Origin of the sequence: Bradyrhizobium sp. SPXBL-02 (assembly GCF_051853065.1) — a bacterium.
Taxonomy (GTDB): domain Bacteria; phylum Pseudomonadota; class Alphaproteobacteria; order Rhizobiales; family Xanthobacteraceae; genus Bradyrhizobium.
The window spans coordinates 1,409,293-1,465,244 of record NZ_CP182474.1 but is presented as its reverse complement, the minus strand read 5'-3'; the positions used below and the strand labels follow the sequence as shown (position 1 = coordinate 1,465,244).

Here is a 55,952-nt window from a genome sequence, read left to right as displayed (position 1 = left end):
GGGGCCGTCGAGCACCAGCGGCGGGTCCTCTTTGCGCAGGGTCGCCGCCGCAGTCGTCGGCAACAGCCGCGCCACCGGCCCGAGCCGGCCCTGCTTGGTGAGCTTCTCCTGCACCACGGCGAGCTTCTTCATCACGACCTCGTCCTGGTCCTTGCTCCAGGAGCCGACGAAATCCTCATCGTGATAGCAAAGAATGGCGTAAAGCATGGCCGGCACTTCCCTCGTCTGTTCTGAAGACGCGCCAATATGCCCCGCGCCGACAGCGCTGCGGAAAAAAATTGCAAGAAAAATCCGGCAGATCGTGCCAAGGAGGGCTTTCTCGAGCGGAACCTGAAGAGGCACTTCGAATGACCATGGGCACACTGGCCGTCCTGATCAACAGCACGCAGCAGAACTGGCTGCCGGAGCGCTGGAAAGCCCGGTTTGACGCCGTCTGCGGGGACCGCCGCGTGGTGCTGCTGCCGGACGCCGGGCTCGATCCGGCGGAGGTGCATTATGCGGCGGTGTGGAAGCCGGTGCCGGGCGATCTCGGTGCGTTCCCAAATCTGCGGGCGATCTTCAACCTCGGGGCGGGCGTCGACGCGCTGATGGCCGACAAGAGCCTGCCCGAGGTGCCACTGGTGCGCGTCGCCGTGCCCGATCTCACCAACCGCATGACCGAATATGTCGTGCTGCACGTTCTGATGCATCACCGCCAGGAGCTTTACCTCCGACAATCGCAGCGCGAGAAGCGCTGGGAGCCCAGATATCAGTGGCCGGCCAGCGCGATCACGGTCGGCGTCATGGGACTGGGCACGTTGGGAGCCGACGCGGCCGACGTGCTGCGGCGGCTCGGCTTCCGCGTCGCCGGCTGGAGCCGCAGCCCGCGCACGATCGACGGCGTCGAATGCTTCCATGGCACGGCCGGCATGGACGCATTCCTGCGCGCGACCAATATCCTGGTCAGCCTGCTGCCGCTGACATCCGACACGCACGGCATCCTCAACCGTGACGTCTTCGCAAAGCTCAACCGCAGCAGTCCGCTCGGCGCGCCGGTGCTGATCAATGCCGGCCGCGGCGGCCTGCAGAACGAGGCCGATATTCTCGCCTGCCTCGACAACGACACGCTGGGTGCCGCCTCGCTCGACGTCTTCGTGCAGGAGCCGCAGCCAAAGGACAGCCGGTTCTGGACCCACCCCAAGGTGGTGTTGACGCCGCACAATGCCGCCGACACCGACGCGGATGCGATCTCGGCCTATGTCGCCGAGCAGATCGCGCGGTTCGAGGCGGGCGGGAAGCTGGAGAACGTGGTGGACCGCGCAAGGGGCTATTGAGACCGGCTGAGAGTCGCACGGCTCCGGCATGCCGTTCACCGTCTCTTAGCGAGAAGTTGATAGGCCTCGTTAATCAACGCTCAAACAACGAGTCGGACATGCGGGCGAGTCTCGGTCTCAGGATGCGGATCACGGTTGCGCTGGCGGTGACGGCCGCAGCGACCACCCTGTTTGCCGTGCTCGGCGCGATGTGGATCATCGGCGGGATCATCGACCGCGCCGACCAGCGCGAGCTGCGCAGCCATTATGATGCCCTGTTGTCGCGCATCGCCGAGGAATCCCGCCGCGCCGCCGCCATGAGCACCGTAGTTGCCGCGATGCCGGCGACGCAGGATGCAATGGCGAAACAGGACCGCAACGCGCTCGTCACCCTGTTCGGCCCGGTGTTCACCGCGACCAAATCGGAGTACGGCGTCGAGCAGTTCCAGTTTCATGTGGCGCCGGCAACCTCGTTCCTGCGCGTGCACCAACCCGCCAAGTTCGGCGACGACCTCTCCGGCTTTCGCAAGACGGTCGTCGCCTCCAACCAGGACCGCAAGGTCGTGGTCGGTCTCGAGGGCGGCGTCGCCGGTCTCGGCATCCGCGGCGTGGTGCCGATCGCGCAAACCGGCAAGCATCTCGGCAGCGTCGAATTCGGCCTGAGCTTCGGCCAGTCCTTCCTCGACGAATTCAAAGCCAACCGCCATGTCGACATCGCCTTCCATCTCGCCGATGGTTCGGGCTTCAAGCTCTTTGGCGGCACGCTGAAGGGCAAGAGCTTCTTCGATGCGACCGATTACGGCCGGGCCACCGGCGGCGACTTCACGGTGCGGCAGGGCAAGCTCGACAGCACGCCGGTCGCCGCCCTGCTGGGACCGGTCAAGGACTTTTCCGGCAAGCCGCTCGGCGCCGTCGAGCTGGTGATGGACAATGCCGACTATGTCGCTTCCGCCGATCGCGCGTGGCGGCTTTCGCTCGGGATCGCCGCGCTCGGGCTCGTGCTGGCCGCGATCGTCGGCTATCTGATCGCTCGCAGCATTTCGCGTCCGATCCTGTCGATCACATCAGTGATGCGCGAGCTCGCCGACGGCCGGCTCGACGTCGAAGTTCCCGTCAGCACGGCGAATGACGAAGTCGGCGCGATGGTGAAGGCGGTCGGGGTGTTCCGCGACAATGCCGTGAGCTTCGGCAAGCTTCAGGCCGAGCAATTCGAGGCCAAGGCCCAGTCCGAGGCGGAGAAGCGGCGGACTTTCGCGGCGCTCGCCGACAATTTCGAAGCCAGCATCCGCGACGTCGTCACCACGGTGTCCTCGGCCGCGGTCGAGATGGAGCATACGGCGCGATCGATGTCGGCCATCGTCGAACAGTCGCGGCAGCAGACCCGGATGGTGTCGTCGGCCTCGGCGCTGGCCTCCGAGAACGTGCAGACGGTTGCGGCAGCCGCCGAAGAGCTATCCTCGTCCATGACCGAGATCAGCCGCCGCCTCGCCCATGCGACCGAGGTGGTCGGCAAGGCGGCCAGCGACGGTCAGCGATCGAATGCGCGTGTGCAGAGCCTCGCCGACGCCGCGCAGAAGATCGGCGACGTCGTCTCCTTCATCAACGGCATCGCCGGTCAGACCAACCTGCTGGCGCTGAACGCGACGATCGAAGCGGCGCGCGCGGGCGAAGCCGGCCGCGGCTTCGCCGTGGTGGCGTCCGAGGTGAAGGCGCTGGCAACCCAGACCGCGAAGGCGACCGAGGAGATCGGCGCACAGGTCACCGCCGTGCAGGGCGAGACGTCAGGCGCGGTTGACGGCATCCAGTCGATATGCGCAACCATCCAGCAGGTCGACGAGATCTCGGCCGCGATCGCCGCCGCCGTCGGCCAGCAGGGCACGGCAACGCAGGAGATTGCGCAAAACGTCCAGCAGGCCGCGGCCCGCACCGGCGAAGTCTCGCAAAACATTGCGGGCGTCACCGACGGCATCGCAGCGACGGGTACCGCCGCCGAAGAGGTGCTGGGCTCGGCGGTCGAGCTTGCCAAGCAATCGCAGCGGCTGCGCGAAGAGGTGGATCGTTTCCTCGCGCAGATTCGCGCGGCGTAGCTCAGGCCCTGGTCCCAGCTCCCACCATCACGTCGATTGCGCCCTTCACGATCGCCTCCAGCTCCTTGCGCGGCACGCGGGCGCGCGAGCGGATGGCAATGGTGTGGACGGTGGCCGATGCGATCTGCGCCAGCGCGAACGGATCGGCGCTCTCCGGCAGCTCGCCTTTCTCCTTGGCGCGGCGGAAGCAAATGGCAAACGCTTTGTCGAGCCCAGTGAGGCCGTCCAGCACCATGGCGCGGATCTCGGGATCGCCGACCGCCTCGGAGGCCGCGGTCACCACCGTGAAGCAACCCCGCGGTCCGGTGTCGCCGGACAAATAGATGTCCAGCGCGGAAGCGTAGATGCGCTCCAGCCGCTGCCGCAGCGGCATCTCCTCGCGGAAGATCGCGACCATCGCCGCGCCCGCCTCGTCGCGATAGCGCTGGTAGCTCTTGATGTAGAGCTCGCGCTTGTCGCCGAAGGCGCCGTAGAGGCTCGGCCGGTTCATGCCGGTGGCTGCGCTGAGATCGTCCAGCGAGGTGGCCGCGAGACCCTGCTTGCGGAACAGATCGAGCGCCTTGCCGAGCGCGACATCGGGCTCGTAGGCGCGCGGGCGCCCGCGGCGCTTAGGCTGGCCGCGGCGCTCGGGTTGACCGCGGGATTCGGGCTGATTGGCAGCAGCTGGCGGCTTCGATTTTTGTACCATTTCGCAAGATAATCCTTGACCGCATCCATATTATGCAAGATGGTACAAAAATCAATCTGGCCAGGTTGAGCGACACCCAAAGAGGAATTGCCCAAGGAGGCTACAGATGGATCTCTATTTCTCGCCGCTTGCCTGCTCGATGGCGACGCGCGTCGCATTGTATGAAGCCGGCGCCGGGGCGAAATATCTCGAAGTCGATCCGCCGACCAAGAAGGTGCTGAACGACGGCTCCGACTTCCGCACCGTGAATCCGATCGGCCTCGTGCCGACGCTGCGCACCGACGAGGGCGTGGTGCTGACCGAGAACGCCGCCATCCTGCAATATGTCGCGGACCGTTTTCCGCAATCCGGTCTCGGCGCCACAGTTGGCATCGAGCGCACAAGGCTGCATCAGTGGCTCTGCTTCATCGGCACCGAGCTGCACAAGGGTCTCTTCATTCCCCTGCTCGACCGCAAGGCGCCGCAGGAAGCCAAGGCGTATGCGCTGGAGAAGAACCTGTCGCGGCTCGACTATCTCGACAAATACCTCGAGGGACGCGAGTTCCTGCTTGACCATTTCAGCGTGGCCGATGCCTATCTCGCCACGGTCATCAACTGGACCATGGCGACGCCGCCGATCGAGCTTGCGAAATGGCCGAACGTGAAGGCGTATTACGAGCGCCTGCGTCAGCGGCCGTCATTCGCGAGGGCGGTCGCCGAGGAGTTCGAGCTGTACAAGGCCGAGCTCGCGCGGAAGAAGGCGGCGGCCTGAGGCCGCACGCGAGCTCCGTATTCGCGCGGCAGCGACGCTATTCCGGCTCAGTCGGGTCAGCGTCGCTCCGTCGTGCAGCGCGCTATCTCGGCGCCTGCAGCGTGATGCCGTAGCGGCGATAGATCCGGTCGATCGTGCCGTCGCTGTGCAGCCGTTCCATCGCTGCGTCGACGGCCTCGCGCAACGCATCGTCCGGGCGGACCATGCCGACGCCGACGTTCCAGTTCAGATCGGCCGTGCTCTCATCGCGATCCAGGATCCGGAGCGGATTGTCCGGATGGGTCAGATTGAAATAGCTCGCCGCAGTGGGCGTGACCGCGGCGGCATCGATCTCGCGGTTCGATACGGCCTCCAGGCTGTCGCTCTCGAAGCCGAAGGTCGATATCGGCACGCGCCGCTGACCGATGATCATGGCTGCGATCGATCCAACCTGCACGCCCACCTTGGTCGACCCGTTGAGGCTCGCGAAGGACGTGAGCGTGCTGGATGAAGGCACGGCAAGCGCGACGCCCGTGCGATAATATGGTTTGGAGATTCTCAGGCGGGTTTCGCCTTGCGCTTCGCGATCGGCGATGACGTCCAGAAGAATGTCGCAGCCGGCGCTGCGCATCTGGTACTGCGTGATGATCCAGTCGAGCCTCAGGGAGACACCGAGCTCGCGTGCCAGAACCCGGCCGAGCTCGACCTGGAAGCCGGGCGGATCGCCGGTCTTGTGCGCGAAGGGAAGCGAATTGGGATGCGCGCAGAGCCCGATCACGCCGCTGGAGCGGATCGCCTCCAGGGTTCGCGCCGACGCCGGCCCCGACAGCACGATGGCGGCGACGATAACAGGGACAAATGCCTTCATGCCGCGCTCTCTGCGGTTCAACCCTCGCGCGGTTTCAGGGCGCGGATGTATTTGACCATCTGGTCGATCTGGGCGTCGGTGAAGGCGCCGTCGAAGGCCGGCATCGCCCCCTGCTTGCCCTGCTTGATGCGATTGCGAATGAAGTCGTCGTCGCGCGGCGAATTCATCAGTTGCGGCCCCTTGCCGGCGGCCCGGCCACCGTCGGAGTGACAGAAGCCGCACGTCCCCGCGAACACCTGCTCGACCTCGAACGCCGCGTTCTCCGGCGCGGGCGTGGCGGATTGTGCCTGGGCCAGCGCAGCCCACAGCAACGAGGCGCCCAGCCCCGCCGGAATCGTTTTGCAAGGCAGTCTCAACAGCTACGCTCCATTCCTGATCCACGCACGGGCCGCGACGTCGATCGAGGAGCGGGCTTGCGCCCGCTCCATGACCGAACATCTGCGGCAGACTATTTCAGGCTGAAGACGACCAAGGCGCCGTCGTCACGCGGCATGCTCTTGTAGACGCCGCCGAAGTTCGGCGCATATTCGTCTGCCAGCATCCCGCCGAAGCCCGCCGTCACGGCGATATATTGCTTGCCGCCGACGGAGTAGCTGACGATGCCGCCCTGATGGCCGGTTCCGTTGTTGTGCTTCCACAGCTCGGCGCCGGTTTCGGCATCATAGGCGTGCAGCACGCCGCGGGAATCAGGCACGAAGACGAGGTTGCCCGCGGTCGACAGCACGCTTCCGAGCGGAGGCTCGGGATAGCGAACTTCCCATTTCTTCGCGCCCGTGATGGGATCGCGCGCGTCGAGGTGTCCGTAGATCTCACCACCTGGAGGCGGCACCATCTTGAAATCGGCACCGATGTTGAGCTGGGCCTGCGGCGCTGTGACCGGGGTCGTCTTCTGGATATCCAGCGTCATGCACCATTCCTGTCCGATCTTGTAATAGAGACCGGTCTTGGGGCTGTACGAGCCGGCGTTCCAGCTGATGCCGCCGCCGATGAACGGACACAGCGGTGGTTCGGTGACCTTCCCGACCGGGAAATCGCGACGGCCGATCAGCGCGCCGGTCTTGGGATCGATGTCCTTCACGAAGTTGATGTTCTCGACCAGCCGCCAGACGTTCTTCACGGCGAGATTGCGGTCGTAGACGAAGACGAAGCCGCCCTTGTTGGGATGGACCACGTATTTCTGGCCGTCACGCTCGAGCATCACGAACTCGCCAACGGAGCTGTCGAAGTCCCAGGCATCGTGCGGCAGTTCCTGATGGTAGAATTTCAGCTTGCCGGTGTCGATGTCGAGCCCGATCACCGAGCTGGTGTAGAGATTGTCGCCGGGACGCGCGCCCTGCGTCTTGTAGTCTGCGCCCGACCAATCGTAGAGCGGCGCCGGGTTCGCAGTGCCCCACAGGATGGTGTTGGTCTCGGAATCGTAGGTGCCCGGCATCCAGCCGCCACCACCGCCGGTGCGCCAGGACTCGTTGCCCCAGGTCTTCATGGCCTCGTCGGTGCCTGCGACCGTCAGGAACTCCCACTTCTTCTTTCCCGTCGCGGCATCGAGCGCGAAGATCGGGCCGCGGCCCGGCCATTCGCCGCCTTGCGCGCCGATGATCACGCTGCCCTTGGCGTAAAGCGGCGCGCCGGTGAAGCCGACCGTGAGCTTCTGCGAGTCGAGCAGCCTGGTCTCCCAGAGAACCTTTCCGGTCTTGGCGTCCAGCCCGAAGGCACGTCCATCCATCGTGCCGACGAAGACCTTGCCTTCGCCGAGAGCGACGCCGCGGTTGTAAGGCGAGTGGGTCTGCCGGCTGATCAGCGCTTCATCCAGCTCCGGAAAGAACGACCAGATGACTTCGCCGGTCGCGCCGTTCAGCGCGAAGACGCGGCTGTAAGAGCCCGAATAGTACAGCACGCCGTCGGCTACGAGCGGCATCGACTGCAGCCCGCGCGTCGAGCGTCCGGGAATGTGCATCCACGCCACGCCCAGATTGCCGACATTGCTCGCATTGATCTGCGCAAGCGGGCTGTAGTGATGAGATTTGTACGAGCCGTGATAGGTGAGCCAATCGTTCTGCCCGGCGCTCTCGATACGGGCCGTATCCACGGACTGAGCCAATGCCGCCGTCGCTGCAAACGTCGCAACGACAACGACAGGCAAGACCGAGCTGAGCCACTGTTTCCTCATTTGCACTTCCTCCCGCTCTTGTGTTTGTTGATTGCGTCTCGTGAACGCCGCCGCGAGGGATTATTTGCAGTTCAGTGAGCGTCGATCGTCCTCCATCGGACCGAATCGTCAACAGACGTCCCCTCGCTCGGCGCATCGCGCCGAGGAGCCACGTTCACCGGAGTGGTTGCTATTGTACTTCTGCTTGCCGCTACAGTGTACGACGGATCAAAGAACGTGCAAACACGGAATGCGCGCTGAAGGCGATTTGATGCAGGGCAACTTGAAACGGCAGCGGCGCTGACCGTTTTTGCTTTTGAGCGGCCAAGTTTCTCGGAACGAGCCGCCTTATCCGTAGAGCACCTTCGGCAGGATCGTGACGATGCCGGGCCATAGCGTGAGCAGCAGCACGAAGGCGAGCATGATCTCCGATTACCAAGCGCGTCGATGCATCAACGCGCCTACCCGTAAACCTTGACGGCGTTCTCCGACGACACGAGACCGCTCGCGATGTCGTCGTTGACGGCCGCGCGATCGCGCTCCCGGGGATCGCCGATGCCGGCCCCGCCGGGCGTCATCACAACCAGTCGATCGTCCGGCGGCACCTGCTGGAAGCCTTTGCCGCGCAGTTTCTTGCCGGACTTGAGGCCGACATAGCCGGCCTCGCCGTTCCGGCCGCCGTCGCGCCCGCGCGGCGGATGATCGATGCGGTCGAACGCGGCGAGGATGTCGAACGGCGCATCGACGCCGCTGCCGACCTCGATGATCTGGCCGAGGCCACCGCGGGTGCGCCCTGCCCCGCCGGAATCCGGACGCAGCTCCTTGCGCCAGAAGATCAGCGGCGTCTGTGTTTCCGCGATCTCCACCGGCGTGCCGCGCACGCCGCTCGGGTAAGCGGTGGCCGACAATCCATCCTTGCCGAAGCGCGCGCCGGTGCCGCCATTCGAGGTGACCGCCATCGAGAACCCGTAATTGCCGCCGGCGCCGCTTCGCGTCTGGCCACGCACGTTGAGATTCCACAGGCAGGAGGTGCCTTCAGCGGGCACGCGCTCGGGAATGATCTGGCGCAGGCAGCCGAACACGACGTCAGGCAGCATCTGGCCGATGACGTGACGCGAAGCCACGGGCGCCGGCTTCGGCGCATTGAGGATCGCGCCCGCCGGCGCCGACACCGTCAGCGGCGAAAGCGAGCCGGCATTGTTCGGGATCTGCGAGGCGACGACGCAGCCGAGGCCGAACACGGTGTAGGCCGTGGTGTAGGACAGCGGCACGTTGATGCCGAACTTCGAGGCGGCGGATGTGCCGTCGAAATCGACGTGGATGCCGGTCTCCGAGATCGTCAGCGTCGCGGCCAGCGTCACTGGCGCATCATAGCCGTCGACCACCATGGTGTTGCGCCAGCTGCCCTTCGGCAGCTTTGCGATCTCGGCCAGCACGGCCTCGCGCGAGCGCTCGCAGATGTAATCGCCGAGCTCGTCGAGCGTGTCGATGCCGAACTCCGTCATCATCTCGACCAGGCGCTCGCAGCCGACGTCGTTGCAGCCGGCGAGCGAATAAGTGTCGCCCTCGGTATCGATCGGCAGGCGTGTGTTGGTGCGGATCATCGCCATCAGCGTCTCGTTGACGACGCCCTGATCGATCAGCTTCAGCATGGGGATGTAGAGCCCCTCCATGAACACGTCGGTGGCGTCTGGCCCGAAGCCGATGCCGCCGATGTCCATGAGATGGCTCGTGCAGGAGAACAGCGCGACGACCTTGCCGTCCTTGAAGCAGGGCGTGGTGACGACGAAATCGTTGAGATGACCGGTCCCCATCCAGGGATCGTTGGTGATGTAGGCATCGCCCCCCTTCATCGTCTCGATCGGGAAGTGAGCGATGAAGTGCTTGACCGATTCCGCCATCGAGTTGACGTGGCCGGGCGTGCCGGTCACCGCCTGCGCCAGCATTCGGCCCTTGAGGTCGAACACGCCGGCCGAGAGGTCGCCGCATTCGCGCACGATCGGGCTGAAGGCGGTGCGCAGAAGCACCTGCGCCTGCTCCTCCACCACGGCGATCAGCCGGTGCCACATGATCTGAAGGTCGATCAGGCTCGCGCCATTTGCCTTGCTCATGATCAGGCCGCCTTTCGTTCCATGACGATGCTGCCTGCACCGTCGATATGGGCGTCGAAACTGGTGGAGACGAAGGTCGAGGTCTCGTCTTCCGCGATCACGGCGGGACCCGCGATGGTCGCCCCCGGCGCCATGTCCTCGCGGCGATAGAGCGGGATCTCGATCACTTCTCCGGCCCGGCCGTCGAAGAATTTTCGACTGCCCGACGCCTTGGCCGTGGCCTTGCGCGCGACCGCCGCAACGGCAGGCGGATTGCGCGCCTCCGTGGTCGCCAGCACCGACCAGCTCAACACCTCGATCGCCGCGCCCGGGATCGGACGCTCGAACATCGCCGAATAGTCGGTTTCGAACTGCTGACGCAGGGAGGCGAGATCGGCCGAGGTGAGCCGCCGGTTCGGCAGCTCGACGGTGATCTCGTGGCCCTGGCCGACATAGCGCATGAACGCGGCGCGGCGCTCGCGCACCGGTGCGCCGGCAGCTCCAGGCTCGACCAGCGCACGCGCTTCGGTTGCCATCTCCTGCAAGAGGTCGGAGACGACCTCGGTGTCGAAATCATCGAGGCGGACGTGCCGGCTGCGCACCAGCTCATAGGCGATTGGCGCCGCCAGAAAGCCGACCGCCGAGCCGACGCCGGCATTCGACGGCACGATCACCCGCGAGACGCCGATCTTCTCGGCGACGCGCGCCGCATGCAGCGGCGCAGCGCCGCCGAAGGCGATCAGCGTGTGCTGGCCGACCACCGCGCCGCGCTCGACGGCGTGCACGCGCGCCGCGCTCGCCATGTTCTCGCAGACGACCTCGTGCACGGCATAGGCGGCCGTCTCCGCCGACAGGCCGAGCGGCGCACCGACATCGCGCAGCAGCGCCTGTTTCGACAGCTCTGGATCGAGCTTGATCGTGCCGGCCGCGAAGGCATCAGGGTCGATCATGCCGAGCGCAACGTCGGCATCCGTCACCGCCGGACGCTGGCCGCCGCGGCCATAGCAGGCCGGGCCCGGCTCCGACGAGGCGCTCTCCGGGCCGACGGTGACGCGCTTCATCGCGTCGACATGGGCGATCGAACCGCCGCCCGCGCCGATCTCGACCATCTCGATCACGGGGATGCGCACCGGCAGGCCGGAGCCCTTGAGGAAGCGCGCGGCGCGATCGACCTCGAACACGCGTGAGGTCTCGGGCTGGTACTTCTCGATCAGGCAGATCTTCGCCGTGGTGCCGCCCATGTCGAAGGAGAGCACCCTGCTCTCCCCGAGCCGCGCCGCGATCTGCGCCGCGAAGATCGCGCCGCCAGCAGGACCGGACTCGACAAGACGCACCGGAAAGCGCCGCGCCGTCTCGATCGAGGTGACGCCGCCGCCCGACGTGACGAGATAGATCGCGCCGCGAAACTGCTCGACCTGCAGGGCGTCGGCCATGCGGGCGAGATAACCGTCGATCAATGGCTGCACATAGGCGTTCGCAACGGCCGTGGAGGTGCGCTCGTATTCGCGGATCTCGGGACAGACCGCCGATGACACCGTCACCGAAATGCCGGGCATCTCTTCCGCGATGATCACGGCCGCGCGTCGCTCGTGCTCGGGATTGGCGTAGGAGTGCAGGAAGGCGATCGCGACGCTCTCGACGCCGAGCTCACGCAATTTCGGCGCCAGCGCGCGCACGGCCGCCTCGTCGAGCGGGAGGCGGACGCCGCCATGGGCGTCGATGCGCTCGGGCACCGTGAAGCGGAGGCTGCGCGGGGCCAGCGGCTTCGGCTTGTCGATGCCGAGATCGTACTGGTCGTAGCGGCTCTCGGTGCCGATATCGAGCACGTCGCGAAAGCCTTCGGTTGCGACCAGCGCCGTCTTGGCGCCGCGCCGCTCGATGATGGCATTGGTCGCGAGCGTCGTGCCGTGGATGAAGACGTCGATATCGCTGATATGGGCGCGTGCATCGGCAAGGATGAGCCGCATGCCGTCCAGCACCGCCTGCTCGGGCCGCTGCGGCGTCGTCAGCACCTTGCGGGTTTTACGATCTTGTCCCACGTCCAGCACGATGTCGGTGAACGTGCCACCGATATCGACGGCAAGCCGCACCTCGGCTCCCTCAAGCATTCCAATTTCTCCGTGCTGGTCGTCAAGACTGGGTCCAAAAAGCGCAGCAATTCCCGTGCCATGAGGCATGCCGGCAGCGCTGTGCCCGGCTATTTTGCGCGGCACCTATGCAATAGGCAAGGCGTGTTCGCGCCTGAGCGATCAGAGCAGGAATGCAAGCGCCGCTTCGCAGCGCTCCTCGACCTGACGCGCGAGGAGATCGCCGGCGCGACGCGACCAAGCAGCGGATGCGTTCTGCCTTTACCAAAGATTGCATCCGTGATTATTTTCCCGCAGCAGCCATTCCCAGGAGTGACTTGCATGGCCGACGATACTCCGCTCGAGGAGCGCAAATTCCTTTTCGAACAACAGCGATGGCGCGACGAGCTCCCGCTCAAGCGGTTGGAACTCGAACAGAAGCTTCGCGAGAACGGCTGGCTTGCCCGGGCATTCTCGCCGCTGACGACGGCCCTGATGGCGGGGGTTCTGACCATCTTCGGATCCGTGGTCGCGACCACGATGCAGAGCCGCAATTCACTCGAGCTGGAAACCAGGAAATTCGAAAGCACCAAGCAGTTGGAAAGCCAGAAGCAGGAGCACGAATTGATCCTGAAGATGGCCAGCGTCGGTGACGTCGAGCAATCCCGGAAGAACATTCGATACCTTGCTGAAACCGGACTCATTACAGACAAGGCGCTGGTCACGAGAATCCTTGCAAGAACGGATGCGCCCGTTCTCCCAGCGCCGGCCGGGGCAGCCAACTTCCCTGTTCCCGACTCGCTATCCCGGAGGCTTTCGCCGAGAGCGCTTGAAATGATAGCGAGCTTTGAGGTTCTCGGCCGCGAGAACTACGAAAAGACTTATGCGCATCCAACTTGGACAGGCATGGGCGGCGTCACCATCGGGATCGGTTATGATCTGGGTTCGGTGTCTCCAGGCCAGATGAATCAGGACTGGGGCGGCCTGATTGCCTCGGCCGACCTGAACCGGCTGACAACAGCTGTCTCGATCAGAGGGCAAGCCGCGCGCGATCTCGCAAACAGCTTGCAGGACATCGTGATCGATTGGGATGACGCGGTCATTGTATTCGGCAAGCAGATCGAACGCTGGTCGAGCCTGGTTGACGGGCGCCTGCCAAATGCCCGCGAGCTTCCTCCCGATTGCTACGGAGCGATCCTGTCGATCGCATACAACAGGGGCCTGTCCTTCGACTCGCAAGGCGATCGCTACATCGAAATGCGAGCCATCAAGGAGCTGATCGAGAAACGGGAGTTTGACAAGATTGCCGATCAGATTCGGGCGATGAAGAGACTATGGCCGACCGTCTCCGGACTACAGCAGCGCCGCGACAAGGAGGCAAAACTTTTCGAAGATGGGCTCGCGCGTGCCGGCAACAAGGCCGCAATTGCTCCAAACTAGACTTGCTACAGTGCCGGGCCGAGCCTGATCAACAGCCAGGCCACCCTGTTGGCCATGCGCTCAGAGCAAAAACGCCAGCGCCGCTTCGCAGCGCTCCTCGACCTTCAGCGTCAAGAGATCGTCGGCGCGGGTGCGGCCGAGATTGACCGCGGCGATCGGAATCTGCCGTTTCGCGGCGGCCTGGACGAAGCGAAAGCCGGAATAGACCATCAATGACGAGCCGACGATCAGCATGGCATCGGCCTGCGCCAGATGATCCTGCGCCGTGGCCACCACCTCGCGCGGCACGTTCTCGCCGAAGAACACCACGTCGGGCTTGAGGATGCCGCCGCAGGCCTCGCAAGGCGGCACCTCGAAGGAGGAAAAATCCTCGTGCTCGAGATCGGCGTCGCCATCGGGTGCGTCCGCGGCATCCAGCGTCAGCCATGCCGCATTGGCGCGGCCGAGAGCGTGCTGGAACGCGTCGCGAGGGGTCTTGCGACCGCAGCCCATGCAGCGGACCAGGTCGAGCCGGCCGTGCAGGTCGATCACCTGCCGGTGGCCGGCCGACTGATGCAGCCGGTCGACATTCTGCGTCAGCAACATTCCACATCGCCCATTCGCCTCGAGCCGGGCCAATGCGCGATGCGCATCGTTCGGCTTCGCCTGGCCGAACCGCCGCCAGCCGATCAGGCTGCGCGCCCAATAGCGCCGGCGCGTAGGCGCGTCCGACATGAAGGCCTGGAAGTTGACGGGCTGGGTCCGCTTCCAATTGCCCTGGCTATCGCGATAATCGGGAATGCCCGAATTGGTGCTGCAGCCGGCGCCGGTCAGCACGAACAGGTTCTCGTGCCCCTCGATAAAATCCTGGAGCGATCTGTTTCCCGGCGCAGCATTCGTCATGGCGTAGATGTAGTTCGCGCAAGTGCATTTTGCCAGATCACGAGCGTCGGCGGCGCACAGCCGTCCGGACGAGTGGCTATCGTGAGGACCGGCGCCCTGTGAGATCGGGCGGAGGAGCCTTCTCTTGTCCGGCGATTCGAGCGGCCTGCTGCAGCGTGCGCCGGAATTCGTCCCGCTTCTCGTGCACCGAGGCGATCGCATGACCGACCGCAACGCCGAGGCCGACCAGCGCGGCTTCGGAGAGCTGCAGGCTCGCCTCGATCGTTTCCGGCACCGCATCGGTTGCGCCGATCGCATAAAGGTGGCGGGCATGATCGGCGTCCCGCGCGCGTGAAACGATCAGCACATCCGGCCGCACCGCCCGGATCCGCTCGACGACGGCGTCGATCGCCGGCCGTGATTGGACGGTGATGATCACGCCGGTCGTCTGCATCAGGCCGCAGGCTTCGAGGAATCCCGGTTCTGTCGCATCGCCGAAATAGACTCTGTGGCCGTCGCGGCGGTCGCGCGCCACGCTGGCGGCCTCGTGATCGACGGCGATGTAGTTTAGGCCGTGGCTTGTCAGCAGCGAGCAGACGACTTTTCCAACACGGCCGTAGCCGACCACGATGGCTTGCGCCTGATCGCCGGGCGGCCGAACCGCAAGCTCGGGATCGGGCGCGCGTTCGCTGCCCAGCTTCGCGGCCAATTTTCGTCCGAGAATACTCAGAAGCGGTGTCAACGCCATCGTCACGGCGGTGACGGCCACGGCAAAGCTCGATACGCGGGGCTCGATCAGGTCGCCGGCCGCCGCCATTCCGATGCTGACGAAGGCGAATTCGCCGACGGGGCCCAGCAGGAAGCCGATCTCGATCGCCGCCGGCCATGACAGCCTGAAGAGGCGGCCTAAGATGATGAGCACGATCGCCTTGCCGACGACAATGCCGATAACGGCCGCCAGCAGCCAACCGGGCTCCCGCGCGAACACGCGGAAGTCGATGGCCATGCCGACGGTGAAGAAGAAGATGCCGAGCAGCAGGCCCTTGAACGGCTCGACGGTGGCCTCGATGGCCTTGCCATACTCGGTCTCCGCCAGCATCAGTCCTGCAACGAATGCTCCGAGCGCCATCGATAGGCCGGCCTGGTGGGCGGCAAGCCCTGCGCCGACGATGACGAACAGGGTCGCGGCAACGAACAACTCCGTCGAATGGGTGCCTGCAACCATCTGGAAGAGCGGACGCATCAGCAGCCGTCCAATCAGAATCAGGAAAACGACTGCCAGCACGGCCTTCAGGATCGCCGTGGAGATGTGCGCCACGACCGAGCCGCCGCTGCCCGCGCCGAGCACTGCGACAAGGACGAGGACGGGGACCACGGCAAGGTCCTGAGCCAGCAGCACCGCGAAGCTGGCGCGCCCGGCTGTGGTCGCAAGCCGCCTCTCGGTGGATAGAAGCTCGAGCACGATCGCAGTCGAGGACAGCGCAAGGCTCGCCCCGAGGATAACGGCCGTATCGGAGCTCTGCCCAAAGAGAAGCGCCACGCCGAAAATCATGGCCGACGTCGCAAGGACTTGCAGGCCGCCAAGCCCGAACACGAAGCGTCGCATCGTGACGAGCCGGCGCAACGACAGCTCGAGCCCGATCAGGAACAGCAGGAACACGATGCCGAGATTGGCGATACCCTCGACGTTCTGCGCGTCCGTCACCGTGAACCAATACAGGAATGGGATGTCGCGAACGAGCGAGCCGAGCCCGAGCGGACCGAGAATGGCGCCGGCGCCAAGATAGCCCAGCACGGGATTGATGCCCCAATGCCGGACCATTGGCACCACCACGCCGGCGGTCCCGAGCACCACCAGCGCGTCGCTATAGGCATTGATGTTGATGGTTGTGGTCACGAGCCCGTCATGTGTCGGCGTCTGCCAATAGCGGCAGCATCGTCCACGGTCGATAGCACACGGCGCCGCAGACCCCCAACCGGACCTGCCCCTCCATCCCGCGCGAGGGACGCGTCATCCCAAGCCGATTCTCAGCTTGCCCAGTTCTCCCGAAACTCCGGAAACAGCGTGAGACCCCCGCAGGCATAGATGGTCTGCCCGGTGATGTAGCTGGCATCGTCGGAGGCGAGGAAGGCGAACACGGCGGCGATCTCTTCGGGCGCGCCGACGCGCCCCATGGGAATATGGGAGGTGACGACGCCGCGCTTTGCGGGATCTCCCGTCCAGGCGGCGTTGATCGGCGTGTCGATAGCGCCGGGACCGACCGCATTGACGCGGATGCCGTGCCGCGCGAATTCGAGCGCCAGCGTGCGGGTGAGACCGGCCATACCGCTCTTGCTGATGGAATAGGCGAGATAGCCGGGCTTCGGGATGATCTGGTGGACGCTGGAGCAGTTGATGATGCTGCCGCCTGCCCCGCGCGCGACGAAATGCGCCAGCGCCTTCTGCGCACACAGCACGGCACCGTTGAGATTGACGTCGATGATGCGGCGGTAGGTTTCGACGTCGAGCGCCTCGCTCGGCGATTCCCGCTGGAAGCCGGCATTGTTGACGAGGCAGTCGAGGCGCTTGAAGCGCGCCAGGACGGTCTCGAACATCGCGGCGATGTCCTGCTCATTGCCGATATCGGCCTTGACGACGATATGGTCGAGCCTGCCGTGGCCGCGATCGCTCGACGCGCTTCGTGCAAGGGCAAGGGTCTCCTCGGCATTGCCGGCGTGATCGAAGTAGTTGATGGCGACGGTGGCGCCTTCCTGCGCCAGCCGGATGGCAACGGCGCGGCCGATGCCTTGCGAGGCGCCGGTCACCAGCGCGTATTGGCCGACGAGGCGCGAGGGAAACGAGGTCGAGCGTTCGGTTTGCGGCATATGTTCTCTCCGGGATGCACCATCATGGATGGAACCGGCGATTTGTTCCATCCCTTGCAGTGCTGGGATCTAGTCGGCTCGCTGCGCGAGCGGCGAGGTCAGGATCTGATAGAGGATGATCGCGCCGAAAGTCGCGGTGCCGATGCCGCCGATCGTGAACGCACCGAATTTGAGCGTGAGATCGCCGGCACCTGCGGTCAGCGCCACCGCGACGGTGATCAGGTTCGCAGGATTGGCGAAGTCGACCTTGTTCTCGACCCAGATTCGCCCCGCCATCGCGGCGATCAAGCCGAACAACACGATCGAGAGGCCGCCGATGACGGGACCCGGGATCGACAGGATCAGCGCGCCGAATTTCGGCGAGAAGCCGAGCAGAATCGACACCAAGGCTGCGAACGCAAACAGCAGGGTCGAATAGACCTTGGTCGCCGCCATCACGCCGATGTTCTCGGCATAGGTGGTGACGCCGGTGCCGCCGCCGCAGGCCGCCACGATGGTCGCGAGGCTGTCGGCGAACAAAGCGCGGCCGAGATAGGCATCGAGGCTGCGGCCCGTCATGGCGGCGACGGCCTTGATGTGCCCAAGGTTCTCGGCAACGAGAATGACCGCAACCGGCGCGATGAGGAAGATCGCATCGGCATGGAAGCTCGGCGTGGTGAAGTTCGGCAGGCCGAGCCACGGCGCGGCCGAGAGCTGGGTGAAGTCGATCGGCTTGCCGAAGCCGAGGCCGTTTGCGAACAGCAGATACAACAGATAGCCGCCGGCCGCGCCGAGGATGATCGGCAGGCGGCGCCACAGGCCTGGCGCTGCAACGGCCACCACGCCGATGATCAGCACGGTGGCGAGCCCGATTCCCGTGTCGAAGGCACTCGCGCTCACCGCCTTGACCGCCACCGGCGCGAGATTGAGGCCGATCGCGGCGACGACAGCGCCGGTGACGGCCGGCGGCAGCAGCCGCTCGATCCAGCCGACGCCGGACCACATCACGACCAGCGAAATCAGGCCATACAGCACCCCGGCGCCGACGATGCCGCCCAGCGCGACCGACAGGTTTGGGTTCGGCCCCTGCCCGGCATAGCCGGTGGCGGCGATGACGACGGCGATAAAGGCGAAGCTCGAGCCGAGATAGCTCGGCACGCGCCCGGCAACGACGACGAAGAAGATCAGCGTGCCGACGCCCGAGAACAGAACTGCAACGTTGGGATCGAACCCCATCAGCAGCGGCGCGATGATCGTCGCGCCGGACATCGCGACGCAATGTTGAAGACCCGAGACGATGGTCTGCCCCCAGGACAGCCGCTCCTCCGGCATGATCACGCCCGAGGTCTTGAGCTTCCAACGTGGAAAATAGCCTTGCCCCTGCTCGCCCGAGCCTGTTGCGATCGTCATGTTCCCACCCAAGTTGCGGCGCAACGATCGATGGTCGTGCCAACAGACAAAAATGTGATTATCGCTTCTGCGGCGCCCATCACATGATGCAAATCGTGCACGATCAATCCGTTCCCGAGCCTGCATTATGACACAGATCGCAATTCCGTCAGCCATCCAGCGCCGGCACCAGCCCTGGTACAAGATCCTCTACGTCCAGGTGCTGATCGCGATCGTGCTCGGCGTGCTCATCGGCTATGTCTATCCCGACCTCGGCAAGGCCTTGAAACCGCTCGGCGACGGCTTCATCGCGCTGATCAAGATGATGATCGCGCCCGTGATCTTCTGCACCGTGGTGCACGGCATCTCCTCGATGGGCGATCTGAAGCGGGTCGGTCGGGTCGGGCTGAAATCGCTGATCTATTTCGAGACGGTCTCGACCGTGGCCCTCGCGGTGGGTCTGCTCGTCGGCGAGATTCTCCAGCCCGGGCACGGCTTCAATATCGATCCGGCCACGATCGACCCGAATTCGGTGGCGACCTACGTCACCAAGGCCAAGGAGGAGGGCATCGTCGCCCATCTGATGGCGATCATTCCCGACAGTTATCTGGGAGCGATTGCGCGCGGCGACCTGCTCCAGGTGCTGCTGATCTCGATCCTCTCCGGCTTCGCCATCGCCTTTCTCGGCAAGGCCGGCGAGCCCATTGCGGACGCGATCGACAAGGCGGCGAAGATGTTCTTCGGCATCATCCGCATCATCGTGCGCGTCGCGCCGATCGGCGCCTTTGGTGCGATGGCGTTCACCGTCGGCGCCTACGGGCTCGGCTCGCTGCTCAATCTCGCCGCTTTGATCGGAACGTTCTATCTGACCAGCATCCTGTTCGTACTGATCGTGCTGGGCGCGATCGCCCGCCTCTCCGGCTTCTCGATCCTGCGTTTCATCGCCTATATCAAGGACGAGCTCCTGATCGTGCTCGGCACCTCGTCCTCCGAGACCGTGCTGCCGCAGATGATCCAGAAGATGGAGCATCTCGGCGCCTCACGCTCCGTGGTGGGCCTCGTCATCCCCACCGGTTACAGCTTCAATCTCGATGGGACCAACATCTACATGACGCTGGCGACGCTGTTCCTGGCGCAGGCAACCAACACCCATCTGACCATCTGGCAGGAGCTCGGCATTTTAGGCATCGCCATGATCACCTCCAAGGGGGCCTCGGGCGTGACCGGCGCCGGCTTCATCACACTCGCCGCGACGCTGTCGATCGTGCCTGATATCCCGATCCAGTCGATCGCGATCCTTGTCGGCATCGACAAGTTCATGAGCGAATGCCGCGCGCTCACCAATCTGATCGGCAATGGCGTCGCCTGCGTCGTCATCAGCATCTCCGAAGGCGAGCTCGACCGCGACGCGCTGCACGAGACCATGGCGCATCCGCTGGAGATCGGCGAGGCGCTGGAGCCGGGCGGAGGCGCGGCGTCGTAGTCCGCGCAGTCGGTGAGCAGACGACGCCTAGTTCCAATGCGGTAGTTTCCCGGAGTAGAAAATCGATGCGGTCCGCGTCACAACAATGGCGTTGGGATCACGGATTGATACTCATTCTTTCCGCCCGACGCGCTGGGGGCAGGGCGTCGGGCTTTTGAAAATCATTACCGCATGCGATCTGGCGGCGGGTCGAATTCCCTCTCATGAATGCGCTGGCAAGATCGGGCGATCGCCCGATCTCGGTCCCGCCGATCGCGATCAGCCCTTGAGTGCGGTCACCACCACCTCGATCAGCGCGCCGCCGCCGAGATCGGCGACGCCGACGGTGGCGCGGGTCGGCAGGTTGTCGCCGAAGAATTCGGTCCAGGCCGCGTCCATCTCCTTCTTCTTGGAGAGATCGGTGACAAAGATCGAAGCGCTGACCACGCGCGACTTGTCGGTTCCCGCTTCCTTCAGATAGCCGGCGATCTTGCCGAGGATGTTGCGGGTCTGGTCCCCCATCGAGACCGAGGTGTCGTCGGCGATGGTGCCGCCGAGGAAGACGAAGCCATTGGCTTCGACGGCGCGGTGCATGATGGGCGTGCGGATGCTGCGGGTGATGCTCATGATGTCCTCTTCTTTTTAGAGCGTGGAGGGGTGAAAGCGGTCGATGCCGAGATCGCTGACGCGGGTCTGGGTGCCGCCGTTGACGATCAGCTCCGCCATCACGGCGCCGGCGCCGGGGCCGAGCTGGAAGCCGTGCAGCGAGAAGCCGAACTGGTGATAGAGGCCCTTGTGACGGGAGCTCGGCCCGAACACGGGAATGTCGTCCTTCATCTTGGCTTCGATGCCGGCCCAGGCGCGGACGATGGTGGCGCTGCGCATCACCGGGAACAGCTCGAACACAGTCTGCGCGCTGGTCGCAAGGCTCTTCCAGTCCAGCACTGTCTCGTTGCGGTCCTGATAGGGCGTTGCCAGATGGCCGCCGCCGATCAGCACGGTGCCGTTCTTGAACTGCTTGAAGGAGAGCTTTCGCCCGCGCAGGATCACGACGGGATCGATGAAGTGGGGCACGCGCGAGGTGATCATCAGCATCGGCGCCACGGTCTCGACCGGCACCGGCTCGCCGAGATCAGCCGCGATCTTGCCGGCCCAGGCGCCGGCCGCATTGATCAGCACCGGCGCGGCAAAGCTCTCCGAACCGACATCGACGTGCCAGAGGCCGTCGCTGTAGCGGATGTTGCCTGCGGCCACGCCTTCGCGCACGGTCGCACCTAACTGCTCGGCCTTGCGGCGGAAGGCCGTCGTCGTCTGCGCCGGATTGGCCGCGCCGTCGCGGCGCGAGACCACGCCACCGGGACAGGTCTCGGCCACCGCCGGCACGAGCCGGCGCAATTCCGCCGCGTCGATCAGTTCTTCGTGGGTAAAGCCCAGCGCATTGAGCTCGGTGACACGCGCACGGCAGACCGCGAGCTCGTCCTCGTTTTCGGCGACCAGCACCTGACCGTAGCTCTCGAAGCTGCAATCGTCGTCGAGGAGGTCCGAAATCTTCTCCCAGATGCCCATCGAGCGGATCGAGAGTGGGATTTCTGGAATGTGCCGGGCGAGTTGGCGAACGCCACCGGCGTTGACGCCCGAGGCGTGACGGCCGGCATAGTCCTTTTCGATCAGCAGCGGCTTCAGGCCGGCGAGACACAAATGCAGCGTGGTCGAGCACCCGTGGATGCCGCCGCCAATGACGATCGCATCCACGTTTCGTGTCATCCGCGCACCACCGCCTTGACGTCGGCCTCGCTCTTGGGAACAGCGGCGAGCTCGGCCAGCGTGATCGGCTTCACCGGCGCGCGCAGCCGGTAGTAGCCGATCTCCTGCGGATTCTTGCCCCGCGCCTGCGCCATCAGCTCGGTGACGGTGAGGCCGCAGAGCCGGCCCTGGCACGGGCCCATGCCGGTGCGGCGATAGGCCTTGAGCTGGTTCGGCCCGGTCGCACCGATTGCGACGGAATCCAGAACGTCCTTGGCGGTCACCTCCTCGCAGCGGCAGACGATGGTATCGCCCGCGGGAATGCGGAACTGCGGCGCCGGGCGGAACAGCGTGTCGAGGAACAGTCGGCCGCGCTCGGCCTTGGCGAGGTCGGAACGAAGTGTCGCCATTGCGGGGAGTTTTGCGGCAGAAGCGGGCGCAAGTGCTTCCACCGCGGCGCCCGCGGCAATGCGACCGCGCACCACAGCGGCATTCGCGCCGCCGATTCCCGCGCCATCGCCCGCGATCGCGATGCCCGCGACCGACGAATTGCCGCTTGCATCGAGCACCGGCGACCAGCACAGCTGTAAATCATCCCAGCGATGCTCGATGCCGGCCGACATCGCCAGATTGACGTTGGGCACGACGCCCTGATGCAGCAGCAACAGATCGGCCGGAATGGTCTCGCGCTTGCCGCCGGCGACATAGCTGACGCTCGCGAGCTGGCCGTCGCCAGCCGCGGCGAGCTCGGTGACGCCCGAGACGACCTGCACCTTCGCCTTCACCTCGCGCATCATCGAGAGGCCCTTGGCGAAATAGGGCGACGTCAGGAATGCAAAGGCGTGCCGCAGCGCCGCGAAATAATTGCCGCGCTCGGTGGTGTCGAGGATGCGATCGATGCGGCCGCCGAGCCGCAAAATCTGCGCGGCGAGCAGCCAGAGCAGCGGCCCCTGCCCTGCGATCACCGTGCGTCCGTCGGGCACCAGGGCTGACGACTTCAGCATGGTCTGGGCCGCGCCTGCGGTCATCACGCCCGGCAGCGTCCAGCCGGGAATCGGGAACGGCCGCTCAAGCGCGCCGGTCGAAAGGATCACGCGCTTGGCCTTCACGAAGGCGGAGGCGCCGCCGATCGAGACGGCGATGTCGAGATTGCGGTCGAGACTCCAGACCGTGGCACGCTGGATCACCTCGGCATTGCTCGCGCGCAGCGACTGCACGAGATCGGCCCCGACCCAATAGTCCGGGCCGAGCTGGTTGCGGTCCGTCACAGGTGTCGAGGCGATCGCCCGAAACACCTGACCGCCAGGGCCGATGTTCTCATCGAGCAGCAGCGTCGACAGGCCGGCCTCGGCAGATGTGGCCGCAGCGGCGAGGCCGGCAGGGCCGGCGCCGATCACCACGACGTCGTAGTCATTGCGCTTGGGAGCCACACTCATCTTCCGATCTCCCGCTTGCCCTTCTGAATCTCGATCTGCATGCCCTCGGCGACGGGCACGAGACAGCCTTGCCGATTGCCGACGCCGTCGATGGTGACGAGGCAGTCGAAACAGACGCCCATCATGCAGTAGGGCAGACGCGGTGCGCCGCTGACTGCGGTGGAACGCCGTGCGTCAACGCCGGAGGCCAGCAGCGCGGCCGAGACGGTGTCGCCCTGGCGCGCCGCGACGGCGACGCCGTCGACGAAGATCTGCACCTGTGGGCGCTTGTCCTGTTCGGATCGTCTAAACATGGGATGCCCTTGGCTCCTTGTGATCTCTAGTAGCCGCTGCTGTTGGCAGCACCTGCGCCACCAAAGCGGCTGGCGGAGAACGCACCAACCAGCTCCGGCTCGAGCGCGCCCTGCGCCACCATGCGCGCAATCTCGAAGGCATGGTTGGAAGCCAGCGTCACACCGGAATGGCAACAGGCGACGAAGGCGCCGGGATGCGTCTCCGACTGGTCGTAGATCGGAAAGCCGTCCTGCGGCATGACGCGAATGCCCGACCAGCTCCTGACCACGTTGAGCCTCGCCAGATGCGGGAACATGCGCTGCGCACGATCGGCCATGACGCCGCTGATCGACGGCTTCAGCGTGCGATCGTCGAGCTCGTCCTCCTTGCTGTCGCCGATCATCACCGTGCCCTCGTCGGTCTGACGGATCGTGGTCAGCGGATGCGGCAGGAACGGCATGGTGCGCTCGGTCACGACGACCTGGCCACGGGTCGGGCCCATCGGAGCAAAGAGGCCGACCATCGGCGCCAGCGTCTGGTTGGCATTGCCGGCGGCGAGCACGATCTTGGCGGCACGCAGCTCGCCCTGCGGCGTCGTCAGGCGAAATTCGCCGCCGCTCTTGCTTATCGCCGAGACCGAACGCTCCGGAAAATAATCGATGCCGAACGCAACGAAGCCGGTGTGGAAGGCGCGGAACGTGCGCAGCGAATTGACATGGCCGTCGAGCGGACAATAACTGCCGCCGGAGACCTCGGGCCCGATCAGCGGCAGCGCCTTCTTCAGCTCGGACGGCCGCAGCATTTCCATCTTGTAGTCGGCCGCGCCGGCCTGGTTGTGCATGCGCTTGACGAGCTCGGTGCGCTGGCCGAATTCGTCCTCACCGAGGGTGAGGTGAAAACCGCCATTCTGCTGAAGGGCAACGTCGAGGCCAGTCTGCTGCTTCAACTCGGAGGCAAGCCGTCCCCATGCCTGCGAGGCCTGCACGGTCCACACCGTATAGGCGGGCATGCCGAGCCCCTTGCTCTGCACCCACACCAGCGCGAAGTTCGCGCGCGAGGCGCGCTTGGTGATGTCGCCTTCGTCGAGCACGGCGACCTTCTTGCCGAGCCGGCCGAGCCCCCAGGCAATGGCGGAGCCGAGCAGTCCGCCGCCGACGATGGCGACGTCGTAATCCGTTCGCATAGGTTCTCCTATCGTCCCGTATCGCCCTTGCCGGCGAGCACACGGTCGAGCCCGTAGAAGCGGTCGAGCAGAATGAGGGCGGTCATGGTGATCGCGATCACGCAGGCCGAGACAGACGTCACCAGCGGATCAATGTTGTCCTGGATGTAAAGGAACATCCGCACCGGCAATGTTTCGGTGCCCGGCGCGGCGAGGAAGACGGTCATGGTGAGATCGTCGAAGGACTGGATAAAGGCGAGCGCCCAGCCGCTGATGACGCCAGGCAGGATCAGCGGCAGCGTCACGCGACGGAACAGCGTCCAGCCGCCCGCACCGAGCGAGACGGCAGCCATTTCGACCGAGCGATCCATGCCGGTCGCAGCCGCCAAGGTCAGCCGCAGCGCGAACGGAAACACGATGATGACATGGGCGATGATCAGCGCTGCAAAGCTGCCGCCGAGGCCCGCCGAGGTGAAGAAGCGCAGGAAGGCGATGCCGAGCACGACATGCGGGATCATCAGCGGCGACAGGAACAACGCCGCCAGCGCATCGCGGCCGCGAAAGCGATAGCGCGCGATTGCCAGCGCCGCCGGTACCGCGAACAGGAGCGCCACGAGCGAGGACAGCGCGCCGAGGCCGAGGCTGACCCAGAACGCGTGGATGAATTCGGGATAGTTCAGGATGGTCCTGAACCAGCGCAGCGAAAACCCGTTGGTCGGTAGCGACAGAAACCCTTCGGGGGTGAAGGCGACGAGGCAGACCACCAGGATCGGCGCCACCATGACGATGACGAAGATGGTGTGGAAGATCAACGCGAGCGGACCGTTCTGCCTCATCGGAACACCTCGGCATAGCGGCGCTCGATCAGCGCATTGCTGCCGACCACGATCAGCACCAGCGCGACCAGCAGCAGCGTTGCGACCGCAGCTCCCAGCGGCCAGTTCAGGGTGTTGAGGAACTCGTCATAGGCAAGTGTCGCGGCGACCTTGAGCCGGCGGCCGCCGATGATCGCCGGTGTGGCGAAAGCGCTGGCCGAGAGCGAGAACACAATGATGGCGCCCGACAGCACGCCGGGCATGATCTGCGGCATGATGATGCGGCGGATGATGGTCGCGGGGCCCGCGCCGAGCGACATCGCGGCATTCTCGATCTGCGGGTCGAGCCGCTGCAGCGCCGCCCAGACCGAGAGCACCATGAACGGCATCATCACATGCGCGAGCGCGACCACCATGCCGGTTTCGGTGAACATGAACGGAATGGGCGAACGGATCGCGCCGAGCGACATCAGGAGCTTGTTGACGAGACCGTTGTTGCCGCCGAACAGCAGCGCCCAGCCGAGCGTGCGCGCCACGACGGAGATCAAGAGCGGCCCGAGAATGACCAGCAGGAAAAAGCTCTTCCAGCGGCCGCTCATGCGGTTGAGGATGTAGGCTTCGGGCGCGCCGAGCAGCGCGGTGAGCAGCGTGGTCAGGATCGCGATGCGGAACGTCCGCCAGAACATCTCGGCGTAATAGGGATCGGTCGCCATCTCGTGCCAGTTCTTCAGGATGAAGACCGGCTCGATGCCCTTGTACTGGCCCCAATCGTGGAACGACAGCATCACCGTCATCGCCAGCGGAATCAGCAGCACGCCGGCGAACAGCATCAGGGCGGGCGCGGTCAGCGCCCACGGCGCGCGTAGGCTGCGCTCCTCGGCGGCCATGCTCATGCGCCGGCCCTCGCGCGCACGCTCATGTCCTCAGGCCGCCAGGTGAGGCGGACGGCATCGCCTTCGCCTGGCTGCGCCGTGCCGTCATTCTGGCGGATCACGATCGCCGGGCCGCATTCGCTGTCGCACTGGAACAGCCAGTGATTGCCCTGGAAGATGCGCGTGATGATTTTTGCGCTGAGCCCTGTATCGCCAAAGCCGATTCTTTCCGGGCGAACGCTGACGGTGACGGGACCGCCGAGCGCGGCCGGCGCCGGTGCGCGCCAGGAGCCCGCCACCAGTTGCGTCGGCGAGACGGTCCGGTCGATGGTTCCGGCAAAATCGTTGGTCTTGCCGAGGAATTGCGAGACGAAGGCGGAGGCCGGCTTCTCGTAAGTCTCTTGCGGCGTGCCGATCTGCTCGATCTTGCCCTGGCTCATCACCACGATGCGGTCGGACAGCGACATCGCCTCGTTCTGGTCGTGGGTGACCAGGATCGTGGTGGTACCGACGGTGCGCTGGATCTGGCGCAGCTCGATCTGCATCTCCTCGCGCAGCTTGGCGTCGAGGTTCGACAGCGGCTCGTCGAGCAGCAGCACGCTCGGCTTGATTACCAGCGCACGCGCCAGCGCCACGCGCTGCTGCTGGCCCCCGGACATGCGGCGCGGATGGCGGTCCTCGTATCCGGCGAGCCCCACCATCGCGAGCGCGGCGCGCACGCGCTCGGCCCGTTCGGTGCGCGGCACGCCACGCATCTCCAGGCCAAAGGCGACGTTCTCCGCCGCGGTCATGTGCGGAAACAGCGCGTAGCTCTGGAACACGATGCCGAGGCCGCGCTTGGCCGGATGGATCGCGGTCAGGTCCTTGCCCTCGAGGCGGATCGCGCCGCGCGTGGGATCGAGGAAGCCCGCGATCATCTGCAAGGTCGTGGTCTTGCCGCAGCCGGACGGGCCGAGGAAGGAGATGAACTCCCCCTTCCCCACCGACAGGCTGAAGTCGTCGACCACAGTCTGCGTGCCGAACTGCTTGGCGACCCGATCGAGCTCGAGATAGGCCATGGCGCTGTCTCCGCGGCGACCGATCAGCGTTCGACCTCGCGATTCCAGCGCTTGGTCCACTCCTCGCGCTTCTCGTTGATGACGGTCCAGTCCGGATTGTAGAGCTTCGCCGCGCGCTCCCCGATCGGCGCCATCTTGCCGAGCTCCGGCGGGATCACCAGCGATTTCAGCACCGGGCCGTAGCCGTAATCCTTCAGCATCACGAGCTGGATCTTGGGATCGAGCAGCATCTTGACGAAGCTCGCCGCCAGCGGCGAAGCATTGGGCTTGTTGATCGGACACGCCGTCGTCAGCAGCGTCGCCGCGCCTTCCTTGGGATAGACGAAGTCGACGGGAAAGCCGGTATTGGCAAAGCTCTGCACGCGGCCGGTGCCCCACACCGCGATCACGGCCTGGCCGGACTGGAACAGCTCGGTCATCTTGCCCGGCGACGGCTCATAGGCCAGCACGTTCGGGTTGATCTGTTCCTTGAAGATCTTGAAGCCGGAATCGACGTTGGTCTCGCCGCCGCCGTTCATCTTCGACAGCATCACCAGCGCTTCGAGACCGTAGGTGTTGTTGATCGGCGGGATCACGAGCTGTTTTGCGTATTTCGTGTCCTTCAGGTCGTTCCACGAGGTCGGCGGCGCCCAGCCCTTCTCCTTGAACACTTTGGTGTTGTACATCAGGCCGGTGGCGACGATGCCGATCGCGACTGCGCGATCGTCCTTGAAACGCGCGGTGTCGTAGAGATCGGCGGGCAGGCCGTCGAGCCTGCCGCAGAAGCCGAGCTGGATTGCCTGGTACATCGGGCCGTCATCGACGATGGCGACGTCGATCTGCTGGTTGCCCTTCTGCGCCTGGAGTTTGGCCAGCGTGTCGGTGGAGTTGCCGGCGACGTATTCGACCTTGACGCCGTTCTCCTTCTCGAAGGCCGGGATCACCTCGTCGCGGATGGTCTTCTCGAACGAGCCGCCATAGCCGGCGACATAGAGCGTTTTCTGCTGGGCCCAGGCGACTGATGGGGAGGCAATGAGCGCTGCGATGCTGACCGCGGTCAGAAGGCGAAAAGTCTTCATGTGGACCGATCTCCAATACCGGAATGAGGTGACGTGCCGACGAGTCTCGCTGGCTGAAGCACCTTCCGCATTCCCTTCCGCGCAAACCCTCTCCGATTAGGGCTCCGGCCCCTGTTCGGCGGGTTTTTGGCGCGATCTGGAGGTTTGAACCCTCCAATCTGCCGAAAAAGCGGGCTGTCTCCAGTCCTGATGAAAAAGATCGCAACCTGTACTTCCATCGTCCAATGAATAATGGCACCCTCTGCATGCCAAAATGTTATGATTGGAATCGGGAATGGCGCGGATCAATTCGCGGCAGGTGGAGGCCTTCCGCGCGACAATGCTGACGGGCAGCGTGACCGAGGCCGCGGCGCTGATGAAGGTGACGCAGCCGGCCGTCAGCCGGTTGCTGCGCGACCTCCAGGCCCTGCTGAAAATGGAGCTGTTCGAACGGCGCGGCACCGGCCTGGTGCCGACCGCGGCGGCGATGGCGCTCTATACCGAGGTCGAGCGCTCCTTCGTCGGCCTGGAGCGCATCACTGCGGCAGCAGAAGAAATCCGCGGCCGCCGCACCGGCTCGCTACGCATCGCAGCACTGCCGGCGCTGTCGAACGGCTATCTGCCGCGGCTCACCGGTCACTTTCTGAAGGAGCGGCCCAACCTCAACCTGGCCTTCTTCGGTGTCATCTCGCCGATCGTGGTCGACTGGGTGCTGAACAATCAATGTGACGTCGGCTTTGCCGAGGTGCCGATCGCGCATTCCGGCCTGCCGAGCCAGCGGCTGCCAGCGCCGGCGCGCGTTGCAGTGCTCCCGACCGGCCATCGCCTCGCGGAGAAGGAAGTGCTGGAGCCGCGCGATTTCGAGGGCGAGACCTTCATCTCGCTGTCCGCGGGATCGTCGAGCCGTCATCTCGTCGACCAGGTCTTCCATCGCCATGATGTCCGCCGGGTGCTCAGGGTCGAGACCACGCTGTCGGAGATCATGTGCGGCATGGTGTCGTCGGGGCTCGGCGTCGCGATCTGCGATCCCTTCACGGCGCAGGAATTCGCAACGCGCGGGGTCGTCGCGCGCCGCTTCTTGCCGCGCATCGACTTCGAATTCTCCGCGGTCTTTCCGGCGCAGCGCAGTCCCTCGCCGGTGGCGCTGGACCTGGTCGAGACCATGCGCAAGGCGCTGGTGGAGTTTGAGGATTAGGGCTTGGATTTGAACAGTGCAGCTACAGGCTCGCTGCAACCTCTCCCGCTTGCGGGAGAGGTCGGCGCGTAGCGCCGGGAGAGGGCTCCCTCCACACTGAGAGTGTCCTATGAGGAGAGAGCCCTCTCCCCCGCCCTCTCCCGCAAGCGGGAGAGGGAGCGCACCGTCGTCGTGGCGTCAGCAGCGCTCAGCCGTTGAACGCCGCCTGCGCCTCCGGCAGATCCCAGATCTTGCCGATTGCGGCGGTGCCGGCGGCAATGATCGCCGCTTCATCCGCGCCGAGATAGCGTCCCTCATCGACCAGCACGCGGCCATCGACCACGACCTGGTCGATATTGGCGCGGTTGGCGAGCGCGATCAGCGCGCGGCGCGGATCGAACAGCGGCTGCAGATGCGGATGGGTGAGATCGACGACGGTGAGATCGGCAGTCGCGCCCGGCTCGATGCGGCCGAGATCGGGCCGCTTGATGACGTCGGCGGCGACCGTCGTGTTCGCCTCGATCAGCTCGGGCGAGTTCGCGACATCTGGGCGCGCCGAAGTGATCTTGGAGATCAGCGAGGCCGCATTGAGCTCGCCGAGCAGGTCCATGTTGTAGCCGTCGGTGCCGACCACGGTACGGACGCCGTGCTCTGCGAAGCGGCTGAAGGCTGCGGTGATGCCGGCGCGCGCGAACACGCGTGGACAGTTCAAGACGGTCATGCCGCGCGCGGCCATGAGCTTGAGATCGTCGTCGCTCGAGAACATGCAATGCGCCGCCATCAGATCGGGCGCGAGCAGGCCGAGCCAATCCAGATATTCTGCCGGGGTGCGGCCGCCATAGCGCTTGCCGATGGTCTCGACCTCGGCGCGGCTCTGCGCCATGTGCGTGGTGATGGGAACGCCGAGTTCGCGCGCCCGCGTGGCGCAAGCCTTCAGGAGATCGGGACCGCAGGTGTCGGTGGCGTGCGGGCTCATGGCAAGGCTGATGCGGCCGTCGCCGCGATTGTTCCAGCGCTGATAGAGCGCATCCCATGTCGCCATGTCCGCGGCGCCGTCATCGCCGGAATATTGCACCACGCCGTCCGGGCCAGCCTTGGCATCGGAGGTCGAGAACAGATAGGGCGCGCCGTAGAAGCGGATGCCCATCTCTTCCGCCGCGTCGAACATTTCGGGGATCGAGTTGCGGAACGGCTCCATCACCGTGGTGGCGCCGCCCTTGAGCAGCTGGAGGATGCCGAGCCGCGCCACCGCGAGCCGTTCCTCCGCCGACAGGATGTCGGCGCCGCGCTTGGTCAGCGGCAGCAGCACCGTGTAGACGATGCTCTGGTTGTTCTTGCGGCCGTTGCCGTCCTCGGTGTGACTGCGCGCCACTGCTTCCGAAAAGCAGTGATTGTGCAGGTTGAGCAGACCGGGCAGCACGAAGCGGCCCGGGCGGTCATAGATCACGTCGGCGCGCGGCTTGTCGCGCGTGACCGCCGCGATCTTCTTGCCTTCGACCAGAACCCAGTGGTCGCGCAGCACGTCCTGCACGCCGTCTTTCCGTGACAGCACGTAGCTGCCGAAGATCGCTGTTGTGCTCATGCGGGGCGCACGTTCCAGAACACGGCGGTGCCGTCGAGAATGCCGGTGATCGCCTTGCGATAGGCGGTCGGCTGCTTGTACAGGCCGATCGGAATATAGGGGATTTCCTCGAACGCCACCGCCTGGATCTCGCGGCAGATGCGCTGCTGCTCGGCGAGCTCGGAGGCCGCCAGCCATTGGCTGCGCAACGCGCCCATCTTCGTGCTCGCATACCAGCCGGCGACCTTGCCTTCGCCGCGGATGTTGGTGTTGCCGGCCGGGTTGAGCCAGTCGATGCCCTGCCAGTTGCCGACCGCGGCGCTCCAGCCGCCCTGCGGAAGCGGATCCTTCTTCAGCTGGCGCTGCAGTACCACGGCGAAATCGAGGCCGGCATATTCGACGTTCATGCCGGCCTTGCGCAACGAGTCCACCGCGATCTCGCCGAGCGGCTTTTGCGCCAGCGAGTTGGTGGGCACGAGCAGCACGATCTTCTCGCCGTTATAGCCGGCGGCCTTGAGGTCAGCCTTGACCTTGTCGTAGTTGCGCGGGCCGCGGAACACGTCGAGGCCGACGTCGTTTGCCATCGGCGTGCCGGGTGCGAAATAGCCGATCGGCGAGACCTGGAACGCCGGATCGGTGCCGGCGACGGCCGTCATGAACGCGGACTGGTCGATCGCCCCCAACAGCGCGCGGCGGATGGCGGGATTGTCGAACGGCGGCTGCAGGTGATTGAGGCGCAGCATGCAGGCGTAGCCTCTGGGATCGAGGATTCGCGTCTCGATATCGCCGGCCGCCTTGATCACCGGGAGCAGATCGTGCGGCGTGGTTTCCTGCCAATCCTGCTCGCCGGTCTGGAGCGCGGCGACGCCGGTGCCGGCATCAGGCGTGGTGGTCCAGACCACGCGGTCGTAGTGCACGATCTTCGGCCCGGCGGTCCAATCCGGCTTGCCGTCGGTGCGCGGCTGGTAGCGCTCGAACTTGGCATAGGCGTTGCGCGCGCCCTGCACGCGCTCGTCGGCGAGATAGCGGAACGGGCCGCTGCCGATCACCTCGGTCAGCGGCTTGAACGGATCCTGGCTCGCCAGCCGCTCCGGCATCATGAAGCAGGCATTGATCGCGGCCTTGCCGAGCGCCTGCGGCAGCAGCGGGAACGGGCGCTTGAGACGGAAGCGGATGGTGCGGTCGTCGACGGCCGAGAGCTCGGCGGTCGCCTCCATCAGCTCGCCGCCAAAGCCGTCGCGCGCGGCCCAGCGGCGAATGCTGGCGACGCAATCGCGTGCCAGCACGCGCTCGCCATCATGCCAGAACAGACCATCACGAAGCGTGAGGTCCCACTGCAGCTGGTCGCCAGAGATGGCTTGGCCCGACAGCATCTGCGGCGAAACCTGGAGCGAGGAGCTCATGCCGTAGAGCGTGTCGTAGACCATGAAGCCGTGGTTTCGCGACACCTGCGCGGTCGAATAGATGGGGTCAACGAAAGCGAGGTCGATGACCGGGATGAAGCGCAGCGTGGACTGCGATTCAGCGCGGACGATGCCCGGCAGCGACAGCGCCGGCAGCGCCGCGCCGGCCTTCAGGAGCAAACGGCGGGAAATGGACATTAGCGGTTACCGGCCTCGTGGCGCAGGAAGTTCTCCGCGATCTTCTCGCCGGTGGTGATCCAGACATCCGGGCACGATTTTGCGTAAGTGAGGAACTCGCGCAGCAGACGCAGCCGCATCGGACGGCCGCTGCATTGCGGATGCAGCACGGTCGTCACCATCGCGCCCCAGTCGCGGACCTCGTCCAGCTCGTCCTTCCACATCGAGAGCACGTGCTCCTTGGGGAAGATCGAGCGCGGGCTGAAGCGCGCGGAGAGGCCGTGCATCCAGTCGTCATAGCTCGCGGTCACCGGCAGCTCGATCGTGCCGGGCTTGCCGTCGGCGAGGCGATGGCGATAGGGCCTGACGTCGTCGCGGAACGAAGACGTATAGACGATGCCGTGGCGCACCAGCGCGACGCGCAGCTCCTCCGTGAACTCGCCATAGGGCGCGCGATAGCCGGTCGGCTTGACGCCGAGCCGGCGCTTCAGCGCCTCGAAGCCGCGCTCCAGCTCCTCCTCGATCCAGGGATCGCCGGGATCCGGCAACAGATGGTGATAGCCGTGATGGCCGATCTCGTGGCCGGCCTTCAGGATCGATTCCGCCATCGCCGGATGCGCGTCGACCGACCACCCCGTGACGAAGAACGTCGCCTTGAGATCGAGCTGGTCGAGCAGCTCCAAGAGCTTCGGCGTGCCAACGCGCGCCTCGTAGCCGCCATAGCTCATGGTGATGAGCCGCTGCGCATGCACCGCATCCTTGCTGGTCCAGGCGCTCTCCGCGTCCACGTCGAACGACAGGAACATCGCGGAATTGTACGGCTTCGGCCAGGGATATTCGGGCGCGGGATCCGCGGTGTTGGCCGGAACGAGCGGAATGCTCTGGAGTGCCTTACTGTCCAGCATTGATGGTCGCCTTCTCAATTGCGTTGTCGCTCAACTTCCACTTCGCCAGCAGCGTCTTGTAGGTGCCGTCCGCAATCAGCGCGTCGACCGCCTCCAGCATTGCCTGCTGCAATGCCTTCTCCTTCACCGGCAGAGCAATGCCGGTGAATTGCTGCGCGATGGGCTCGCCCACGGTCGCATAGGTGTTGGGCTCGAGGTCCATGATGTAGGGCAGCGTCTCGTTGCCCTGGGCGGCGGCATCGATGCGTCCCTGCCGCAGCTGGGTGCGCGCGTCGGCCGAGCCGTCGGTGCCGATGACCTGGATCGGATTGCTGCCGCAGTTCTTCTCGCTCCACGCCGCGATCTGCGCCGGGAACATGGTGCGGCGGCTGGAGCCGACCTTCTTGCCGCACAGCGACGTCGCATCCTTGAATTCCGCCTTGCGTGACGCCTGCACGAAGAACTGCGGGCCGCTGCGCAAATAGTCGACAAAAGAGGCGGTCTCATGCCGGCTCGCATAGTCGGTGAAGCCGGACAGGATGGCATCCACCCGCCCCGTCGAAATCGACGGCATGAATTCGGCAAAGCTGGTCTCGGTCCATTCGATCTTGAGGCCGAGCTTGCGGCCGATCGCCTCGCCGAGATCGACGTCGAAGCCGGAGAGCGCGTTGGTGGCGGGATCGCGGAACTCCATTGGCGGATAGTTCGGCACGATCGCCACTTTGAGGCTGCCGCGCTTTGCGATGTCAGGCGGCAATTCGGCCGCCATCGCCGACGCGCTCATGGCGCCCAGGAACGCCGCCGCAAGCAAAAATCTCTTCATCGCCATACCCCCAATGTCAGATCACTGCCGAAAGAAATGCCTTGGTGCGCTCCTCGCGCGGCGCGCCCAACACGTCGGAGGCGCGGCCCTGCTCGACGATCGCGCCATGGTCCATGTAGACGACGCGGTCGGCCACCTCGCGGGCGAAGCCGAGCTCGTGCGTCACCACCATCATGGTCATGCCGCTCTTCGCCAATTCCTTCATGACAGCGAGCACCTCGCCAACCAGCTCGGGATCGAGCGCGCTGGTCGGCTCGTCGAACAGCATCAACATCGGCTTCATGGCGAGCGCCCGCGCGATCGCGACGCGCTGCTGCTGGCCGCCGGAGAGCTGCGCCGGATAGGAATCCGCCTTCGCCGCCAGCCCGACGCGACGAAGCAGCTCGGTCGCCTCGGCGCGCACCTCGTCCAGCTTGCGCCCCTGAACCTGGGTGGGGCCTTCGGTGATGTTCTCCAGCGCGGTCTTGTGCGGAAACAGGTTGAAACGCTGGAACACCATGCCAGTCTTCAGCCGCTGCCGCCCGATCTCGCGCTCGCTGAGGCGATGGAGCCGCCCGCCGTGCTCGCGCACGCCCAGAAGCTCGCCGTCGAGCCAGATGCCGCCGGCATCGATGGTGGTAAGCTGGTTGATGCAGCGGAGCAGCGTGGTCTTGCCTGAGCCGGAGGCGCCGATCAGGCACATCACCTCGCCGGGCCAGACGTCGAGCGAGACGTTGTTGAGAGCCTGAAACTCTCCAAAGTTTTTGCTGACGGAGCGGATGGCGACGAGGGGTTTTGTCATCGCGCCAGCCGCAATGTGCCGCGTGCAAAGCGGCGTTCGAGCAGCATCTGCAGCGGCGTCAGGATCGAGACCACGAGCAGATACCAGAGCCCGGCGACGATCAGGAGCTCGATCACGCGCGAATTGGCGTAGTAGATGTTCTCGGCATTGTGCAGCAGCTCCGGATACTGGATCACGCTGGCGAGCGAGGTCGCCTTCACCATGCTGATGAACTCGTTGCCGAGCGGCGGGATCACCACGCGCATCGCCTGCGGCAGCACGATCCGCCGCAGCGCGCGCAGCCGTCCCATGCCGATCGCCTGCGCCGCCTCATACTGCCCGATATCGACCGACAGCATGCCGGCGCGCATGACTTCGGAGGTGTAGGCGCCCTGGTTGATGCCGAGCCCAAGCAGCGCGGCAAGGAACGGCGTCATGACGTCGACGGCGCGCGCGGACCACAGGCCGGGAATGCCGATGGTCGGAAACACCAGCGCGAGGTTGAACCACAGCAGCAGCTGCAGGATCAGCGGCGTGCCGCGGAACAGCCAGGTGTAGCCGGCGGCGACCGACTTCAGCACCGGATTGGGCGACAGCCGCATGATCGCGACGACGATGCCAAGAAAGATGCCGAGCATCATCGCCAGCACCGCCATCACCATGGTGTTGACGATGCCTTCGAGGATGACCTTTGCGGTCAGGAAGCGGCTGACATAGGACCATTCGATCTGGCCGTTCGCAAAGGCGCGCGCGATCGCCGCCAGCACGAGGACGATCAGGGCCGCGCTGATCCAGCGAAACCAGTGCGGCTCGCGCGCGATCCGCATGCCCGACAGATCGGGAAAGCCTTGCGCGAGTGCCGGCGCCGGCTTCATTGCGGCGCCGCGTTCAGCATGGGCTGGGCGACCGCATTGGCCCCTAAGCCCCATTTGTCGAGAATGGCCTTGTACGAGCCGTCGGCGATCATCGCCACGAGCTTCTCCGTCACGACCTCGCGCAAGGCCGCATCGTCCTTGCGGAACATGATGCCTTGATAGCCCGTGGACAATTGCTCACCAATGACGCGGTACTTGCCGGCTTCCTGCGTTTGCGCGTAGGGCAAGGTTTCACTGCCCTGAACCGCGGCATCGATGCGGCCCTGCTTGAGCTGATTACGCACGTCGATCGAATTCTCGCCGGGCACATACTGAATGGCAGGCTTGCCAACCGCCTCGCAGTTCTGCTTGCTCCATTTCTCGATCTCGATCGGAAATGCGGTGCTGCGGGTGGTGCCGACCTTCTTGCCGCAAAGATCGGTGGCGACCTTCGCCGCATTCTCGGTCAGCACGAAGAATTGCGGACCAGTGGTCAGGTAGTCGACGAAATCCGCCGTCTCACGCCGCGAACTACGATCCTGGATGCCACTGATGATGAAGTCGGCCCGCTTGGTCTGGAGCGAGGGGATCAGCTCGGCGAACGGCGTCTCGCTCCAGACGATCTTGAGGCCTCCGAGCCGCTTGGCGAGCTCGTTCGCCAGATCGATGTCGAGCCCGACCAGCTCGTTGGTTGCGGGATCGCGGTATTCCATCGGCGCGTAGGTGGAGTTGACCGTGAGCTTCAGCGTGCCGGCTTGCTTGATCTCCGCCGGCAGCTCGGCGGCTCGCGCCGACGTCACGGCAGCCAATGCTGCGAAGGCAAGCAAATGCGAAAGGCGTGTCATGTCAGCTCCTTTGCCAACGCCGCGACCGGCCGTTGATCAATCCGCGTCGAGAACGGCCGGCTCGATGACGCCGGCACGCTCGGTGATCACCCTGTATTGCTCGGGCCGCCGGTGGGCGGCGAAGTTGAACATCTTGTCCTTGCCCTGGCGGCAGAGGTCGAGATCGATGTCGGCGACGATCACCTCGTCGGCCAGCGTCTGCGCCTGCGCCACGATGCGGCCATTGGGATCGACGATGCAGGAGCCGCCGATCAGCCCGGAGCCGTCCTCCTCGCCCGCCTTCGCCACCGAGATCGCCCAGGTCGCGTTCATGTAGGCGTTGGCCTGCGTCACCAGCGTCGAGTGGAAGGTGCGCAAGGCGCCGTCTTCCGTCGTGCCGCCGTTGGGATCGTAGGCCGCCGAATTGTAGCCGATGCAGACGAGCTCGACGCCTTGCAGACCGAGCACGCGCCAGGATTCCGGCCAGCGACGGTCGTTGCAGATCATCATGCCCATGATGGCGTGGGCCCAGGACGAGCCGGCGCGGAAGGCGGGAAAGCCGAGGTCGCCATAGTCGAAGTAGCGCTTCTCGAGTTGCTGGTAGCGCGCGCCCGGACGTGGCTCGACCGAGCCCGGCAGGTGCACCTTGCGATAGCGGCCGAGAACCTCGCCGTCGCGATCGACCAGGATGGAGCAATTGTAGCGCCGGCCCTCCGGCGTCAGCTCGGCGTAGCCGACATAGAAGCCGACGCGCAGCGCACGGGCGCGGTCGAACAGCTTTGCCACAGCGGGGTTCGGCATGTCGCGCTCGAAATACCGGTCGAGCGCCTCGCCCTCGAGCAGCCAGCGCGGGAAGAAGGTGGTGAAGGCGAGCTCCGGAAACACCACAAGGCTCGCACCCCGACCGGCCGCCTCCTCCAGCATGTCGAGCATCCGCGACAACGTATGCTCGCGGCTGTCTGCTTTTTGCGTCGGCCCCATCTGAGCGGCGGCGGCGCGAAGGACACGAACCAAGATTGCCTCCAATCTGTGCGCAGTGCCGCCTCAATGGGCGAGCGAACCCTTTGATGCGACGTGCAAATCTGCTGCCATTACGGGGAAGCGCTGCTGCAAAATCAATTCGCTTTGCTATGATGTTTTGGCTCAGACTATAATCGGTAGTGATATGAACCTGCGTCAGCTCGAGATCCTGCGCGCCGTCATCCGGCACCGCACCACGGTGGCGGCGGCGGACGAGCTTGCGCTGTCGCAGCCCGCAGTCAGCAATGCGCTGAAGACGATGGAGACGCAGGCCGGCTTTGCGCTGTTCGAGCGCGTCAACAACCGGCTGTTTCCAACCGCCGAAGCGATGGCGCTCTACAAGGAGAGCGAGGCGATCTTTGCGCTGCACGCCAAGCTCGAGAACCGCGTGCGCGATCTGCGCGAGAACCGCTCCGGTCATCTCGCCATCGTGGCGACGCCGCCGCTCGCCTACAGCATCATTCCGTCCGCGCTGTCGGGCTTCCTGCGCCGCCGACCGGAGACGCGGGTGTTCTTCGACGTGCGGCGCTATGAGGGGATCATCGAGGGCGTACTGAGCCGTGTCGCCGAGCTCGGCTTCGCGCTCGGACTGACGCACCATCCCGGCATCGCGCATGAGGTGGTGCACACCGGCGAGATGGTGTGCGTGCTGCCGCCGCAGCATCCCCTCGCGGAACGACCGGTGATCACGGCCGCTGATCTCTCCGGCCTTCCCTTCATCGGGCTCGAACGCGGCACGCGGCTCGGCGAGGCCGTGCGCGACAGCTTTGCACGGGCCGGCGCGCCGTTCCGGCCGACGGTCGAGGTGCGCTACTGCAACACGGCTTGCGTGCTCGCCGCCGCCGGCGTCGGCGCCGCGGTGGTCGATCCCTTCTCGCCGCGGCAGAACGGCGGCAGCGGCCTCGTCGTCCGTCCGTTCACGCCGACGACGCAGGCGGTCGCCTACATGCTATGGTCGGAAGCCGAGCCGCTGTCGCGTCTGGCCAAGGCCTTTCTCAACGAGATCCGCAAGGAGAGCGCTCTGCTCGAGCGCACAGCGCCGCACCAGCAACATGGGGCAGAAGGCGGCTGAGCTTCGCAACCTCTTGCCTGGGAGGCCCATGGCACGCATCACCATCATCGAGACCGGAGAGGTCCCACAAAAATACCGCGAGCGCCACGGTTCATTTCCGGACATGTTCGCGCGTATGATCCGCGCCGAAGATCCGGCCGCGACAGTCGAGGTCGTCAGCATCCCCAACGGCCATGCGCTTCCCGATCCGGGCAACCTCGAGGCCGTCCTGATCACCGGCGCGGCTGCCGGCGTCTATGACGGGCTCGACTGGATCGCGCCGCTGGAAGATTTCGTGCGGACGGCCTACGCCAACAAGACTCCGATGGTCGGTGTCTGCTTCGGCCACCAGCTGATCGCGCAGGCGCTCGGCGGCACCGTGCGCAAGTCGGAGAAGGGCTGGGGCATCGGCCGGCACGTCTATCAGGTGCTGCCGGAGAACGGAGTGGTCGACGGCGAAGCGGTCGCGATCGCCGCCTCGCATCAGGATCAGGTGATCGAGCCGCCGAACGACGCGCTGACGATCCTCTCGTCCGACTTCACCCCGCATGCCGGCCTGCTCTATGCCAACGGCGCAACGCTGACCGTGCAGCCGCACCCGGAATTCGACGTGGGGTTTGCGCAAGTGTGCTGCGACCTGCGCGACGGCAAGGCGCCGGAGGAAGTCGTTGCCACGGCGCGGGCGTCGCTGGCGGAGCCGATGGACAGCGCCAAGCTCGGCGGAGCGATTACGCGGTTTCTGGCAAGGCGCGCGGCGCCTTAGTTCGCAACAATCACCACGGCGACTCTTCCCTTCTCCCCTTGCGGGAGAAGGTGGCGCGAAGCGCCGGATGAGGGGTATCTATCCGCGTGTTCGCTACTATCGAATGCTCGGATAGATACCCCTCACCCGTCTCGCCGCTACGCGGCGAGCCACCCTCTCCCGCAAGGGGAGAGGGTGAAGCAGCTCCGCTGGTGAGAATTTAGAACGGATCCGGCCCCAACCCCGGCACATCGGCCGGCCGCGGGCCCGGCGCCGCCCAGTGAAACCGGCGGTCCTTCTCCGCGATCGCGATGTCGTTGATCGACGCCTCGCGGCGCTTCATCAGGCCGTGCTCGTCGAACTCCCACTGCTCGTTGCCGTAGGAGCGGTACCACTGCCCGCTTGCATCGTGCCATTCGTACTGGAAGCGCACCGCGATGCGGTTCTCGTCGAAGGCCCAGAGGTCCTTGATCAGGCGGTAGTCCTGCTCCTTCTCCCATTTGCGGGTGAGGAAGGCGACGATGGCCTCGCGGCCCTGAAACACTTCCGAACGGTTACGCCAGCGGCTGTCCTCAGTATAGGCGAGCGAGACCCGCACCGGATCGCGTGAATTCCAGGCGTCCTCGGCCATGCGGGCCTTTTGCGCGGCGGTCTCGCGGGTGAAGGGTGGAAGCGGCGGGCGCGACATGATGGCCTCATCGGTTGATCGGGACCGCGAATGTATCGTCGCAATCGGCAGAGTCGATAGGCCATCCGCTATCGAGCGATCACGAAACCAGATCGGCCTTCATCAGCTGGCGGATCGACTTCGGAATCGGCTGGGCGCGGCCGCCGCTGATGAAGGCGACGCGGACCTCGGCTTTCACCAGCACATCGTCGCCGCGTCGCACCTCCTGCGCCAGCATGATGGACGCCCCCTTCACAGCAACCGGCCAGGTCACGACATCGAGCACGTCGTCCATTCGCGCGGGCTTCAAGAAGTCCAGATGCATCGAGCGCACCACGAAGGCAAAGCCCGTGCCTTCCGTCTCGGTCTGCTCGAACAGCGCCTGCTGCTCGGCGCCCATCAGCCTGAGATGATTGGTGCGTCCGCGCTCCATGTAGCGCAGGTAATTGGCGTGATAGACGATGCCGGAAAAATCCGTGTCTTCGTAGTAGACGCGGACCTGCATGTGGTGGCGGCCGTCGCGGATCTCGCCGTCGAGATGAGCTGTCACGTCGCGAGCCTCTTCGCTTGTCGGTAACCGGCTCGTTTTGCGCAAAAACGGCCGGAGGCGCAAGCGTGTTAGGACACAACCAGCCCTGACCGTCCCAGCGTCACCTCGACGATCTCAGGCGGCACGCCGAACCGGAGCGGCATGATGCTGCAACCAAGGCCGCCGGAGACGATGAGGTCGCATTTCAGGCGGAAGTGGCCATAGGCGAGCCGCAGGCCGTTCTTGGGCGAAACCGCAGGCGACCAGCCGAGCAGGCGGACCTGGCCGCCATGGGTATGGCCGGACAGTTGCAGCGCGACGCGCGCGGGTACCAGCGGCGCGATGTTGGGCTCGTGCGCGAGCAGGATGACCGGCGCATCGTCGGTGATCTTCGCCAGCGTGGCGCCGAGATCGTCGGCGCCGAGCCTGTGTACGCGGCCAAAGCGCCTGGCTGGATAATAGGCCAATTGGTCGCCGAGCCCCGCGAGCCAGAACGGACGGCCATTCTTGGTCAAGCGCACGACGTCGTTCTCGTAGACGGGGATGCCGGCCGCCTCCAGCGCACGATGCGCGATGGTCGGCCCGTGCCCTGCCTGCTGCACGGTCCTGTCGTCCCAATAGTCGTGATTGCCCATGACGGCATGGACGCCGAGAGGCGCCTTCAGGCGCGCCAGCACCCTCGCCCATTCGCTCGACGGAATGAAGCGCGTGACGTGGTGAAGGCCGGCGACATAGTCGCCGAGCAGCACGATGAGATCGGCGTTGAGCGCATTAGTCCGGTCGACGATGCCCTCGATACGCTCCAGCGACATCCAGGGATCGCAGGCATGGATGTCGGCGATGGCCGCAATCTTCAGCGGAAAATCCGCCGGCCACTGCCGCGGCGTGGGATGATAGCGCGTGACGCGCAGCCGCAGCACCGGCTCGACGCCGACGCCGTAGGCTGCAGTCGAGACGCCGAGGGCGGACAGGCCGCCGATGGAACGAATGAGATGACGGCGCGTGATCATGGAAGCCCGATGATGATGCGACGTCTTGATGATATCCGATTGGAGCGGAATTGGGGTGCGTTCGTGCAGATCGTTTGCACGAGATTAACGGAAATTCATCAAAGCCGGAACGGCGCGCGGTTCAGCAGATCACTCGTCGCTGTCATCCGTGCCGAACAGACCGAACTGCGCCGCCGCATCGCGCGACGGTTCGGCGATGCCGAGATGACGGAAGGCGTGCGAGGTCAGCAGGCGGCCGCGCGGGGTGCGCTGCAGATAGCCGCACTGGATCAGATAAGGCTCGATGATGTCCTCGATGGCATCGCGCGGCTCCGACAAGGCCGCGGCCATGGTTTCGACGCCGACCGGGCCGCCGCTATAGTTGAGCGCGATGGTCGTGAGATAGCGGCGATCCATGGCGTCCAAGCCGGCGGCATCGACCTCGAGCGCGCTCAGCGCGTGGTCGGCGATCTTGCGGTCGATCTTGTCGGCATCGGCCGCGGAGGCGAAGTCGCGCACACGGCGGAGCAGGCGGCCGGCGATGCGCGGTGTGCCGCGGGCGCGGCGCGCGATCTCGTTGGCACCGTCCGCGCTCATGCCGACGTTGAGCACGCGCGCGCCGCGGCTGACGATGCTCTCCAATTCCTCGATCGTATAGAAATTCAGCCGCACCGGAATACCGAAGCGGTCGCGCAAGGGATTGGTGAGAAGGCCGGCGCGCGTGGTGGCGCCGACCAGGGTGAATTTCGACAGCTCGATCTTCACCGATCGCGCTGCCGGGCCCTCGCCGATGATGAGGTCGAGCTGAAAGTCCTCCATCGCGGGATAGAGCACCTCTTCCACCGCAGGGCTGAGGCGATGGATCTCGTCGATGAAGAGCACGTCGCGCTCTTCGAGATTGGTGAGGAGCGCGGCGAGGTCGCCGGCCTTGGCGATCACCGGTCCCGATGTGGCACGAAAGCCGACGCCGAGCTCTTTCGCCACTATCTGCGCCAGCGTGGTCTTGCCGAGGCCGGGGGGACCGACAAACAGCACGTGATCCAGCGCCTCGCCGCGCTTGCGCGCGGCCTCGATGAAGATCGAGAGATTCTTGCGCGCCTGCTGCTGGCCGACGAAATCGGACAGCGATTGCGGCCGGAGCGCAGTGTCGCCGACATCGTCGCTGCGGCGCTCGGGCGAAACCATGCGGCTGGCTTTGGGGTCGCTCACTTCGCGAGTTCCTTCAGCCCGAGCCGGATCAGCTGCGCCGTCTCGGCGCCCTCACCCGCACTGCGCGAGGCCGAGGCGATCGCGGCGGCGGCTTGCGGCTGGCCATAGCCGAGATTGATCAGCGCGGAGATCGCATCCGCGACGGGGCGCGGCGCGCGCTGGTCGTCGACGGCACCGGCAAGATGCACGACGGCGGGATCGACATTGGCAAAAGCCGGCGCCTTGTCCTTCAATTCGGTGACGATGCGCTCGGCGACCTTGGGGCCGACGCCGGGCGTGCGCGCCACCGCGGCCTTGTCGCGCAGCGCGATGGCATTGGCGAGATCGGCCGGCGACAGCGTGCCGAGCACGGCGAGCGCGACCTTGGCACCGACACCCTGCACGGTCTGCAGCAGGCGAAACCATTCGCGCTCCTGATCGGTGCGGAAGCCGAACAGTTTGATTTGATCCTCGCGGACATAGGTCTCGATCGACAGCACCGCGGCTTCGCCTGGCGAGGGCAGATGCTGCAAAGTTCGCGAGGAACAGTGCACCTGATAGCCGACGCCGCCGACGTCGAGGATGACGAAGTCCTCGCCGTAAGAATCGATCAGGCCCTTGAGCTTGCCGATCATATCCCCACCACCTTCAGCCGCAGCGCGGTGCTCTGGCGGTGATGGGCGTGGGTGATGGCGATGGCGAGCGCGTCGGCGGCGTCCGCGGACGGCGGCTCGGCCTTCGGCAGCAGGATCTTCAGCATCATCGCGATCTGTTGCTTGTCGGCGTGGCCGGCGCCGACCACGGTCTTCTTGACCTGGTTCGGCGCGTATTCGGCGACAGAAATGCCGAACATTGCGGGCGCAAGCATGGCGACGCCGCGGGCCTGTCCGAGCTTCAGCGTAGCAACGCCGTCCTTGTTGACAAAAGTCTGCTCGACCGCGGCTTCCATCGGCTGGTGGCTGGACAAGACGGAAGCGAGGCCTTCATGGATCGCAAGCAGCCGGCTCGCCAGCGGCAAATCGTCCGGCGGTTCCACCGAGCCGCAGGCGAGGTAGATCAGGCGATTGCCCTCAGCCTCGATCACGCCCCAGCCGGTGCGGCGCAGGCCGGGGTCGATGCCGATGATGCGAACGGGGCCACGAATCGGGAGCGCAGTCATGGGCCAGTGATAGCGGCTGGCCGCGGCGGGGGAAACAGAAACAGAACGGAAGTAACAGGGGAAGTGGGGTATCTCGGGTGAGCACCGCCGCCCACTCCACAATTCGTCGTCATACCCCGCGAAAGCGGGGTATCCAGTACGCCGCGGCTTATCCGTATCCCTCTGGCGTCTCTGGAATACTGGGTCGCCCGGTCAAGCCGGGCGACGACAGCAGAATCCGGAGCGAGGTATCAGCCGCCCATCTTCGCAACAAGCGCGTCCGACACCTCGAAATTGGCGTAGACGTTCTGGACGTCGTCGTGCTCGTTGAGCAGGTCCATCAGCTTCAAGAGCTTCTCGCCGGTCTCGTCGTCGACCGCAACCGTGTTCTGCGGCTTCCAGATCAGCGCGGCCTTGCGCGGCTCGCCGAACTTGGCTTCCAGCGCCTTGGCAACGTCGCGATAGCCTTCGGTCGAGGCGTAGATCTCGTGGCCGCCCTCGCCGGACACGACGTCGTCTGCGCCGGCCTCGATCGCAGCGTCCAGCACCGCGTCGTCGGAGGCGACGCTGCGGTCGTATTCGATGATGCCGGTGCGGTCGAACATGAACGACACCGAGCCGGTTTCGCCGAGATTGCCGCCGGACTTGGTGAAGAAGGAGCGGATGTCGGAGGCGGCGCGGTTGCGGTTGTCGGTCAGCGCCTCGACGATGACGGCGACGCCGCCCGGGCCATAGCCCTCGTAGCGGATCTCGTCATAGTTCTCGCCATCGCTGCCGAGCGCCTTCTTGATGGCGCGCTCGATATTGTCCTTCGGCATGTTCTCCTGGCGCGCAGCGATCACGGCGGCGCGCAGGCGCGGGTTCATGGCGGGGTCGGGCGTGCCCAGCTTGGCGGCGACGGTGATTTCACGCGCCAGCTTGCCGAACAGCTTCGACTTCTGGGCATCCTGCCGCCCCTTGCGGTGCATGATGTTCTTGAATTGGGAATGTCCGGCCATGCTTGGTCTCGTGAAGGAAGCGTGCGTCAAGGTGAGTGCGGGAAGCGCGGCCTTATAGGCCGCCCACCCAGCGGAATCAAAGGGCTCGGCTGCTCCTAAGGTAGCCCTGTAAAGGTAGCCGCCGTAATGGCGCCTGCCTAGACGTCGGGCACCGTTAACCCTGATTTCATTCCGACTTGCGAAAATAGCGCCCGACCGTTCCCCGACAAGAGAGAGCTGATGGCGTTCGGACTATTTCGGAAGCGTCTGCCGGACACGGCCGCGCCTGCGGCAGCCCCGGAGGCTGCGCAGCCGGCGGCCCCTGCCGCACCCGCCCCGACCGCCGAAAGTGATTCGGCCCGGGAAATCCTGGAATTGCTGGAACTCGAGCTCGGCGCCATGATCCGCCAGCTCGAGCGCGCCGCCAATTCCGTCGCCGGCGGAGCCGATGCGACCGCCGCGACGCTCGCCGCCATTCGCGACCGCACCGACGCCCTGACCGGCCGGACCAACGCGGCGCAATCGACCGCCTCTACCTTCGCCCATGCCGCCGACAAGTTCACCCAATCCGCGCAAGGCATCGGCGCGCAGGTCCGCGAGGCCGGCAAGCTCGCCGACGAGGCCAGCGCCGCCGCGCAAGAAGCCCGCGCCAATGTCGACCGCCTGCGCGAATCCTCCGCCGCCATCGGCAACGTCGTCAACCTGATCGCGCAGATCGCGCGGCAGACCACGCTGCTCGCGCTCAACTCGACCATCGAGGCCGCGCGCGCGGGCGCCGCGGGAAAAGGCTTTGCCGTCGTCGCCACCGAGGTCAAGGCGCTCGCGGTGCAGACCCAGAGCGCGACAGAGGAGATCACAAAGAAGATCGACGCGCTGCAGCGCGACGCCGCCGGCTCGGCGGATGCGGTGCACCGCATCTCGCAGGCGATCGAGGCGATCCGCCCGGTGTTCGACACCGTCAACGGCGCGGTCGCCGAGCAGAATGCCACCACCAGCGAAGTCTCCGGCAATGCCGCCAGCGCCTCCGAGTTCATCATCTCGGTCGGCGAGAGCGCGGCCGAGATCGACGCGGCGACCAAGGCTGCCGAGACCCATGGCGAGAGCGTCGCCAGCGCCGGCAAGGCCGTCACCACCTTCGCCCAGAAGCTGAAATCGCGCTGCGCCGTGCTGCTGCGCCAGAGCGAGCACGACGACCGCCGCAAGACCGAGCGGCTGCCCTGCCATCTCAGATTCGAGACCGCGCGCGGCGTGATGCCGGTCTATGAAATCGCGATGGAGGGCGTGCTGATCGGCGGCGCGGACGCAAGCCGGCTCGCGACGCAAGCCACGGTCGAAGGCAGCCTAGAGGACATCGGCGCCTGCCGCCTGCGCGTGGTCGAGCAATCCAAGGCCGGCGCCCGCGCGCAATTCGTCGGCGCCACCGCCGCGCTCAACGAGAAGATCGAGGACAAGCTCTGGTCGATCCATGAGGAGAACACCGAGCTCGTCACCCGTGCCATGGAAGCAGGCAATGCGCTGACGAAGATATTCGAGCAGGCGGTTGCGCGCGGCGAGGTCAAGATCGAAGACCTCTTCGACACCGACTACGTGGAGATTGCCGGCACCAACCCGCAGCAATACCGCACCAAATATCTCGACTGGGCCGACCGCGCCCTGCCTCCGTTCCAGGAAGCCTTCCTGGCGAGGGAGTCGCGGATGGCGTTCTGCGCCATGGTCGACCGCAACGGCTTTTTGCCGGTGCACAACAAGATCTATTCGCATCCGCAGCGGCCGGGCGACGTCGCCTGGAATACGGCCAACAGCCGCAACCGGCGCATCTTCAACGATCCGGCGGGGTTAGCTGCCGCACGCAACCTGCGATCGTACCTGGTCCAGAGCTATGCGCGCGACATGGGCAACGGCAACACGGTGATGATGCGCGAGATCGACGTGCCGATCCGCGTGCAGGGCCGGCACTGGGGCGGCTTCCGCACGGCCTACAAGCTATAACACCCCGCGCCTGCACTCCTGGGCAAGACGCCGGGCGCGAATCATCCTCTAAGGTCGGAGCTAGGAATCGGAATGCCGCCAAGGAGCCGATCAACGGCTCCGACTGGAGAGAGCCCGTACATGTCCTTTGCCCAACTTGCCGTGTTGGACACTGCGTCCAACCGGACGCTCGCCGAACGCCTGATCGACCAGCTCGCCGACCGCATCGGCGGTCTCGGCGTCGAGCTCGCCGATATCGCCGGCAACGTCCAGGAAGTCGCCAACCGCGTCGCGAACCAGTCGGAACGGTTTCACCATCTGCAGAAGACGGCCGAGACGATGGTCTCGGCCAACCACGACATCGCCAACGCCTCGCAGGCGGTGCAAAGCACGACGTCGGCTGCAGTCGGCGAGATCGCGCAGTCGCGCGGCGCGGTCGACACCGCGGTCAGCCACATCTCCGAGCTCGTCGCCGCGGTGGAGCGGATCGAGGCCCGCCTCAGCGCCGTCGGCGCGGCGCTGGCGCAAGTTGCGAAGGTCTCCGGCTCGATCGAGGCGATCGCGAAGCAGACCAATCTGCTCGCGCTCAACGCCACCATCGAAGCGGCGCGCGCCGGCACTGCCGGCCGCGGCTTTGCGGTGGTCGCAAGCGAGGTCAAGAACCTCGCGGAGGCCACGCGCCAGGCCACGCATGAGATCTCCGACACCGTGCGCGATCTCGACGGCCAGATCGAAGGCTTGATCGGCGAGAGCAGCGACGCCTCGCAGCGCGCCAAGACCGCCGGCGAAGGCGCGCAAGCGATCTCCGGCATCATTTCGCGCGTGCAGCAGGGCTTCGCCTCCGTCGAAGCCGAGATCGACGGCGTCGCGCGCGCGGCGACCTCCAACCTCGGCCATTGCGACACCGTGATCAGCGAGCTCAACGAGCTCGCCAAGGGCGTCGACCTCTCCTCGCGCGACCTTCGAAGCGCCGACGAGCGCGTGGCGAAGCTGCTCGACACCTCCGAAGGCCTGATCGCGCTGATCGCCGACAGCGGCGTCGAGACATCCGATGCGCCGCTGATCCGCGTCGTCATCGACACCGCGAAGCGGATCTCCGCCGAGTTCGAGGCTGCGATCGACCGCGGCGAGATCACGCTCGACCAGCTCATGGACGAGAATTACCGCGAGATCCCCGGCACCAATCCAAAGCAGTACAACACCGCCTACGTCGACTTCACCGATCGCATGCTGCCCGCGATCCAGGACCCGATCCAGACATCCGACCCGCGCATCGTGTTTTGCGTCGCCTGGGCCAAAGGCGGGTACCTGCCGACGCACAATCCGAACTACCGCCTGCCGCAGGGCAAGGACCCGGTCTGGAACAACGCCAATTGCCGCAACCGCCGCCTGTTCACCGACCGCGCGGTGAAGAAGGTCGCGGCCAACACAAAACCCTTCCTGCTGCAAACCTATCGCCGCGACATGGGCGGCGGGCAGTTCGTGCTGATGAAGGACCTGTCCTCGCCGATCATGATCCGCGGCAAGCACTGGGGCGCCTTCCGGATGGGCTTTCGGCAGGGCTGACGAGGGCGCTCCAGCGTCCTCAAAACAAAAAGCTCGAAAACAACCCCATGCACAGTAGGCGGGGTGTGCGGAATCAACGGCTTACGCTGGCGGGCCCTGGCGCGCGTTGACTCGTCGGGCAAAACAGGGGTAGAATGCTAATATTCCGAAATTGTGATGCGATTCTCCCCGCCGCCTGCCGAGCACAAAAGCCGACAGCACTGGTGAGGCGGCCGACGTTGCCGTAGAAATGCCGCCGCGCATTCGCGCGAACCCGAACACAGCAAGCTGGCTTTTCGATGTCCTGTCCACCCGCCCAAATCGGCGCGCCGTTTTCCGAGATCGATACACCGGCGCTGATCATCGACCTCGACGCCTTCGAGCGCAATCTCGACACGATGGCGGCGGCAGTGGGCAAGCTCGGCGTTCGCTTGCGTCCGCATGCGAAGACCCACAAATCACCGATCATAGCGGCCAAGCAGATCGCGCGCGGCGCAATCGGCATGTGCTGCCAGAAGGTCGCCGAGGCCGAGATCCTGGTTGCGGGCGGGGTGAGCGACGTGCTCGTCAGCAATGAGGTGGTGGGCCTGCGGAAGCTGGAACGGCTCGCAGGCCTCGCGCGCCACGCACGCATCAGCGTTTGCGTCGACGATGCGATTATGGTCGAGCAACTATCGCACGCCGCGGAGCGGGCAGGATCGCAAATCGAAGTCCTGGTCGAAATCGACGTCGGCGCCGGTCGCTGCGGTGTCAGGCCGGGACCGGCGGCGGCCACCCTGGCGCGGCAGGTGGCGGCTTCACGCTTCCTGTCGTTCGGCGGCCTGCAGGCCTATCACGGCTCTGCCCAGCATTTGCGCACGCCGGAGGAGCGGCGCGCTGCCATCGCCGGTGCCGCGAACGCGACCGCGGAGACACTGCGCGTCCTCAAGGACGCGGGCTTTCACTGCCGGACGATTGGAGGTGCGGGAACCGGCACATTCGAGCTCGAAGGCGCGAGCGGCATCTGGAACGAATTGCAGGCGGGCTCCTATATCTTCATGGACGCCGACTACGCCAAGAACCTCGCGGACGGGGCACGCAACGCCAATCCGTTCGAGCATGCGCTGTTCGTGATCGCGACGGTGATGAGCACCGCCGCCGGCGAACACTCGGTCATCGATGCGGGCCACAAGGCCCTTTCGAACGACAGCGGATTTCCGGTCGTGCTGGGCCGGCCCGACCTGCGCTATCATCGGCCCTCCGACGAGCATGGCTTGCTCGATTTCGACAGCGCTTCGTCGCGACTGGCGATCGGCGACAAGGTGACGCTGATCCCCGGCCATTGCGACCCGACCGTCAATCTCTACGACTGGTATGTCGGCGTGCGCGGCTTCAACACGCCGGATGCCCGCGTGGAGGCACTCTGGCCAGTCGCGGCGCGGGGCGCGGTCACCTGAGATTGACGCGTGATTGCGCGCGACGATCTCCACCGTCGCCACGGACAAGCGAAGCGCAGATCCGAGGCCCATACGCCACAGCATCGGTTTGGCGAAGACGCGGAGTGACAAGCTTTGCGAAGCAACTACGCGCTTGGCGTTACGGGTTCTGGCCCCTCGTTCGCAATTGCGGGCCAAGGCGTACACTCATAATTCGGGACTGCCCGTTTCCAAGGGACGAGCAGACGTGGCTTGCCCGGCTGGGACGTCTGCAAATGCCCCAAAGCGGAAGCTCGTCGCAAGAGGCCATGGTCCTGTCGTGTGCCACGGAACGCCGCCCCTGGTTCAAGTCGTCTCGGGCGCGGGAAAGTACTTCATCGCCGGAGTTGCGCACAGCCAGGAACTCCTTGCGTTATGCGTCTGATTGCAAGAAGCTCGCCATACAATCGAGGGGGATCCGGTATGGCTGCCAGAAAACGGGTCGTGCTTGTCAGTATGCCATTTAGCTCACTCAGCTCACCATCTTTAGCGCTTAGTCTGTTCGAGGCGAAGCTCAAAAGCGACGGCCACTGCTGTACGACTGCATATTTTTCGTTCCCGTTCGCCCGTCTTATCGGCGAGGCACTCTACCAGCAAATCGCCGATGGTTTTCCCAGCACGAGCGATCTTGTCGGAGAATGGATATTTAGCAAGGCATCAGGACTTGCCCGGCCGGAAAAGGAACGCGAGTACGTCGAGAAACTCACTCGCAAGCTTGCGATCATGCGCGAGCGTGCTGAGACTGTGGTGCCGGACGAGTTCATCGAAAGTATCGTCAGCGCTCGTGACAAAGCAGTCGAGTTCGTCGAAGATTGTGCAGAGCGGGTGGCGCGGGAAGATCCCGACATCATTGGGCTCACCAGCGTTTTCCAGCAACATCAAGCATCCCTCGCTCTCGCGAGAACACTCAAGCAACTAAGACCAAGCATCTTCACCGTCTTAGGCGGCGCAAACTGTGAAGGAGAAATGGGGCGCCAAGGCCAATATCAACTTCAAGCGCCTTGCGTTGATGAAAGCTGCCGGAATCACCGCAGTTCAGCCGGGGATTGAAAGTCTGAGTTCTCCGATACTGCGCATCATGCGAAAGGGTATCAAAGCTATTCATAACATCCAGTTTCTTAAACATTGTCGTCAGCTGTCAATTATTCCTCATTGGAATATAATCTGGGGATTTCCGGGAGAGGCAGCTGAAGAATATCGCGAGATGGCTGTTATTCTACCGCACCTGCGGCATCTGCACCCCCCTAGTGGGTGCGGGCCCATTCGGCTCGATCGATTCAGCCCGAACTTCGTTCAAGCAGAGGAACTCGGCTTTCAGAATGTGAGACCGAACCAGAATTACGAACGGATATACAATCTGGACGTCACAGAGCTTTCGCGGCTGTCCCTTGGTTGCCCGTCGATGTCCGCTGCTGAGGGCGAAGTTGATATAATCGTCCGCGGACGACACCAGTGATTTGGCTTGGCGCTTCAGCTCAACCAGAACTTCGGTGTCGCCGGCTCCAGCCTTCCGCCCATGCGCACCGGTGCGATCTTCAGCGCTAACCCCGTCGCATCATCCGTCTCCACCGCGACGCCGCTGAGCGTTGCCGCGCCTGCGGCCGGCTCGAAGCGGCTCGACGGAATTCCCGATGTGAACCGGCGCAGCGGTTCTTCCTTCTGCATGCCGATGATGGAATCGTAATCGCCGGTCATGCCGGCGTCGGTCATGTAGGCGGTACCGCCTGCGAGGATCTGGTGGTCGGCGGTCGGCACATGGGTGTGCGTGCCGACGACGAGGCTGGCGCGGCCGTCGCAGAAGAAGCCGATGCCCTGCTTCTCGCTGCTCGCCTCGCAATGGAAATCGACGACGATGGCGTCGGCGGCCACACCGAGCGGACAGGCCCCCAACTCGCGCTCGAGCGCGGCGAATGGATCGTCGAACGGGGTCATGAAGACGCGGCCCAGCGCGTTGACGACGAGGGCGTGCTTGCCGTTCTTGGTTTCGACCAAGGCGGCGCCGCGGCCGGGCGTGCCGCGCGGATAGTTGGCGGGGCGCACGAGGCGGTCGGCGCGCTCGATGAAGACGAGGGCCTCGCGCTGGTCCCAGGAGTGATTGCCGAGCGTCACCGCATCGGCGCCGGCCTCGAGAAACTCCCGGTAGATCGCTTCCGTGATGCCGAAGCCGCCGGCCGAATTCTCGCCGTTGACGACGACGAGATCGAGCGACCAGTCCTTGACCATGCCGGGCAGATATTCGGAGACGGCCTCGCGCCCGCTACGGCCGACGACATCACCCACGAAGAGAATTCGCAACTTCAGAACTCCGGAAATCGAACACGTCCGATTCCGTTAGCACATAATCCAGCGCCACGTCGTGGGATAGTGCCGGAACCGCCTCGATCTCCTGCGCTGCAAACGCAAGGCCGATGCCGACGATGTGCTTGGCTTTGCGCAAATGCGCGAAGGTGAAATCGTAATGGCCCGCGCCATAACCGATGCGATGGCCGAGGCGGTCGAAGGCGGCGAGCGGCGTCAGCATGATGTCGGGAATGACTTCGGCTGCTGCCGGCGACGGCTCGGGAATGCCGAGCGGGCCGAGCATCAGGCGGTCGTTCGGATGGAAGAGACGGAAGATCAGCGACTGGCCGCGCGCGGTGACGCAGGGCAGCGCCAGCCTGGCGCCCTCTTCCGCGAGCTTCGTGAGCAGCGGCATCGGATCGATCTCGCTGCGGATCGGCGAATAGCCGGAGACGATGCTGCCCGGCAGCAGCGTGAACGGCAGCCCGCGCTTGGCGAGCTTTGCGGCGGCAGTGGCGCGCTTCTTCTCGCTCAGCGCATCGCGCTTGGCGAGGGCCTTGGCTCGGAGCTCGGCTTTGGAGTTCGACATGCGCTTTGGTCCCCCACGTCATCACCCGCCTTGTGCGCCCTTGCGCACTGGTGCGGGTGATCCAGTATTCCAGAGGCAGTGGTGATTCACACAAAGGCCGCGGCGTACTGGATGCCCCGCCTGCGCGGGGCATGACACCTACTGATTTGCCGCAGTCATTTCGACAGGCACGAATCGACAGACAACCAAGCAAACAAAAGTGCGAAGCCGCGGACGCCGTTGAAGCACTCGATCCCGGAGTTCCCTACGAAAGTAGGTGGGCACCATATGTCCGAGCCCACGGGCCCGGCCAGGGACAGTTCCCTAAAGGATCGATAAGGCCCCGGGGATATATGGCTCCTGACGCACGTCGCAGCCTCGCGGAGGCAATGTAACAACGATACTGACGAATCGCCAGTGCAACGAGCGGGGCGCTTTCTTACCCTCCCCTGGAGGGGTCCGGGACGAGCGAAGCTCGCCCGTGGGTCGGCTCACATGGAGCGCAGCGAAATGTGAGACGGGGTGAGGTGACGGTCTCTCCACTCGAACAGTGCCCGTGCGGAGAGATCACCCCACCCCGCTCGCGCTGCGCGCGATCGACCCTCCCCCTCCAGGGGAGGGTAAGGCGCGCGGCCCCGTCGAGCCTAACAATTTGGTCGAGTCTTCCGAAGAGCTTCAGCCGATCGCGATGCCGTTGCCTACCGTCCGGTTCAGCACCTGCGTCGACTTTTCGATGCGCTCGGCGGCGGCATTGAGCGCGTTCACCACCGCGGTCTGCGTCATGCGGGCGCGCTCGACGGCGGCGTTGCGGAAATCCCTGAGCTCGGTCAATTCCTGCTCGAGGGTGCGGACGCGGTTGGTGGTGTCGATCAGTTCGTCGCAGACGGTCAGCGCGGCCATCACGGTGAGCCGCGCATCGCCGATCTCGCCGAATTTTCCGCGCAGCGACTGGATACGCGTCTCCAGCGTTTCGGCGAGCTTGAGCAGCCGCACCTCCTGGCCCTCCTCGCAGGCCATGCGGTATTGCCGGCCATTGATGGTGACGTTGATGTGGCTCATCCGTCCTCTCCGGTATCGAGCACCGAGCGTATCGTGACGATCGCGGAATCCAGCCGGTCGGAGATCTCGCGATTGGTGCGCTCGAGCTTGCGTGCCTTCACCAGCGCACCGTCGAGCTCGTCGGCAAGACGCGAGCGATCCGCGCCGAGCGCCTGGATTCGCGCCGCAAGCTCGTTCTCGTCGCGATCGGCGTCGCGCCGCCGCTCCACCGCACTTTCGAGCGCGTCGAGCGCCGCCATCAGTCTGCGGGTCGCAATCTCGATCTCGACGGCGGAAGACTCCGTCATGGCGGAACTGTTGGATACGCGATCGTTCATGCAGCTAGCGGCGGAACCTGGCGGCCTTTGCCCAGTGGCCTTTCCCTGGAGCTTGCCGTCCGGCAAAAGACTCGGTTCGGCAAGCGGTTAGAAGCAGAAATTTACGTGGCAAGCTAGCCAAGCGCAACGCCGCCGCAAAACTATGCACCGATCTATCGGGATGACCGTGATGATCCGTCCATTCCGCCCGGCGCGATCCGAGCGGAAACCGATGTCCACACGGGCAACTTTTGCGGCCAAACCGGCGTTTGATTGCCTTGGACTCCCGGAACCGAGGTGCTATCCCAGCCCGACCTTCAGTGGCCGCCAGGCTCCTCCCCGCGCGGGCAACCATCGCCAAGCGCCTCTTTTCAGACGGATTTTCAGACATGACGCAGGTCGATCACACCCGTATGGCCAACGCGATCCGCGGCCTTTCGATGGACGCTGTCGAGAAGGCGAAATCGGGCCATCCCGGCCTGCCGATGGGCGCCGCCGACATCGCCACCGTGCTGTTCACGCAGTTCCTGAAATTCGATGCCACAGCGCCCGCCTGGCCGGACCGCGACCGCTTCGTGCTCTCGGCCGGACACGGCTCGATGCTGCTCTATTCGCTGCTGTATCTCACCGGCAATGCCGAGATGACGCTGGACCAGATCAAGCAGTTCCGCCAGGTCGACTCGCTGACCCCCGGCCATCCCGAGAACTTCCGCACCAACGGCATCGAGACCACGACGGGCCCGCTCGGCCAGGGCATCTCGACGGCGGTCGGCATGGCGCTGGCCGAGAAGATGCTGGCGGCCGAGTTCGGCAAGAAGATCGTCGACCACCACACCTATGTGCTCGCCTCCGACGGCGACCTGATGGAAGGCGTATCGCAGGAAGCGATCGCGATGGCCGGGCACTGGAAGCTCAACAAGCTGATCGTGCTCTACGACGACAACGGCATCTCGATCGACGGCCCGACCTCGATCGCCGATTCCGTCGACCAGGTGAAGCGCTTCAAGTCGGCGGGCTGGGCTGCCGAGAAGATCGACGGCCAGGACCAGGCCGCGATCGCCGACGGCATCACGCGCGCGAAGAAATCCAGCAAGCCGACGCTGATCGCCTGCCGCACCACGATCGGCTTCGGCGCGCCGAACAAGGCCGGCACCTCCAAGGTGCACGGCGAGGCGCTCGGGGCCGACGAGCTCAAGGCCGCCAAGGAAAATCTCGGCATCGCGCTCGAGCCGTTCGCGGTCGCCGACGACGTGCTGAAGGCCTGGCGGGCGGCCGGCAGCCGCGGCGCGGCGGCGCGTCAGGAGTGGGAGACACGGCTCGGTGAGCTCGGCAGCCGCAAGCGGGCCGAGTTCGAGCGCCGCCTGCGTCATGAGCGTCCGGCTTCGCTGGCAAAGGCCGTGCGCGCTTACAAGAAGGAGCTGCTGGAAAAGCCGATGATTGCGGCTACCCGCAAATCCTCGGAAGCCGTGATCGAAGTCATCGCCGGCGCCATGCCGATGGAATTCCTCGCCGGCTCGGCCGACCTCACCGGCTCCAACAACAACAAGGCGAAGTCCGCGACCGCCTTCTCGGCCAAGACGCCGAAGGGCCGCTTCATCCATTACGGCATCCGCGAGCACGGCATGGCCGCCGCGATGAACGGCATTTTCCTGCATGGCGGCT

General features: G+C 65.2%; 53 protein-coding genes and 1 other RNA gene (2 of these 54 only partly in view). 14 read left to right on the top strand and 40 right to left on the bottom strand.

Translation table 11 applies throughout. From position 1 onward, the window contains the following. Positions 1–207, bottom strand: the 5' portion of a protein-coding gene (locus ACNJYD_RS06855; protein WP_439365733.1) for a YciI family protein. It extends 162 nt beyond the left edge of the window; only the first 207 of its 369 coding nucleotides appear in the window; it begins with the start codon at positions 205–207; its stop codon lies off the left edge, out of view. Between the two features lie 140 nt (positions 208–347). Here ACNJYD_RS06855 and ACNJYD_RS06850 point away from each other — a divergent pair, with 140 nt between their 5' ends. Together ACNJYD_RS06850 and ACNJYD_RS06845 are read left to right on the top strand one after the other, a co-directional pair. Beyond that, entirely contained in the window at positions 348–1,313 is a 966-nt protein-coding gene (locus ACNJYD_RS06850) for a 2-hydroxyacid dehydrogenase (protein WP_439365732.1), read from the top strand. Positions 1,314–1,411: 98 nt separating this feature from the next. Continuing rightward, positions 1,412–3,379 carry a cache domain-containing protein gene (locus ACNJYD_RS06845; RefSeq protein WP_439365731.1) on the top strand — a complete coding sequence of 656 codons (1,968 nt, stop codon included), beginning with the start codon at positions 1,412–1,414 and terminating at the stop codon, positions 3,377–3,379. 1 nt (position 3,380) lies between these two features. On the opposite strand, the gene ACNJYD_RS06840 is transcribed toward ACNJYD_RS06845, so the two are convergent. After that, entirely contained in the window at positions 3,381–4,067 is a 687-nt protein-coding gene (locus ACNJYD_RS06840) for a TetR/AcrR family transcriptional regulator (RefSeq protein ID WP_439365730.1), read from the bottom strand. Between the two features lie 106 nt (positions 4,068–4,173). On the opposite strand from ACNJYD_RS06840, the gene ACNJYD_RS06835 reads away from it, so the two are divergent. After that, positions 4,174–4,818 (top strand): glutathione binding-like protein, encoded by a 645-nt coding sequence (locus ACNJYD_RS06835; protein ID WP_439365729.1) that lies wholly within the window; start codon positions 4,174–4,176, stop codon positions 4,816–4,818. 82 nt (positions 4,819–4,900) lie between these two features. On the opposite strand, the gene ACNJYD_RS06830 is transcribed toward ACNJYD_RS06835, so the two are convergent. From ACNJYD_RS06830 to ACNJYD_RS06810, 5 genes are all read right to left on the bottom strand, one after another. Beyond that, positions 4,901–5,665: a substrate-binding periplasmic protein gene (locus ACNJYD_RS06830; protein WP_439365728.1), complete on the bottom strand. Its 765-nt coding sequence runs from the start codon at positions 5,663–5,665 to the stop codon at positions 4,901–4,903. 17 nt (positions 5,666–5,682) lie between these two features. After that, a complete protein-coding gene (locus ACNJYD_RS06825) occupies positions 5,683–5,976 on the bottom strand; it encodes a c-type cytochrome (protein ID WP_246708779.1) in 294 nt (97 codons plus the stop codon). 137 nt (positions 5,977–6,113) lie between these two features. After that, positions 6,114–7,832 (bottom strand): pyrroloquinoline quinone-dependent dehydrogenase, encoded by a 1,719-nt coding sequence (locus tag ACNJYD_RS06820; RefSeq protein WP_212254242.1) that lies wholly within the window; start codon positions 7,830–7,832, stop codon positions 6,114–6,116. 440 nt (positions 7,833–8,272) lie between these two features. Then, entirely contained in the window at positions 8,273–9,922 is a 1,650-nt protein-coding gene (locus tag ACNJYD_RS06815; protein WP_439365727.1) for a hydantoinase B/oxoprolinase family protein, read from the bottom strand. Positions 9,923–9,924: 2 nt separating this feature from the next. Beyond that, on the bottom strand, positions 9,925–12,009 hold the full coding sequence (locus tag ACNJYD_RS06810; RefSeq protein ID WP_439365726.1) for a hydantoinase/oxoprolinase family protein: 2,085 nt from the start codon (positions 12,007–12,009) through the stop codon (positions 9,925–9,927). On the opposite strand from ACNJYD_RS06810, the gene ACNJYD_RS06805 reads away from it, so the two are divergent. After that, entirely contained in the window at positions 11,932–13,407 is a 1,476-nt protein-coding gene (locus ACNJYD_RS06805) for a hypothetical protein (RefSeq protein ID WP_439365725.1), read from the top strand. The two genes, ACNJYD_RS06810 and ACNJYD_RS06805, sit on opposite strands and share 78 nt — an antisense overlap. Before the next feature lie 60 nt (positions 13,408–13,467). Here ACNJYD_RS06805 and ACNJYD_RS06800 read toward each other — a convergent pair whose 3' ends face one another. From ACNJYD_RS06800 to ACNJYD_RS06785, 4 genes are all read right to left on the bottom strand, one after another. Beyond that, positions 13,468–14,289 (bottom strand): NAD-dependent protein deacetylase, encoded by an 822-nt coding sequence (locus ACNJYD_RS06800; protein WP_212254238.1) that lies wholly within the window; start codon positions 14,287–14,289, stop codon positions 13,468–13,470. Between the two features lie 76 nt (positions 14,290–14,365). Continuing rightward, a complete protein-coding gene (locus ACNJYD_RS06795) occupies positions 14,366–16,165 on the bottom strand; it encodes a cation:proton antiporter domain-containing protein (protein WP_212254237.1) in 1,800 nt (599 codons plus the stop codon). Positions 16,166–16,296: 131 nt separating this feature from the next. Next, positions 16,297–17,133, bottom strand: a complete 837-nt coding sequence (locus tag ACNJYD_RS06790; protein WP_439365724.1) for an SDR family oxidoreductase — start codon at positions 17,131–17,133, stop codon at positions 16,297–16,299. A gap of 69 nt (positions 17,134–17,202) precedes the next feature. Beyond that, on the bottom strand, positions 17,203–18,522 hold the full coding sequence (locus ACNJYD_RS06785) for a solute carrier family 23 protein (protein ID WP_439365723.1): 1,320 nt from the start codon (positions 18,520–18,522) through the stop codon (positions 17,203–17,205). A 127-nt stretch (positions 18,523–18,649) separates the two neighbouring features. Between ACNJYD_RS06785 and ACNJYD_RS06780 the strand changes: the two genes are divergently transcribed. Further along, positions 18,650–19,984, top strand: a complete 1,335-nt coding sequence (locus tag ACNJYD_RS06780) for a dicarboxylate/amino acid:cation symporter (RefSeq protein ID WP_439365722.1) — start codon at positions 18,650–18,652, stop codon at positions 19,982–19,984. Between the two features lie 258 nt (positions 19,985–20,242). On the opposite strand, the gene ACNJYD_RS06775 is transcribed toward ACNJYD_RS06780, so the two are convergent. Genes ACNJYD_RS06775 through ACNJYD_RS06735 form a run of 9 tightly spaced genes read right to left on the bottom strand, consistent with a single transcriptional unit; the run spans position 20,243 to position 28,380 of the window. Then, positions 20,243–20,590: a RidA family protein gene (locus tag ACNJYD_RS06775; protein WP_025034068.1), complete on the bottom strand. Its 348-nt coding sequence runs from the start codon at positions 20,588–20,590 to the stop codon at positions 20,243–20,245. Between the two features lie 15 nt (positions 20,591–20,605). Further along, positions 20,606–21,727, bottom strand: coding sequence for an NAD(P)/FAD-dependent oxidoreductase (locus ACNJYD_RS06770; RefSeq protein ID WP_439365721.1), 1,122 nt, complete (start codon positions 21,725–21,727; stop codon positions 20,606–20,608). Continuing rightward, a complete protein-coding gene (locus tag ACNJYD_RS06765; RefSeq protein ID WP_260382100.1) occupies positions 21,724–23,142 on the bottom strand; it encodes an NAD(P)/FAD-dependent oxidoreductase in 1,419 nt (472 codons plus the stop codon). The genes ACNJYD_RS06770 and ACNJYD_RS06765 overlap by 4 nt, the downstream gene beginning before the upstream one ends. Further along, positions 23,139–23,435: a (2Fe-2S)-binding protein gene (locus ACNJYD_RS06760; protein ID WP_172784813.1), complete on the bottom strand. Its 297-nt coding sequence runs from the start codon at positions 23,433–23,435 to the stop codon at positions 23,139–23,141. Before ACNJYD_RS06760 ends, ACNJYD_RS06765 begins: the two co-directional genes overlap by 4 nt. Positions 23,436–23,461: 26 nt before the next feature. Beyond that, positions 23,462–24,598, bottom strand: coding sequence for an NAD(P)/FAD-dependent oxidoreductase (locus tag ACNJYD_RS06755; protein WP_439365720.1), 1,137 nt, complete (start codon positions 24,596–24,598; stop codon positions 23,462–23,464). An 8-nt stretch (positions 24,599–24,606) separates the two neighbouring features. Next, complete coding sequence (locus ACNJYD_RS06750) at positions 24,607–25,413, bottom strand: ABC transporter permease (protein WP_172784815.1); 807 nt, start codon at positions 25,411–25,413, stop codon at positions 24,607–24,609. Further along, positions 25,410–26,285, bottom strand: coding sequence for an ABC transporter permease (locus ACNJYD_RS06745; protein ID WP_172784816.1), 876 nt, complete (start codon positions 26,283–26,285; stop codon positions 25,410–25,412). The genes ACNJYD_RS06750 and ACNJYD_RS06745 overlap by 4 nt, the downstream gene beginning before the upstream one ends. Then, positions 26,282–27,322: an ABC transporter ATP-binding protein gene (locus ACNJYD_RS06740; protein WP_439365719.1), complete on the bottom strand. Its 1,041-nt coding sequence runs from the start codon at positions 27,320–27,322 to the stop codon at positions 26,282–26,284. The genes ACNJYD_RS06745 and ACNJYD_RS06740 overlap by 4 nt, the downstream gene beginning before the upstream one ends. Before the next feature lie 23 nt (positions 27,323–27,345). Further along, the gene (locus tag ACNJYD_RS06735; protein WP_439365718.1) at positions 27,346–28,380 is read right to left on the bottom strand and encodes an ABC transporter substrate-binding protein; all 1,035 of its coding nucleotides are present in this window, start codon (positions 28,378–28,380) and stop codon (positions 27,346–27,348) included. 274 nt (positions 28,381–28,654) lie between these two features. On the opposite strand from ACNJYD_RS06735, the gene ACNJYD_RS06730 reads away from it, so the two are divergent. Further along, on the top strand, positions 28,655–29,554 hold the full coding sequence (locus tag ACNJYD_RS06730) for a LysR substrate-binding domain-containing protein (protein WP_172784819.1): 900 nt from the start codon (positions 28,655–28,657) through the stop codon (positions 29,552–29,554). 187 nt (positions 29,555–29,741) lie between these two features. Here the strand turns inward: ACNJYD_RS06730 and ACNJYD_RS06725 are convergent, their stop codons facing one another. From ACNJYD_RS06725 to ACNJYD_RS06690, 8 genes are read right to left on the bottom strand one after another with little or no spacing between them, the layout of a single operon-like run. Then, positions 29,742–31,115 (bottom strand): amidohydrolase family protein, encoded by a 1,374-nt coding sequence (locus ACNJYD_RS06725; RefSeq protein WP_439365717.1) that lies wholly within the window; start codon positions 31,113–31,115, stop codon positions 29,742–29,744. Beyond that, entirely contained in the window at positions 31,112–32,695 is a 1,584-nt protein-coding gene (locus tag ACNJYD_RS06720) for an ABC transporter substrate-binding protein (protein ID WP_439365716.1), read from the bottom strand. Before ACNJYD_RS06720 ends, ACNJYD_RS06725 begins: the two co-directional genes overlap by 4 nt. Continuing rightward, positions 32,695–33,579: a polysaccharide deacetylase family protein gene (locus tag ACNJYD_RS06715; protein WP_172784822.1), complete on the bottom strand. Its 885-nt coding sequence runs from the start codon at positions 33,577–33,579 to the stop codon at positions 32,695–32,697. The genes ACNJYD_RS06720 and ACNJYD_RS06715 overlap by 1 nt, the downstream gene beginning before the upstream one ends. After that, a complete protein-coding gene (locus ACNJYD_RS06710) occupies positions 33,566–34,381 on the bottom strand; it encodes an ABC transporter substrate-binding protein (RefSeq protein WP_212254226.1) in 816 nt (271 codons plus the stop codon). Before ACNJYD_RS06710 ends, ACNJYD_RS06715 begins: the two co-directional genes overlap by 14 nt. A gap of 16 nt (positions 34,382–34,397) precedes the next feature. Continuing rightward, complete coding sequence (locus ACNJYD_RS06705; protein ID WP_212254225.1) at positions 34,398–35,162, bottom strand: amino acid ABC transporter ATP-binding protein; 765 nt, start codon at positions 35,160–35,162, stop codon at positions 34,398–34,400. After that, positions 35,159–36,016, bottom strand: coding sequence for an amino acid ABC transporter permease (locus tag ACNJYD_RS06700; RefSeq protein ID WP_212254224.1), 858 nt, complete (start codon positions 36,014–36,016; stop codon positions 35,159–35,161). Before ACNJYD_RS06700 ends, ACNJYD_RS06705 begins: the two co-directional genes overlap by 4 nt. After that, positions 36,013–36,840: an ABC transporter substrate-binding protein gene (locus tag ACNJYD_RS06695; protein WP_439365715.1), complete on the bottom strand. Its 828-nt coding sequence runs from the start codon at positions 36,838–36,840 to the stop codon at positions 36,013–36,015. The genes ACNJYD_RS06700 and ACNJYD_RS06695 overlap by 4 nt, the downstream gene beginning before the upstream one ends. A gap of 36 nt (positions 36,841–36,876) precedes the next feature. Next, a complete protein-coding gene (locus ACNJYD_RS06690) occupies positions 36,877–37,800 on the bottom strand; it encodes an N-carbamoyl-D-amino-acid hydrolase (RefSeq protein WP_439367420.1) in 924 nt (307 codons plus the stop codon). A gap of 184 nt (positions 37,801–37,984) precedes the next feature. On the opposite strand from ACNJYD_RS06690, the gene ACNJYD_RS06685 reads away from it, so the two are divergent. Together ACNJYD_RS06685 and ACNJYD_RS06680 are read left to right on the top strand one after the other, a co-directional pair. Beyond that, the gene (locus ACNJYD_RS06685; RefSeq protein WP_172784828.1) at positions 37,985–38,911 is read left to right on the top strand and encodes a LysR family transcriptional regulator; all 927 of its coding nucleotides are present in this window, start codon (positions 37,985–37,987) and stop codon (positions 38,909–38,911) included. Positions 38,912–38,939: 28 nt separating this feature from the next. Next, entirely contained in the window at positions 38,940–39,653 is a 714-nt protein-coding gene (locus ACNJYD_RS06680) for a type 1 glutamine amidotransferase (protein ID WP_172784829.1), read from the top strand. 199 nt (positions 39,654–39,852) lie between these two features. On the opposite strand, the gene ACNJYD_RS06675 is transcribed toward ACNJYD_RS06680, so the two are convergent. The 7 genes from ACNJYD_RS06675 to ACNJYD_RS06645 form a co-directional block, all read right to left on the bottom strand. Then, a complete protein-coding gene (locus ACNJYD_RS06675) occupies positions 39,853–40,320 on the bottom strand; it encodes a DUF1348 family protein (protein ID WP_439365714.1) in 468 nt (155 codons plus the stop codon). A gap of 79 nt (positions 40,321–40,399) precedes the next feature. After that, the gene (gene ybgC / locus ACNJYD_RS06670; protein WP_172784831.1) at positions 40,400–40,849 is read right to left on the bottom strand and encodes a tol-pal system-associated acyl-CoA thioesterase; all 450 of its coding nucleotides are present in this window, start codon (positions 40,847–40,849) and stop codon (positions 40,400–40,402) included. Positions 40,850–40,917: 68 nt separating this feature from the next. Further along, positions 40,918–41,838, bottom strand: a complete 921-nt coding sequence (locus ACNJYD_RS06665) for a metallophosphoesterase (RefSeq protein ID WP_172784832.1) — start codon at positions 41,836–41,838, stop codon at positions 40,918–40,920. Between the two features lie 129 nt (positions 41,839–41,967). Next, positions 41,968–43,026 carry a Holliday junction branch migration DNA helicase RuvB gene (gene ruvB / locus ACNJYD_RS06660; RefSeq protein WP_439365713.1) on the bottom strand — a complete coding sequence of 353 codons (1,059 nt, stop codon included), beginning with the start codon at positions 43,024–43,026 and terminating at the stop codon, positions 41,968–41,970. After that, entirely contained in the window at positions 43,023–43,640 is a 618-nt protein-coding gene (gene ruvA, locus ACNJYD_RS06655) for a Holliday junction branch migration protein RuvA (RefSeq protein ID WP_260382083.1), read from the bottom strand. Before ruvA ends, ruvB begins: the two co-directional genes overlap by 4 nt. Continuing rightward, positions 43,637–44,164: a crossover junction endodeoxyribonuclease RuvC gene (gene ruvC, locus ACNJYD_RS06650; protein WP_260382082.1), complete on the bottom strand. Its 528-nt coding sequence runs from the start codon at positions 44,162–44,164 to the stop codon at positions 43,637–43,639. The genes ruvA and ruvC overlap by 4 nt, the downstream gene beginning before the upstream one ends. Before the next feature lie 230 nt (positions 44,165–44,394). Continuing rightward, positions 44,395–45,141, bottom strand: a complete 747-nt coding sequence (locus tag ACNJYD_RS06645) for a YebC/PmpR family DNA-binding transcriptional regulator (protein WP_225149260.1) — start codon at positions 45,139–45,141, stop codon at positions 44,395–44,397. A 219-nt stretch (positions 45,142–45,360) separates the two neighbouring features. Here ACNJYD_RS06645 and ACNJYD_RS06640 point away from each other — a divergent pair, with 219 nt between their 5' ends. The 5 genes from ACNJYD_RS06640 (at position 45,361) to ACNJYD_RS06620 (ending at position 51,543) form a co-directional block, all read left to right on the top strand. Continuing rightward, positions 45,361–47,109 (top strand): methyl-accepting chemotaxis protein, encoded by a 1,749-nt coding sequence (locus ACNJYD_RS06640; protein WP_439365712.1) that lies wholly within the window; start codon positions 45,361–45,363, stop codon positions 47,107–47,109. A gap of 120 nt (positions 47,110–47,229) precedes the next feature. Next, complete coding sequence (locus ACNJYD_RS06635) at positions 47,230–48,654, top strand: methyl-accepting chemotaxis protein (protein ID WP_439365711.1); 1,425 nt, start codon at positions 47,230–47,232, stop codon at positions 48,652–48,654. Between the two features lie 278 nt (positions 48,655–48,932). Beyond that, positions 48,933–50,069, top strand: a complete 1,137-nt coding sequence (locus ACNJYD_RS06630) for a DSD1 family PLP-dependent enzyme (protein WP_260382079.1) — start codon at positions 48,933–48,935, stop codon at positions 50,067–50,069. A gap of 441 nt (positions 50,070–50,510) precedes the next feature. Next, positions 50,511–51,137, top strand: a complete 627-nt coding sequence (locus ACNJYD_RS06625) for a hypothetical protein (RefSeq protein WP_439365710.1) — start codon at positions 50,511–50,513, stop codon at positions 51,135–51,137. Further along, a complete protein-coding gene (locus tag ACNJYD_RS06620) occupies positions 51,097–51,543 on the top strand; it encodes a hypothetical protein (protein ID WP_439367419.1) in 447 nt (148 codons plus the stop codon). The genes ACNJYD_RS06625 and ACNJYD_RS06620 overlap by 41 nt, the downstream gene beginning before the upstream one ends. A 14-nt stretch (positions 51,544–51,557) precedes the next feature. Here ACNJYD_RS06620 and ACNJYD_RS06615 read toward each other — a convergent pair whose 3' ends face one another. The 5 genes from ACNJYD_RS06615 to ACNJYD_RS06595 all read right to left on the bottom strand — a co-directional run bounded on the left by ACNJYD_RS06615 (position 51,558) and on the right by ACNJYD_RS06595 (position 54,311). Next, on the bottom strand, positions 51,558–52,382 hold the full coding sequence (locus ACNJYD_RS06615) for a TIGR00282 family metallophosphoesterase (protein ID WP_439365709.1): 825 nt from the start codon (positions 52,380–52,382) through the stop codon (positions 51,558–51,560). After that, entirely contained in the window at positions 52,360–52,956 is a 597-nt protein-coding gene (locus tag ACNJYD_RS06610) for a 5-formyltetrahydrofolate cyclo-ligase (protein ID WP_212254211.1), read from the bottom strand. The genes ACNJYD_RS06615 and ACNJYD_RS06610 overlap by 23 nt, the downstream gene beginning before the upstream one ends. 200 nt (positions 52,957–53,156) lie before the next feature. Further along, positions 53,157–53,317: non-coding RNA, 6S RNA (gene ssrS / locus ACNJYD_RS06605), on the bottom strand. A 293-nt stretch (positions 53,318–53,610) separates the two neighbouring features. Beyond that, positions 53,611–53,994, bottom strand: a complete 384-nt coding sequence (locus ACNJYD_RS06600) for a cell division protein ZapA (protein ID WP_035998340.1) — start codon at positions 53,992–53,994, stop codon at positions 53,611–53,613. After that, positions 53,991–54,311 carry a DUF4164 domain-containing protein gene (locus ACNJYD_RS06595; protein WP_020608063.1) on the bottom strand — a complete coding sequence of 107 codons (321 nt, stop codon included), beginning with the start codon at positions 54,309–54,311 and terminating at the stop codon, positions 53,991–53,993. Before ACNJYD_RS06595 ends, ACNJYD_RS06600 begins: the two co-directional genes overlap by 4 nt. 368 nt (positions 54,312–54,679) lie before the next feature. On the opposite strand from ACNJYD_RS06595, the gene tkt reads away from it, so the two are divergent. After that, positions 54,680–55,952: the 5' portion of a transketolase gene (tkt, locus tag ACNJYD_RS06590; RefSeq protein ID WP_439365708.1), read on the top strand. Its footprint extends 713 nt past the window's final position; the window shows 1,273 of its 1,986 coding nt (coding positions 1–1,273); it begins with the start codon at positions 54,680–54,682; the stop codon falls past the right edge of the window.

Coding starts and splice junctions, on each gene's coding strand:
- ACNJYD_RS06710 (WP_212254226.1), bottom strand. CDS start 34,381: ATGAAGAGATTTTTGCTTGCGGCGGCGTTCCTGGGCGCCATGAGCGCG.
- ruvA (WP_260382083.1), bottom strand. CDS start 43,640: ATGATCGGCAAGCTCAAGGGCCTGATCGATTCTTACGGCGAGGACTTC.
- ACNJYD_RS06845 (WP_439365731.1), top strand. CDS start 1,412: ATGCGGGCGAGTCTCGGTCTCAGGATGCGGATCACGGTTGCGCTGGCG.
- ACNJYD_RS06685 (WP_172784828.1), top strand. CDS start 37,985: ATGAACCTGCGTCAGCTCGAGATCCTGCGCGCCGTCATCCGGCACCGC.
- ACNJYD_RS06705 (WP_212254225.1), bottom strand. CDS start 35,162: ATGACAAAACCCCTCGTCGCCATCCGCTCCGTCAGCAAAAACTTTGGA.
- ACNJYD_RS06765 (WP_260382100.1), bottom strand. CDS start 23,142: ATGAGTGTGGCTCCCAAGCGCAATGACTACGACGTCGTGGTGATCGGC.
- ACNJYD_RS06610 (WP_212254211.1), bottom strand. CDS start 52,956: ATGTCGAACTCCAAAGCCGAGCTCCGAGCCAAGGCCCTCGCCAAGCGC.
- ACNJYD_RS06715 (WP_172784822.1), bottom strand. CDS start 33,579: ATGCTGGACAGTAAGGCACTCCAGAGCATTCCGCTCGTTCCGGCCAAC.
- ACNJYD_RS06755 (WP_439365720.1), bottom strand. CDS start 24,598: ATGCGAACGGATTACGACGTCGCCATCGTCGGCGGCGGACTGCTCGGC.
- ACNJYD_RS06780 (WP_439365722.1), top strand. CDS start 18,650: ATGACACAGATCGCAATTCCGTCAGCCATCCAGCGCCGGCACCAGCCC.
- ACNJYD_RS06665 (WP_172784832.1), bottom strand. CDS start 41,838: ATGATCACGCGCCGTCATCTCATTCGTTCCATCGGCGGCCTGTCCGCC.
- ACNJYD_RS06785 (WP_439365723.1), bottom strand. CDS start 18,522: ATGACGATCGCAACAGGCTCGGGCGAGCAGGGGCAAGGCTATTTTCCA.
- ACNJYD_RS06790 (WP_439365724.1), bottom strand. CDS start 17,133: ATGCCGCAAACCGAACGCTCGACCTCGTTTCCCTCGCGCCTCGTCGGC.
- ACNJYD_RS06695 (WP_439365715.1), bottom strand. CDS start 36,840: ATGACACGCCTTTCGCATTTGCTTGCCTTCGCAGCATTGGCTGCCGTG.
- ACNJYD_RS06815 (WP_439365727.1), bottom strand. CDS start 9,922: ATGAGCAAGGCAAATGGCGCGAGCCTGATCGACCTTCAGATCATGTGG.
- ACNJYD_RS06810 (WP_439365726.1), bottom strand. CDS start 12,009: ATGCTTGAGGGAGCCGAGGTGCGGCTTGCCGTCGATATCGGTGGCACG.
- ACNJYD_RS06690 (WP_439367420.1), bottom strand. CDS start 37,800: ATGGGGCCGACGCAAAAAGCAGACAGCCGCGAGCATACGTTGTCGCGG.
- ACNJYD_RS06595 (WP_020608063.1), bottom strand. CDS start 54,311: ATGAACGATCGCGTATCCAACAGTTCCGCCATGACGGAGTCTTCCGCC.
- ACNJYD_RS06625 (WP_439365710.1), top strand. CDS start 50,511: ATGGCTGCCAGAAAACGGGTCGTGCTTGTCAGTATGCCATTTAGCTCA.
- ACNJYD_RS06640 (WP_439365712.1), top strand. CDS start 45,361: ATGGCGTTCGGACTATTTCGGAAGCGTCTGCCGGACACGGCCGCGCCT.
- ruvC (WP_260382082.1), bottom strand. CDS start 44,164: ATGACTGCGCTCCCGATTCGTGGCCCCGTTCGCATCATCGGCATCGAC.
- ACNJYD_RS06720 (WP_439365716.1), bottom strand. CDS start 32,695: ATGTCCATTTCCCGCCGTTTGCTCCTGAAGGCCGGCGCGGCGCTGCCG.
- ACNJYD_RS06770 (WP_439365721.1), bottom strand. CDS start 21,727: ATGACACGAAACGTGGATGCGATCGTCATTGGCGGCGGCATCCACGGG.
- ACNJYD_RS06675 (WP_439365714.1), bottom strand. CDS start 40,320: ATGTCGCGCCCGCCGCTTCCACCCTTCACCCGCGAGACCGCCGCGCAA.
- ACNJYD_RS06745 (WP_172784816.1), bottom strand. CDS start 26,285: ATGAGCATGGCCGCCGAGGAGCGCAGCCTACGCGCGCCGTGGGCGCTG.
- ACNJYD_RS06630 (WP_260382079.1), top strand. CDS start 48,933: ATGTCCTGTCCACCCGCCCAAATCGGCGCGCCGTTTTCCGAGATCGAT.
- ACNJYD_RS06775 (WP_025034068.1), bottom strand. CDS start 20,590: ATGAGCATCACCCGCAGCATCCGCACGCCCATCATGCACCGCGCCGTC.
- ACNJYD_RS06700 (WP_212254224.1), bottom strand. CDS start 36,016: ATGAAGCCGGCGCCGGCACTCGCGCAAGGCTTTCCCGATCTGTCGGGC.
- ACNJYD_RS06620 (WP_439367419.1), top strand. CDS start 51,097: ATGAAAGCTGCCGGAATCACCGCAGTTCAGCCGGGGATTGAAAGTCTG.
- ACNJYD_RS06645 (WP_225149260.1), bottom strand. CDS start 45,141: ATGGCCGGACATTCCCAATTCAAGAACATCATGCACCGCAAGGGGCGG.
- ACNJYD_RS06850 (WP_439365732.1), top strand. CDS start 348: ATGACCATGGGCACACTGGCCGTCCTGATCAACAGCACGCAGCAGAAC.
- ACNJYD_RS06635 (WP_439365711.1), top strand. CDS start 47,230: ATGTCCTTTGCCCAACTTGCCGTGTTGGACACTGCGTCCAACCGGACG.
- ACNJYD_RS06735 (WP_439365718.1), bottom strand. CDS start 28,380: ATGAAGACTTTTCGCCTTCTGACCGCGGTCAGCATCGCAGCGCTCATT.
- ACNJYD_RS06840 (WP_439365730.1), bottom strand. CDS start 4,067: ATGGTACAAAAATCGAAGCCGCCAGCTGCTGCCAATCAGCCCGAATCC.
- ACNJYD_RS06730 (WP_172784819.1), top strand. CDS start 28,655: ATGGCGCGGATCAATTCGCGGCAGGTGGAGGCCTTCCGCGCGACAATG.
- ACNJYD_RS06830 (WP_439365728.1), bottom strand. CDS start 5,665: ATGAAGGCATTTGTCCCTGTTATCGTCGCCGCCATCGTGCTGTCGGGG.
- ACNJYD_RS06725 (WP_439365717.1), bottom strand. CDS start 31,115: ATGAGCACAACAGCGATCTTCGGCAGCTACGTGCTGTCACGGAAAGAC.
- ACNJYD_RS06820 (WP_212254242.1), bottom strand. CDS start 7,832: ATGAGGAAACAGTGGCTCAGCTCGGTCTTGCCTGTCGTTGTCGTTGCG.
- ACNJYD_RS06835 (WP_439365729.1), top strand. CDS start 4,174: ATGGATCTCTATTTCTCGCCGCTTGCCTGCTCGATGGCGACGCGCGTC.
- ACNJYD_RS06800 (WP_212254238.1), bottom strand. CDS start 14,289: ATGACGAATGCTGCGCCGGGAAACAGATCGCTCCAGGATTTTATCGAG.
- ACNJYD_RS06600 (WP_035998340.1), bottom strand. CDS start 53,994: ATGAGCCACATCAACGTCACCATCAATGGCCGGCAATACCGCATGGCC.
- ACNJYD_RS06750 (WP_172784815.1), bottom strand. CDS start 25,413: ATGAGGCAGAACGGTCCGCTCGCGTTGATCTTCCACACCATCTTCGTC.
- ACNJYD_RS06760 (WP_172784813.1), bottom strand. CDS start 23,435: ATGTTTAGACGATCCGAACAGGACAAGCGCCCACAGGTGCAGATCTTC.
- ACNJYD_RS06680 (WP_172784829.1), top strand. CDS start 38,940: ATGGCACGCATCACCATCATCGAGACCGGAGAGGTCCCACAAAAATAC.
- ACNJYD_RS06740 (WP_439365719.1), bottom strand. CDS start 27,322: ATGGCCTATCTCGAGCTCGATCGGGTCGCCAAGCAGTTCGGCACGCAG.